47 protein-coding genes and 7 pseudogenes are annotated in these 56,238 nt (G+C 69.5%); 32 read left to right on the top strand and 22 right to left on the bottom strand.

All coding sequences use genetic code 11. The annotated features are described in order from the left end of the window. The first annotated feature begins 387 nt into the window (after positions 1-387). The 3 genes from ACFWBD_RS31690 to ACFWBD_RS31680 all read left to right on the top strand — a co-directional run bounded on the left by ACFWBD_RS31690 (position 388) and on the right by ACFWBD_RS31680 (position 3,016). A complete protein-coding gene (locus tag ACFWBD_RS31690) occupies positions 388-1,764 on the top strand; it encodes a protein kinase (RefSeq protein WP_385674310.1) in 1,377 nt (458 codons plus the stop codon). 57 nt (positions 1,765-1,821) lie between these two features. Further along, positions 1,822-2,343: an RNA polymerase sigma factor gene (locus tag ACFWBD_RS31685; protein WP_385674307.1), complete on the top strand. Its 522-nt coding sequence runs from the start codon at positions 1,822-1,824 to the stop codon at positions 2,341-2,343. Positions 2,344-2,425: 82 nt separating this feature from the next. Continuing rightward, a complete protein-coding gene (locus tag ACFWBD_RS31680) occupies positions 2,426-3,016 on the top strand; it encodes an AMP-binding protein (RefSeq protein WP_385674304.1) in 591 nt (196 codons plus the stop codon). On the opposite strand, the gene ACFWBD_RS31675 is transcribed toward ACFWBD_RS31680, so the two are convergent. Both ACFWBD_RS31675 and ACFWBD_RS31670 read right to left on the bottom strand, forming a co-directional pair. Further along, positions 2,962-3,444, bottom strand: coding sequence for a nuclear transport factor 2 family protein (locus tag ACFWBD_RS31675; RefSeq protein ID WP_385674301.1), 483 nt, complete (start codon positions 3,442-3,444; stop codon positions 2,962-2,964). The genes ACFWBD_RS31680 and ACFWBD_RS31675 overlap by 55 nt on opposite strands. Positions 3,445-3,618: 174 nt before the next feature. Next, entirely contained in the window at positions 3,619-4,632 is a 1,014-nt protein-coding gene (locus tag ACFWBD_RS31670) for an NADP-dependent oxidoreductase (RefSeq protein ID WP_385674330.1), read from the bottom strand. A 112-nt stretch (positions 4,633-4,744) separates the two neighbouring features. Here ACFWBD_RS31670 and ACFWBD_RS31665 point away from each other — a divergent pair. The 3 genes and pseudogenes from ACFWBD_RS31665 to ACFWBD_RS31655 all read left to right on the top strand — a co-directional run. After that, positions 4,745-5,154: pseudogene (locus tag ACFWBD_RS31665) on the top strand (TetR/AcrR family transcriptional regulator); the annotation flags it as partial. Between the two features lie 188 nt (positions 5,155-5,342). Then, positions 5,343-5,585, top strand: coding sequence for a hypothetical protein (locus ACFWBD_RS31660; protein WP_385674298.1), 243 nt, complete (start codon positions 5,343-5,345; stop codon positions 5,583-5,585). Between the two features lie 146 nt (positions 5,586-5,731). Further along, the gene (locus tag ACFWBD_RS31655) at positions 5,732-7,279 is read left to right on the top strand and encodes a GMC family oxidoreductase (RefSeq protein ID WP_385674295.1); all 1,548 of its coding nucleotides are present in this window, start codon (positions 5,732-5,734) and stop codon (positions 7,277-7,279) included. A gap of 456 nt (positions 7,280-7,735) precedes the next feature. Here the strand turns inward: ACFWBD_RS31655 and ACFWBD_RS31650 are convergent, their stop codons facing one another. Then, positions 7,736-8,722, bottom strand: a complete 987-nt coding sequence (locus ACFWBD_RS31650) for a helix-turn-helix domain-containing protein (RefSeq protein ID WP_385674292.1) — start codon at positions 8,720-8,722, stop codon at positions 7,736-7,738. A gap of 481 nt (positions 8,723-9,203) precedes the next feature. Here ACFWBD_RS31650 and ACFWBD_RS31645 point away from each other — a divergent pair, with 481 nt between their 5' ends. After that, on the top strand, positions 9,204-9,854 hold the full coding sequence (locus ACFWBD_RS31645) for a hypothetical protein (RefSeq protein WP_385674289.1): 651 nt from the start codon (positions 9,204-9,206) through the stop codon (positions 9,852-9,854). A gap of 132 nt (positions 9,855-9,986) precedes the next feature. Here the strand turns inward: ACFWBD_RS31645 and ACFWBD_RS31640 are convergent, their stop codons facing one another. The 5 genes from ACFWBD_RS31640 to ACFWBD_RS31620 form a co-directional block, all read right to left on the bottom strand. Beyond that, positions 9,987-10,427, bottom strand: coding sequence for a hypothetical protein (locus tag ACFWBD_RS31640; RefSeq protein WP_385674286.1), 441 nt, complete (start codon positions 10,425-10,427; stop codon positions 9,987-9,989). A 736-nt stretch (positions 10,428-11,163) separates the two neighbouring features. Further along, the gene (locus tag ACFWBD_RS31635; RefSeq protein ID WP_385674327.1) at positions 11,164-11,505 is read right to left on the bottom strand and encodes a peptidoglycan-binding protein; all 342 of its coding nucleotides are present in this window, start codon (positions 11,503-11,505) and stop codon (positions 11,164-11,166) included. A gap of 993 nt (positions 11,506-12,498) precedes the next feature. Next, positions 12,499-12,723 (bottom strand): hypothetical protein, encoded by a 225-nt coding sequence (locus tag ACFWBD_RS31630; protein WP_385674283.1) that lies wholly within the window; start codon positions 12,721-12,723, stop codon positions 12,499-12,501. A gap of 51 nt (positions 12,724-12,774) precedes the next feature. After that, positions 12,775-13,596 carry a hypothetical protein gene (locus ACFWBD_RS31625; protein ID WP_385674280.1) on the bottom strand — a complete coding sequence of 274 codons (822 nt, stop codon included), beginning with the start codon at positions 13,594-13,596 and terminating at the stop codon, positions 12,775-12,777. A 47-nt stretch (positions 13,597-13,643) separates the two neighbouring features. Continuing rightward, positions 13,644-14,483 carry an alpha/beta fold hydrolase gene (locus ACFWBD_RS31620; RefSeq protein ID WP_385674277.1) on the bottom strand — a complete coding sequence of 280 codons (840 nt, stop codon included), beginning with the start codon at positions 14,481-14,483 and terminating at the stop codon, positions 13,644-13,646. A gap of 300 nt (positions 14,484-14,783) precedes the next feature. Here ACFWBD_RS31620 and ACFWBD_RS31615 point away from each other — a divergent pair, with 300 nt between their 5' ends. The 3 genes from ACFWBD_RS31615 to ACFWBD_RS31605 all read left to right on the top strand — a co-directional run bounded on the left by ACFWBD_RS31615 (position 14,784) and on the right by ACFWBD_RS31605 (position 17,614). Beyond that, positions 14,784-15,983 carry an acetyl-CoA C-acyltransferase gene (locus tag ACFWBD_RS31615; protein ID WP_385674274.1) on the top strand — a complete coding sequence of 400 codons (1,200 nt, stop codon included), beginning with the start codon at positions 14,784-14,786 and terminating at the stop codon, positions 15,981-15,983. A 91-nt stretch (positions 15,984-16,074) separates the two neighbouring features. Further along, complete coding sequence (locus ACFWBD_RS31610) at positions 16,075-16,731, top strand: HAD family hydrolase (protein WP_385674272.1); 657 nt, start codon at positions 16,075-16,077, stop codon at positions 16,729-16,731. A 190-nt stretch (positions 16,732-16,921) separates the two neighbouring features. Beyond that, positions 16,922-17,614, top strand: coding sequence for a TetR/AcrR family transcriptional regulator (locus ACFWBD_RS31605; protein WP_385674269.1), 693 nt, complete (start codon positions 16,922-16,924; stop codon positions 17,612-17,614). A gap of 162 nt (positions 17,615-17,776) precedes the next feature. Here ACFWBD_RS31605 and ACFWBD_RS31600 read toward each other — a convergent pair whose 3' ends face one another. Continuing rightward, entirely contained in the window at positions 17,777-18,433 is a 657-nt protein-coding gene (locus tag ACFWBD_RS31600; protein ID WP_385674324.1) for a TetR/AcrR family transcriptional regulator, read from the bottom strand. 5 nt (positions 18,434-18,438) lie between these two features. After that, positions 18,439-19,734 (bottom strand): PucR family transcriptional regulator, encoded by a 1,296-nt coding sequence (locus ACFWBD_RS31595; protein ID WP_385674267.1) that lies wholly within the window; start codon positions 19,732-19,734, stop codon positions 18,439-18,441. Positions 19,735-19,923: 189 nt separating this feature from the next. On the opposite strand from ACFWBD_RS31595, the gene ACFWBD_RS31590 reads away from it, so the two are divergent. The 7 genes from ACFWBD_RS31590 to ACFWBD_RS31560 all read left to right on the top strand — a co-directional run bounded on the left by ACFWBD_RS31590 (position 19,924) and on the right by ACFWBD_RS31560 (position 27,301). Then, the gene (locus tag ACFWBD_RS31590; protein ID WP_385674264.1) at positions 19,924-20,682 is read left to right on the top strand and encodes an ABC transporter ATP-binding protein; all 759 of its coding nucleotides are present in this window, start codon (positions 19,924-19,926) and stop codon (positions 20,680-20,682) included. Beyond that, the gene (locus ACFWBD_RS31585; protein ID WP_385674262.1) at positions 20,679-21,482 is read left to right on the top strand and encodes an ABC transporter ATP-binding protein; all 804 of its coding nucleotides are present in this window, start codon (positions 20,679-20,681) and stop codon (positions 21,480-21,482) included. The genes ACFWBD_RS31590 and ACFWBD_RS31585 overlap by 4 nt, the downstream gene beginning before the upstream one ends. Further along, positions 21,479-22,369, top strand: a complete 891-nt coding sequence (locus ACFWBD_RS31580; RefSeq protein WP_385674260.1) for a branched-chain amino acid ABC transporter permease — start codon at positions 21,479-21,481, stop codon at positions 22,367-22,369. Before ACFWBD_RS31585 ends, ACFWBD_RS31580 begins: the two co-directional genes overlap by 4 nt. Continuing rightward, positions 22,366-23,511, top strand: coding sequence for a branched-chain amino acid ABC transporter permease (locus tag ACFWBD_RS31575; RefSeq protein WP_385674257.1), 1,146 nt, complete (start codon positions 22,366-22,368; stop codon positions 23,509-23,511). Before ACFWBD_RS31580 ends, ACFWBD_RS31575 begins: the two co-directional genes overlap by 4 nt. A gap of 5 nt (positions 23,512-23,516) precedes the next feature. Further along, positions 23,517-24,794, top strand: a complete 1,278-nt coding sequence (locus tag ACFWBD_RS31570) for an ABC transporter substrate-binding protein (RefSeq protein WP_385674254.1) — start codon at positions 23,517-23,519, stop codon at positions 24,792-24,794. Between the two features lie 396 nt (positions 24,795-25,190). Continuing rightward, positions 25,191-25,688: a DUF485 domain-containing protein gene (locus ACFWBD_RS31565; protein WP_385674251.1), complete on the top strand. Its 498-nt coding sequence runs from the start codon at positions 25,191-25,193 to the stop codon at positions 25,686-25,688. Next, the gene (locus ACFWBD_RS31560; protein ID WP_385674248.1) at positions 25,685-27,301 is read left to right on the top strand and encodes a cation acetate symporter; all 1,617 of its coding nucleotides are present in this window, start codon (positions 25,685-25,687) and stop codon (positions 27,299-27,301) included. The genes ACFWBD_RS31565 and ACFWBD_RS31560 overlap by 4 nt, the downstream gene beginning before the upstream one ends. A gap of 147 nt (positions 27,302-27,448) precedes the next feature. Here the strand turns inward: ACFWBD_RS31560 and ACFWBD_RS31555 are convergent, their stop codons facing one another. After that, positions 27,449-29,869, bottom strand: a complete 2,421-nt coding sequence (locus ACFWBD_RS31555) for a SpoIIE family protein phosphatase (protein WP_385674322.1) — start codon at positions 29,867-29,869, stop codon at positions 27,449-27,451. Positions 29,870-30,450: 581 nt separating this feature from the next. On the opposite strand from ACFWBD_RS31555, the gene ACFWBD_RS31550 reads away from it, so the two are divergent. The 5 genes and pseudogenes from ACFWBD_RS31550 to ACFWBD_RS31530 all read left to right on the top strand — a co-directional run. After that, positions 30,451-31,188: a flavodoxin family protein gene (locus ACFWBD_RS31550; protein ID WP_385674245.1), complete on the top strand. Its 738-nt coding sequence runs from the start codon at positions 30,451-30,453 to the stop codon at positions 31,186-31,188. Positions 31,189-31,195: 7 nt separating this feature from the next. After that, positions 31,196-31,454, top strand: a pseudogene (locus tag ACFWBD_RS31545) (hypothetical protein); the annotation flags it as partial. Positions 31,455-31,960: 506 nt separating this feature from the next. Next, complete coding sequence (locus tag ACFWBD_RS31540) at positions 31,961-32,392, top strand: NfeD family protein (protein WP_385674243.1); 432 nt, start codon at positions 31,961-31,963, stop codon at positions 32,390-32,392. A gap of 4 nt (positions 32,393-32,396) precedes the next feature. Then, complete coding sequence (locus ACFWBD_RS31535; protein ID WP_385674240.1) at positions 32,397-33,434, top strand: SPFH domain-containing protein; 1,038 nt, start codon at positions 32,397-32,399, stop codon at positions 33,432-33,434. Positions 33,435-33,589: 155 nt separating this feature from the next. Next, positions 33,590-33,760 (top strand): annotated as a pseudogene (locus ACFWBD_RS31530) (MarR family transcriptional regulator); the annotation flags it as partial. Between the two features lie 270 nt (positions 33,761-34,030). Here ACFWBD_RS31530 and ACFWBD_RS31525 read toward each other — a convergent pair. Beyond that, entirely contained in the window at positions 34,031-34,903 is an 873-nt protein-coding gene (locus ACFWBD_RS31525; RefSeq protein ID WP_385674237.1) for an NAD(P)H-binding protein, read from the bottom strand. A gap of 92 nt (positions 34,904-34,995) precedes the next feature. Between ACFWBD_RS31525 and ACFWBD_RS31520 the strand changes: the two genes are divergently transcribed. Beyond that, on the top strand, positions 34,996-35,742 hold the full coding sequence (locus tag ACFWBD_RS31520; RefSeq protein ID WP_385674234.1) for a TetR/AcrR family transcriptional regulator: 747 nt from the start codon (positions 34,996-34,998) through the stop codon (positions 35,740-35,742). A gap of 52 nt (positions 35,743-35,794) precedes the next feature. Here the strand turns inward: ACFWBD_RS31520 and ACFWBD_RS31515 are convergent, their stop codons facing one another. The 4 genes and pseudogenes from ACFWBD_RS31515 to ACFWBD_RS31500 all read right to left on the bottom strand — a co-directional run bounded on the left by ACFWBD_RS31515 (position 35,795) and on the right by ACFWBD_RS31500 (position 38,012). Then, positions 35,795-35,944: a hypothetical protein gene (locus ACFWBD_RS31515; protein ID WP_385674231.1), complete on the bottom strand. Its 150-nt coding sequence runs from the start codon at positions 35,942-35,944 to the stop codon at positions 35,795-35,797. Between the two features lie 302 nt (positions 35,945-36,246). Then, entirely contained in the window at positions 36,247-36,462 is a 216-nt protein-coding gene (locus ACFWBD_RS31510) for a DUF6243 family protein (protein ID WP_385674227.1), read from the bottom strand. Positions 36,463-36,870: 408 nt separating this feature from the next. Next, positions 36,871-37,068 (bottom strand): annotated as a pseudogene (locus tag ACFWBD_RS31505) (Scr1 family TA system antitoxin-like transcriptional regulator); the annotation flags it as partial. A gap of 548 nt (positions 37,069-37,616) precedes the next feature. Beyond that, positions 37,617-38,012, bottom strand: a complete 396-nt coding sequence (locus ACFWBD_RS31500) for a winged helix-turn-helix transcriptional regulator (protein WP_385674225.1) — start codon at positions 38,010-38,012, stop codon at positions 37,617-37,619. A 157-nt stretch (positions 38,013-38,169) separates the two neighbouring features. On the opposite strand from ACFWBD_RS31500, the gene ACFWBD_RS31495 reads away from it, so the two are divergent. After that, positions 38,170-38,901, top strand: a complete 732-nt coding sequence (locus tag ACFWBD_RS31495; RefSeq protein ID WP_385674222.1) for an alpha/beta fold hydrolase — start codon at positions 38,170-38,172, stop codon at positions 38,899-38,901. Positions 38,902-38,990: 89 nt separating this feature from the next. Here the strand turns inward: ACFWBD_RS31495 and ACFWBD_RS31490 are convergent. Then, positions 38,991-39,911 (bottom strand): annotated as a pseudogene (locus ACFWBD_RS31490) (ATP-binding protein); the annotation flags it as partial. Positions 39,912-40,227: 316 nt separating this feature from the next. Here ACFWBD_RS31490 and ACFWBD_RS31485 point away from each other — a divergent pair. Further along, positions 40,228-40,515, top strand: a complete 288-nt coding sequence (locus tag ACFWBD_RS31485) for a hypothetical protein (protein ID WP_385674219.1) — start codon at positions 40,228-40,230, stop codon at positions 40,513-40,515. Positions 40,516-40,783: 268 nt separating this feature from the next. Here the strand turns inward: ACFWBD_RS31485 and ACFWBD_RS31480 are convergent, their stop codons facing one another. Then, positions 40,784-41,080 (bottom strand): helix-turn-helix domain-containing protein, encoded by a 297-nt coding sequence (locus ACFWBD_RS31480; protein ID WP_385674216.1) that lies wholly within the window; start codon positions 41,078-41,080, stop codon positions 40,784-40,786. Between the two features lie 477 nt (positions 41,081-41,557). On the opposite strand from ACFWBD_RS31480, the gene ACFWBD_RS31475 reads away from it, so the two are divergent. Both ACFWBD_RS31475 and ACFWBD_RS31470 read left to right on the top strand, forming a co-directional pair. Beyond that, positions 41,558-41,974: a transposase gene (locus ACFWBD_RS31475; RefSeq protein WP_385674213.1), complete on the top strand. Its 417-nt coding sequence runs from the start codon at positions 41,558-41,560 to the stop codon at positions 41,972-41,974. Then, positions 41,971-42,483 carry a hypothetical protein gene (locus ACFWBD_RS31470; RefSeq protein WP_385674211.1) on the top strand — a complete coding sequence of 171 codons (513 nt, stop codon included), beginning with the start codon at positions 41,971-41,973 and terminating at the stop codon, positions 42,481-42,483. The genes ACFWBD_RS31475 and ACFWBD_RS31470 overlap by 4 nt, the downstream gene beginning before the upstream one ends. A 180-nt stretch (positions 42,484-42,663) precedes the next feature. Here ACFWBD_RS31470 and ACFWBD_RS31465 read toward each other — a convergent pair whose 3' ends face one another. Together ACFWBD_RS31465 and ACFWBD_RS31460 are read right to left on the bottom strand one after the other, a co-directional pair. Further along, entirely contained in the window at positions 42,664-46,650 is a 3,987-nt protein-coding gene (locus ACFWBD_RS31465) for a hypothetical protein (RefSeq protein WP_385674208.1), read from the bottom strand. A gap of 2 nt (positions 46,651-46,652) precedes the next feature. Then, the gene (locus ACFWBD_RS31460) at positions 46,653-49,745 is read right to left on the bottom strand and encodes a hypothetical protein (protein ID WP_385674205.1); all 3,093 of its coding nucleotides are present in this window, start codon (positions 49,743-49,745) and stop codon (positions 46,653-46,655) included. 954 nt (positions 49,746-50,699) lie between these two features. Here ACFWBD_RS31460 and ACFWBD_RS31455 point away from each other — a divergent pair. From ACFWBD_RS31455 to ACFWBD_RS31440, 4 genes are read left to right on the top strand one after another with little or no spacing between them, the layout of a single operon-like run. Next, entirely contained in the window at positions 50,700-51,248 is a 549-nt protein-coding gene (locus ACFWBD_RS31455; RefSeq protein WP_385674202.1) for a hypothetical protein, read from the top strand. A gap of 43 nt (positions 51,249-51,291) precedes the next feature. Further along, positions 51,292-51,483 carry a hypothetical protein gene (locus tag ACFWBD_RS31450; protein ID WP_385674199.1) on the top strand — a complete coding sequence of 64 codons (192 nt, stop codon included), beginning with the start codon at positions 51,292-51,294 and terminating at the stop codon, positions 51,481-51,483. A 50-nt stretch (positions 51,484-51,533) separates the two neighbouring features. After that, on the top strand, positions 51,534-53,279 hold the full coding sequence (locus ACFWBD_RS31445) for a serine/threonine-protein kinase (RefSeq protein ID WP_385674196.1): 1,746 nt from the start codon (positions 51,534-51,536) through the stop codon (positions 53,277-53,279). A gap of 23 nt (positions 53,280-53,302) precedes the next feature. Next, positions 53,303-53,995, top strand: a complete 693-nt coding sequence (locus tag ACFWBD_RS31440; RefSeq protein ID WP_385674193.1) for a hypothetical protein — start codon at positions 53,303-53,305, stop codon at positions 53,993-53,995. 449 nt (positions 53,996-54,444) lie between these two features. Here ACFWBD_RS31440 and ACFWBD_RS31435 read toward each other — a convergent pair. Continuing rightward, positions 54,445-54,693, bottom strand: a pseudogene (locus tag ACFWBD_RS31435) (hypothetical protein); the annotation flags it as partial. A gap of 172 nt (positions 54,694-54,865) precedes the next feature. Between ACFWBD_RS31435 and ACFWBD_RS31430 the strand changes: the two are divergent. Then, positions 54,866-55,615 carry a hypothetical protein gene (locus ACFWBD_RS31430; RefSeq protein WP_385674190.1) on the top strand — a complete coding sequence of 250 codons (750 nt, stop codon included), beginning with the start codon at positions 54,866-54,868 and terminating at the stop codon, positions 55,613-55,615. A gap of 15 nt (positions 55,616-55,630) precedes the next feature. On the opposite strand, the pseudogene ACFWBD_RS31425 reads toward ACFWBD_RS31430, so the two are convergent. Next, a pseudogene (locus ACFWBD_RS31425) lies at positions 55,631-55,693 on the bottom strand (JmjC domain-containing protein); the annotation flags it as partial. Positions 55,694-56,238 lie beyond the last annotated feature (545 nt).

Genomic DNA, 56,238 nt, shown 5'->3' with positions numbered 1-56,238 from the left:
TGTCGTCCGCGACGGCGAGAGGCGGACGGGTCCCTGCGTCGTTGTGAGGAGGGGCCCGTCGACGGAGTCGAGATGCTCGGAGAAATGAATTTTGGGTGGACGCCGCACCGCCGGCAGCTGAATCGGCGGGACCGCTTGCCGAACGGGGCCGGCCGATCCGATACGGACAGCGGAAACACGTAGAAGAACAGTGGTACTTCCCGCGCCGGGAAAGTCTTTACGCCGGCGCGGTTGTTTTCCTTGCTTCGATTCGGCTCCGAAACGGCGAACGGCGCAGGATCCCGGAACGTCCCAGGATTCCGCGCGTACACGATTCTGGAAAACCTGAGCAAATCCGCGGTCCGTCGGCATACGGAACGAGCGGAGACGGCGAGAAAGGTAGAACGCATGCGACGCGCGCTGTGTCCCGTGGAAACGCTCTATGTCGCACAGAGAAGCAGGGCGGTGCTCTCCTGCGCCCTGCACGGGCACCTCGACACGGGGGCGCTGTCGGCGGCGTTCGACAGCGTCACGGCCGAACACCCGACCCTCCGGGCACGCATCTCCTCGGACGACCGCGGCCACGCGCTCGAACTCCTCGGGGAGGACCGGCAGCCACGGCTGACCCTGCGGACCGGAGACGACGAGGCGTACCAGGAGGAGTTGAACACTCCGCTGCCGGTAGGGGGCCCGCTGGCCCGTGCGGTCCTCATCAGCGCACCGGACGGACGCTCCCACACCCTCGTTCTGACGATCGACCACACCATCACCGACGGGCACAGTGCCCTCACCCTGCACAACACCGTCTGGGAACGCTACGGGACCCTCGTCGAGGGGACGGACGTGCCGCGGACGACCCCGGTCCCCGGCACACCGGCCGCGGCGCGGACTCCTCCGCCCGAGCAGCCCGACTGGCCGGTACCCGTCAGCGAGCTGCTGCCGTACTCCGACGAGGCGGAGACCACGAAGTACCTGGAGCGGCGCATCGAGGAGGCCGAGCGCCACCGCGTCGAACTCGTGCCCTACGACACACCACGGCAGCCGCCCGGGACCGTCGCCACGGAATCCGCCCGCGAACGCGGGACGGCCGACGGGCATCGCATCGAGGTCCGGCGGCTGTTTCTCGATCCCGAACGCACCGCCCGGCTACGCGGGCTGGCCCGTGACGCGGACGTGTCCGTGCACGGCCTGGTCGGCGCCGCGCTCCTGCTCGCCGCCCGCGCACGCCTCGGCGGCGAGGGCCCGCGCGTGCTGGGCTGCATGTCGCCCATCGACCTGCGCTCGCGGCTCGCACCACCGCTTTCGCCCGCCGTGATGGTCGCCGCGGTCACCTCGCATCTCCAGTCCCTCCCCGTGAGCGAGGCCGACGACCCGCTGGAGCTGGCCCGGGAGGTCGGCTCCCGCCTCCAGGACTCCATCGAGCGGGGCGACCACTTCCAGGAGATGCGGATCATGCCGCAGGTACCCCGGCACCCGGCGCTCCAGATGGGCACCGTGATCGTCACCAACATGGGCGTCGTCCCCGGCCCCCGTCTCCCCGAGGGCCTCCGGGCCACCGACGTCCGGCTGGTGCCGGCCCGCGAGCAGTACTTCCCCCAGGCCGGCCGCAGCCCGCTGATGGCCTGCGTCGTCTCCCTCGACGGTCGGCTGGCCGTCGAGCTCCCGCACCACACCGCGTGCTTCAGCCCGGCGTTCATGCGGTCGCTCCGCGACGACGTCCGTTCCACGCTGCTCGCCTTCGCCGAGGCGGGTGGCGAACGGTCCGCGCGCCCGAACGCGACCTGAGCGCGGGCCAGCACCCGCCCTCCCCCGACGGCTTCCCTCAAGGAGCACCCCTCCAAGATGACGACCGCGCACGAACTCCCCACGCCGGTGGCTCTGTTGCTGCCGCGGGCCCAGACGGGCGACGAGCAGGCGATGAACGATCTCCTCACCCACATCACGCCCTACGTCACCCGGGTCTGCTTCTCGATCGCCCACGACAACAGCTCCGACGCGACACAGGAGGCCCTGCTCGCCATCTACCGGGGCCTGTCCACCCTCCGCGAACCCGCGGCCCTGTACGGCTGGGTCCGTTCCGTCACCGTCCGCGAGGCGATCCGCACAGTCAAACGCCTGGGCGAGGAGGTGGCCTCCCCGCAGGTCGACTACTCGCACGAGGCGAACCCCCTCGACGCCGTCCACATCAACGACGTCCTGGACCGTCTGTCGGAAGCACATCGTCAGGTGCTCGCCCTGCGCGTCTACGGACTCAACGAGGAAGAGATGGCCGAGACCCTCGCCCTGCCGATAGGAACGGTCCGCTCCCGTCTCCACCGCGCCCGCCGGCGCTTCCAGGAGGCCTGGCAGCCCTCGGCGGCCTGAACCCACCGATGTCCCCAGGGCGGCCGGGCGGTCACGGGGTCTCCTCCGACCGGGCGGTCGTGCGCCGCACGGGGTGGTCAGGATGCCCTTCCTGTGGCCGGCTGGAACCCGGACATCGCAGACCATCAAGTACACCAGCGGTACGACGGCCCGTCCCAAGGGCGTGCAGATCACCCACCGCAACATCTGGGTCAGCGCGGTGACCTTGATGTGTACCCGCACACCCTGCCCATGTTCCATGCCAACGGCGGGGGATGCCGTTCGCGACGGCGGCGCTCGGTGTTCCGCAGATCGTGCCGTGCAAGGTCGACGGGAGCGGGCCCTTGGAGCCCTCTCCCGGCTCGTGGACCCGAAGGCAGCACCGGGCGTGCTCGCGGCCCGGCTCACCGACCGGCAGGAGGAGGCCGGGGGCGAGGCCCTGGTTCGCGATCCGATGGGCCGGCTGCCCGCCCGGGGCCTGATCCAGCGCCCTGCTTGCCCGGACCCGAGGTGCGACGACGGCATCCGCCTACCTGAGGGCATACACGAGATCACCGGCGTCGTTGCTGCCGGCCCTGCGCCACCGCGCAGTTCGCGCAGGCCGGGATGTGGTGGTAGAGGGTGCCCGGGAGGCGTGCGTCATATGGCGTTGTCCAGACCGACGAGCACCTTCGCGATGAGCCACTCGCCTTGAGCGCGCTGCAGTGTGAGGGCGTAGAACCCGGTCGCGATCACGGTCGCGCTCCCGCCGGCGTTCGATGTCAGCGTCAGGTAGGCCCACACCTCTGCTGTGCCAGCGTCCGCACTGCGGATGACCATGTTGGTCAGGTTGTGCCGTCGCTGATCCGTTTGTACTTGCGTTGCCTTTCGCACCAGGTCGAGAACCGCCGCGCGTCCGGTGAACGGGCCCTGCTCGACGTCACCGGCGGTCGTGACCGCCATGGTCGAGTCCTCGGTCAGGAGGCTCTTCAGTGCCACCAGATCTCCGTGATCCAGGGCGAAGGCGTAGCGTGCCAGCGTCTGCTGGACGGCGAGCCGCTCTGTGAGGGCGAGATCCACCTCTGTCGTCGGCATCGTGCCGACGTAGCCGGTTCCCCAGCCGAAAGACGCAGTTGTCGTCATGTCAAACCTCGCTCGTGCTCGGCTGTCGGGTGAAAGACGGGGCGCGGTCAGCGAAAGCAGCCGCGCGGTGTGCGACGGGAGGGAGAGCGTGATCTGAGCGGCAAGCGCGACCCGCGACCGACCGCCGCACCGCGTCGACCCACCGCCGGACGCATCGGTGAGACGGCTCGCCGCTCAAGCGACCGTGAGCACGATCTTGCCCCGGATGTGCCCCCGGGCGGCGCGCTCGTGCGCCGCTTGGGCATCCGCGAGCGCAAACGTGCTGTCGATCGCGACGCGCAGCGTACCCGCGGCGAGCAGGCGTAGCAGTTCGGTGAGCTGCGCGCCGCTCGAGCGGACCTGCGCGCTCGAGACCGTGACGCCCAGCTTCGCGGTCTCTTCTTCGTCGAAACCGCCGGGATACACCGGGAACAGCGCGCCGCCGTGTTTGAGGGTGGGCAGGAAGCGCCTGGTGGCGGGGCCCCCGACGGTGTCCAGGACGAGATCGACGTCACGGGCGGCTTCCTCGGGCCGGTCCTTGGTGTAGTCGATGAACTCGTCGGCGCCGAGCTTGCGCAGGAACGACTCGTGAGCGCCGGAGGCCACGGCGATGACGCGGGCTCCCTTCCACTTGGCCAGCTGGAGTGCGAGGTGCCCCACGCCACCTGCGGCGCCATTGATGAGCACCGTGGTCTCGCTGTCGAGTGCCGTCGGGCGGTGCTGGGCCGCCTGGAACGGTGAGGGGTGGTGGTGCCCGAGCTCGATCAGGAACTGCCATGCCGTCAGCCCCGACATGGCCAGGCCGGCAGCCTGCACGTGGTCGATGGAGGCCGGCTTGAGTGCGAAGTCCGATGCCTGCGCGGTGACGTACTCGGCGTACGCGCCGGCTTGGAGGACGGTGGGGAAGCGCAGAAGGCCGGCCACCTCGTCTCCGGCCGCGAAGCCGTTGACATCGGCTGCGACGTCTGCCACGACGCCTGAGACGTCGGTCCCGGGAATCATGGGGAGATCGAACGTGGGCTTGACCTCGGGAGGTACGTCAGGCATTCCCTCACGTGCGTACCAGTCAGGAGGATTGAGGCCGACGGCGTGCACGCGGACGAGCACCTCGCCCGGCCCCGGCTCGGGAACCGGCGCCTCCTCATGACGCAGCACCTCCGGGCCGCCGAAGCCGTGCAGCCGGATCGCCCTCATTGTCTGTGTGGACATCTGTCTCTCCTGCCCGCGCTGCGGAATAGATTTATCCGGATCAGTGGTCCATGTATCCGGATCGCTGATCCGAATATATGGACCACTGATCCGGATAGTCAAGAGGGGCATGATGCGGGCCGACGCGAGGAAGAACCACGATCACCTGCTCGTCGTTGCGGGCGCCGCCATCACCGAGCAGGACGCCTGTCCCTGCGCGACATCGCGCGCAGGGCCGATGCCGGACTCGCGACGCTGCTACGGCACTCCCCGACACGCGAGGCACTGCTCGATGCTCTGCTCCGCACGACCTTCGACGAACTGACGGCAAAGGCAGGCGACCTCGAGACGTCGAGCTCGCCCGAAGACGCTCTCGTTTCATGGCTGTGCGGCTGCGTCGCGTGGACAACCGAGTACCAAGGCGTCACCGAGCCGATGGCGGCGGCGATCGAAGACACCGAATCCGCGCCCCACGCTTCGTGCGTCACCCTGCGCGCAGCCGGCACGCGACTCCTCACCCGCGCCCAGGCCGCGGACAAGGCGTGGTTCTCCGCCCTGCCTGCCCGCCCGCGAACCGAACCATGTGCTCCCACACCGTCTTATGGCGCTCAGGTTCCGAACGGATGTCGCGGTGGTTCAAGTGCGTGCTGTGTCGATCTTCGTAAGCTTCGACGGCAGAGGGGAACACCCGGTCTGGTCCTGGACGGCTACATACACAAGACGAGAAACTCGTGAACCAAGTGAACTCCGGCCGCGTGGCCGTCATCGCAGGTACCGGCGCCGGCATGGACATCTTCAGCGGGATGATCGGCAGTGTGCGGATCGGGCGCGCCCAGGGCCGCCGGATCAAGGTGATCGTTTGCCACCGGGTCACCTCGGTGTCCGTCAGCCCCGCCAACGCCTACACCAGCGGGGGCGCGTGGCGGGCCTCCATCCGGGCAAGCCGTGCTCCGCTGGAGCCCACGCGCTGCTGACAGCCGCTCCCACGCCTTCTGCGCGCCGAGCCGGGACGCGTCTGGGCGACCCACGGGGCTGACGCGAAGACAACCATCCCAACCTTTGCCCCTTCAGTGCATAACCCCGATCAGCTCCTTGATCGTCGAAGACTGGATTTTCTGAAATGCGGTGGCCGGACGAGGCTGCCGTGGAAAGCGGAGACATGATGGCCAAGAGTCCTTATGACTATGTCGTGGTGGGAGCAGGGACAGCGGGATGCGTGATCGCCTCCCGGCTTTCGGAACGCCCCGGCGTGCGGGTGTTGTTGCTGGAGGCGGGAGCCCGGGACGCAACCGAGACGATGGCATCTCCGTGGGGCTTCCTGGGGTTCGACCCCTCATCCCTCTGGCTTGCCGCCTCGACCGTGCAGGCCGGTACAGGCAGGGCCGCTGACGTGCTGCGCGGCAAGGCGCTCGGCGGATCGTCGAGCATCAACGGCCTCTACCACCTGCGGGGGCACCGCTCCGGTTACGACGAATGGCCCGGCCTCGGTGCTCCAGGCTGGGGTTTCGACGATCTGCTGCCCTATTTCCGCCGCAGCGAGAGCACTCGCAACCGTAGTGCCTCCGTGCGGGGCACGGACGGGCCGGTCGTGGTCGCCCCGGTCCCGGAACCCCATCCCCTGGCCACGGCGGGCGTCGACGCCGCGGTGGAGGCTGGGTTCGCACGCGCCGATGACATCGGCAGCGGGCTGGAGACCGGATTCGGGTGGAGTGACATGAATCTGCCCGGCGGCGTCCGCCAGAGCGCGGCCGACGCCTACATCCGTCCGTTCCTCGACCGGCCGAACCTGGACGTCGTCACGGACGCGACCGTGCAGCGGCTGCGCACCACCGCGGGCCGCTGCACCGGCGTCGAGTACACCATCGGCGGGGAGCACGTGTCCGTCGACAGCGCCGAGGTGGTACTGACCGCGGGAGCCGTCGGTTCCGCACACCTCCTGATGCTGTCAGGGATCGGCCCGGCACAACACCTTGAGGAACACGGCATCGACGTCGTCGCCGACCTGCCGGGAGTGGGCTCCCATCTGCAGGACCATCCGATGGCGGGAGTGGTGTACGAGGCCATTCAGCCCGTACCGTTCATCCCTGCCAATCCGCCGGCCGAAATGATGGGCCTGCTGTACAGCGACCCCGCCGCGGCCCGGCCGGACCTTCAGGTCTACATCGTGGCCGCACCGCTGCCGTCGGCATGGGGCCAGCCGCCGGCCAACGGCTACTCCATCGCTTTCTCCGCGATGGCTCCGCACAGCAGCGGCACCGTGCGCCTGGCGGACGCCGATCCCGGCAGCGCTCCCGTCGTCGACCCCGGCTACCTGAGCGACGACCGTGACCTGGAGATCATGCGCAAGGGCCTGGCCCTGGCACGCCGCATCGGGGAGGCCGACGCGTTCGCCGACTGGCGCAAGCAGGAAGCGGTGCCGGGCTCCGGGACGAGCGGCGAATCCGCGGACGAGTTCATCCGCAAGGCCACCGGCCCCTACTTCCACTTCACCGGGACCTGCCGCATGGGAACCGACGCCGATGCCGTCGTCGACCCTGCCAACCTTCGCGTGCGCGGCATAGCCGGACTGCGGGTCGCCGATGCCTCGGTGATGCCGTCCATCCCCTCGGCCAACACCAACGCGACCGTCTACGCCATCGCCGAACGGGCCGCCGAACTGATCGACTGAGCCTTCGGCAGCGCCCACGGCGCTTCCACGACGCGCTCATCCCCGACGCCCGGACCGCCGGCAGCTGGTCAGTCTTCGACCAGCTGCCGGCACCCTGCTTGCCGAACTCAAGGCGGTCGGCGAGCTCGGCGGCTCCAGGGCCTGTGTGGACGGCTGCCACATGCGCGCGAAAGAGAAGGTGAGGGGACTGACGCCGGTTCGTCGTCGGTCGGCCGGCGGAAGGCGGGCAGCGAACACCATCGAGCCACGGGGTGATAGATCACCTCGTCGCTCGCCGAGAACCGCCAAATTCTGAAACGACCGAGGGCCCCGCGGACACAGCCGACGAGGTCGCCCAGACCCGCGCCCTCATCGACGACATCCCGTCGCGGTCAAATGCCCAGGCCGCCCGCAGCGCCCCCTGCCTTGCGCGGGACACGAGTAGGCGGCATCCGCTGACATACGACTTGCCCCTGGTCACGCGCTTTCGGCCGCCCCGTGGCCCGGCGGGTGCCGGTTCGCCGAGAGCGAGGCTGCTCCGGTCGAGCGTGCGTACTCGGTGGGAGTCTGACCGTAGTGCCTCTTGAAGGTCCGGCTGAAGTGGCTGCTGTCCGCGAACTGCCAGTGGGCGGCGAGTTCCGAGATGCTCAGGCGACCCGACGGCGCGGTGAGGGCGAGCCGGGCCTCGTGCAGTCGCCGATGGCGGATGTAGGTGGTCACCTGCTCTCCCACTGCGGCGAATGCCCGGTGCAGCGTACGGACGGAGACGTTGAGTTCACGCGCAAGCATTGCGGGAGAGAGTTCGGGATCAGCGAGCCGGTGGTCCGCGAGGTCCTTGGCCGCCTGGGTGAGCGCGGGAGCCAGCCGCGGTTCCACGTCGTCGAACCGGCCCTTCGCCACTGCCTTCACCAGCTCGATCAGGGCGCCGTGAGCGGCTTCCACACCGGCCGGGCCGAGGTCGGCCACCGTTGTCTGGATCATGCCCGTGAAGGCCGTCAGCAAGCGTATATCGGCCGAGTCCGCCGGCCCGGTGATGACCCGGTTCCCGAGCAGGGGTTTGAGCTCGCCTGGGGGCAGGACGAGGAATTTCGCGGTGAGGTGCGCCGTCGTCTCGAAAGCCGACAGGCGCCCGAGGTGCCGGACGAGGAACTGCCCGGCCGATACGGTCTGCTCGCCGCAACCGGGCGGGCCGCCCAGAGTCCATGCGCCGCGCTGCACCACGTACATGGCCACCAGATCCTGATCGCCGCCCGGGGCGTCCGCGGTCCGGGTTGCCGACGCGGCGTGAAGGTCGGCGATCGCCGCGCCGTGCACCTTGGCCACGCGGCCCTTGACCCGGAAGTCACCGATCGTGTCCGGGCTGAAGGCCGGCAGTTGGAAGACATCGTCGCCAATCTGCGTCTTCCACCCGCGCCGGAAGGCGTCGAGTCCCCGCGGTGCGGCGCCCGGCTCGATCGAGTCCACTGAGAACACCCCGCGCACGCCGTCGACCTCCGCTCCAGTACTGTTCGTCACTCTCCGATCCCCTCACGTGTACTGCTTCAACACCAGCCTGTGGAGCTCGTGTTCCTTACGTACGTCGCCGTGGTTCCTGTGGGCGCTGTGCCGATCTTCCTACAGACGGCCCGCAAGGCAGCGGTCGAGGGGCAGGCCTGATGCGTTCTCAGTCAGCGAGATGAGCTGATCGCCTGTGTCGGTGGCAGGGTACCTACCGGCCGATCATGTGACTGCCGTTCTGTTCCGTGCGACCAACAGGACCCCAGGAAAGTCCTATCGTCGCAGGTCAGGATCGCACTCCGCTTATTTGATCAAGGCCCGGACAGGTCCACTCGCGAAAGCGCGAGGCTGGTGTCGGAGATTCGTCGGCAGTAGGCGGGGACTTGAGGGCCTCACTGCGCAGCAGTGGGGAGGCGGGGATGTCAGGCCCAGGTGCCACTGCTCTGTCATGAGCTCAGTCAAGGACCCACAAGATTTCGCGGGCGTCACGGACACCGTTGACGCCTTGTTACGGCAATGCGTGGACCACATCAACCGCCATCGCGACATGCGCACGCTCAAACCAGAATGGTTCGCCTACGTAGGGGAATTGACGCTGGAGGGGGAGGTTACCTGGTTCGGGATGGGTCGCGGCGGCTGGTATCACGGCGGCCTGCCCCCAGGACTGAGCAGCGCTCCGGTATACGCGGGTTTCTACTGGTACCGGGAGGACGGCAAGCCTCCGGTTGCCCGGGCCGACATCGTCGTCGTGCCCTTGGCGGACGCCGCCCGTGTCGCGGCGGCCGACTGGAGCGACGGATACAACGGCTACGAACCGGCCCCGCTGGACGGATACGCCGTCTTGTGCAGCGCCCCGTTCGACCCGAAGCGGGCCGGCGTGGAAGGCGCCGAGGCTCATCTCCGCAATGCCAAGTGCATCATCGCGGCCGGCGACGGTGAGGGCCGCCGAGTCAACTATGCCGAGATCATCACCGATCCGGATCGCGGAGGCAACGCCCTGTTCTTTCCTGTCGAGGGGGAGGAGAGGGACGGCTACTCAGCAGTGGAGCCGGACGGAACCGTCGTCTGCCTCGCCTTCATCGACTACGACTTCGACTAGCGAGTGGCCTGACATGTAGTCAACAGCAGGTCAGGGTGAAATGGGCATGGTGTGTTCTGGGGCCGGCCGCTGCGGCAGTCGGCGATCCGGGACACCTTCTCCCGCCGGACGAGTCCTACGAGTGATCCCCGGTCAGCGGTGGCGGGCGGCCAGGATGACGAGGAACTGGCCGCCGCCCGCCTCGATGTCGGCGGTCACCGGCAGTCCCGGTGCCAGTCGGGAGAACCGGTCCACCAGCCAGTCCGCCGCTTCTTGGGCGTCCTGCCTGGTCGGACAACGGCCCACCATCTCGCGGCCCCCCTTGCGCTCCAGCCTGGCGGCAACGGTGATCAGCGGCGCGGGTTCGACCACGTACAGGCGGTCCGGCCAGGCGATGACCACCTTGACCGCGCCCTTGCGGGTGTTGCACCCGCGGTGCGCGAGCCGCTCGGCGACCTTGGCCTTCCGGTCGGCGGTCCGGCTGTCAACGCTGGGCCCCTGCGGGTCGTTCACCGACTTGTCGGGGTCGACCGGTTCGTCGCACACCCAGCAGCGCCAGCCGTCGCGCTCAGCTACATCATCAAGGAGACTCACCCGAGCAAACTAGCCTGCCCAGCCGCCGACCCGCGCACCGGGGCCTCGGCAATCAGGTGAGCCGTGGTCCCTGTTGTTGCCGGGCAACGTAAGAATGATCAAGAATCCTCCGGCTTCGCCGGCTTCTGGGTGAAGGTCACGGGTCGGCCGCGCTCGAGCCCGCCGCCGCGGACGCCCCCGACCTCATCGCCTACCACGACCGCCTGGGAGCCGGCAGCCGCAGCCGGGGGGTCGAAGTTCACCGGTCGTGGTCGCGCGCCTGTGTGGAGCTCCAGGACTGCTGGTGGAGTCGGTCGAGTCCGTCGAGGAGGAAGTCGAGGGCGAGGCGCGGGCATGGACGAGGACAGGGGCCCCAGCCCCTGTGGCGAGAACGGCCGGGCGGATCCCTCGTGGGGCCGTGCGGGTGATGATGGCTGCCAGGCCGTGTCACCGCGCCCGGCGGCCTGCAGGCCCTGACTGAGTTCAACACGTCCAACGTATGGGTGGACCGGTCGCAACCAGTGACGCGCGGCGAGGGGCCGGCGCAGGTGCAGGCGGGGCCCGTCCCAGTCGGCAGCGCCGTGGCCCAGCAGCCCGGCCTGGCGCACCCGGAAGGGGAGCCGGGGAGTTCCTACCCGACACACCACAGGCCATCAGCAAGCCAGGACCTGGTGGCTCAGCTGGAGGAGCCGGAGTTCCGTCGTCCTGCCACGATGGGCGCCGACGTGATCCCAGGGCCCCGCCCTTGTGCAGCTGGCTATTTGGTCCGCAGCATGAGGGCAAGACGTGTGTTGTCGCCGTAGACCCCGCTCTCGTCGCCGTTGACCCCGTACCGCTTCTGAAACCGGGTCACTGCCGCTCGGACCCCCGTGTCGTAGCGGCCATCGATCGGGCCACCGTCGTAGATGTCCGGTATCTGCAGGAGACGTACCTGCAACTCGTAGACCCCATGGCCGCTGTCGCCTTGGCGCAGGACGCCCGTGCCCGGGATTTCGGGGAGCGGCGGGTCTGGTGTGCCGGGCTGTGAACCGTTCGTCTGCCCTGGAGTCCGGGGAGCGGGGTCCTTCGGCGCGGGAGTCGCCGGCAGTGGGGTTTCCACGCGCCCGGGAGGCGAAGAGGAGGTTTCGGCGTTGTGGTCGATCAGCAGCCAGGAGACGAGGACCAATCCGCCGGCCGCGCCCAGCCCCAGGATTCCGGTGACTTGCAGGTTCCTGCGGCTGGTGGCATGCCGCCGCCTGCCACTGGTCTTCCTTCCGTGTGCGCGGACAGATGGCGCAGATCCCCTGGAGGGCGCGGTGGCGAGCGGGACAGCCGGACAAGGGGGGACGTCCGACCAAGCGGTGCCCGTCCGGGGGCTCCTGCTCCGCCCGTTCTCTTGCCAGGGAGCCGGAGTGGGAAGAGCCACGGCCGGTGCGACAGCCTCCGGGTCCGGTCCACTGGCTGTCGGCGGCCTTCCCGTCGACGGCGGCGGGAAGGCCTGCGGGCCTCTGGGCAACCCTGGTGTCTCCGCCACGACAGCCTGCGGGCTGTCGGCCTGGCGCGGGCCGCCAGTCGGCAGCGATTCAGCGGCAGTTGGCCGGTGAGGCCCCGGACGCTCTGGTTGCGTGCCTGACGACACACGTCTGACCGGCAGTGCCCGGCGGAATGCGGAGGAAGCCGGGGGCGAGGAGGGGGACGGGGCCGGCTTGGGAAAGCGGACATCCCCGGTCGGGGGACTGTGCCGGCTCTGGGGTCGAGACGAGCCCTCGGCGTGTTCCTGCTGCTCGCGCAGGAGGTCGGCGCGTGCGGCATCCAAAGCGTCGAGCACGGCTTGGAAGGAGTCCCTGATCTCATGCGCGATGTCAGGGCCTGAGACGGGAGTCCGCTCAGGGCTGGCGTCGTTGCGATCCACCGGGTCCTCCTCGGCTTGTCTTGTTTCTGACGGGCCATTTCTTCGTCAGCGGCGGTCAGGGACCAGGTGTCGGGTTCTGATCACTGCGAGGGCCTCTGCGCAGGCCGCCTCGGTGGCGGGTTTCCCTCCCTCTTCTCCGGGAGGCAATACGTGGGCCGCGCGGCTTTGTCTTCATCCCGCGGCCGGTATGTAACCCACGCCTCACGCAGAGCGGGCGACCACGTCGTGCTGGCCGACGCCCCGGCCTCGCAGTACCCGTGCTCCGACGACGGCTGGATCGTCGTTCCGGCTGATGCCGACTGTCTCGATCCGCTCGCCCGACTCGTTCGGACGCCATGGCTGCGCCTTCCGTACGGCGACACGTACGGACTCGTCGACGACGTCATGGTCCGCCCGAGTCGCGGACACGGCCTTCTCGCGGGGCATGGCCGCCCGCTCAGGCGGACAAGTGCGTGGCGCAGGGGGTGACAGGCCCTGTCAGCCGAGCCTGAGAAGGCCGGCTTCGACGACGGCGTGGCCGAAGGGGCCGGCGAGTTCGGCGAGACGCTCACAGCCGGCGTCATTCAAGGCGGCGTAGGCGGGAAGGGCCAGCCGGTCGGTGCGGTCCTCGATATGACGACGCAGGAGTACGCCTTGCGAGCTGAGGGAGTCGCCGTCGAGGAGACCTCGCTCGCGCAGGCGCTCCTGGGTGCCGGCCCACTTCTCCTCGGGCCATGCGCGGCTCGCTTTGAGGAAGCCGACGGGAACGTCACCGGTGGCGGCGTGCAGAACCAGGGCCTCCAAGCCTCCGACGCCCTCGCTCAGCAGGCACGCGACATGGCCGTCTCCACGGAACTCCCGCAGCAGGGTCTGGGCGTGCCACAGCTGCAGTACCGGCTCCTCCGGCCACGGCAGTGCGGCATGCGCGGCGAACAGTGGGCGACCCTGCGCGTGTTCGCAGGCCGCCTCGGCGGCCCGGCGGGCCAGTGCCAGGACCTCGTCCAGGGCGGGCAACTCGTGGATTCCCGCACGCCGCAGAGCCTCGCCCGCAGCGGCGTACCGCGCGTGCAGCACCTGCTGCGGCGTCGTTGCGTCCCAGGCCCCGTCGACTGCCTGCCGTACGACATCGGGGTTGAAGTTGTAGAAGGTCGAGATGACCAGCTGGGCGGACGCTGGGCCGAACGCGGCGCTCCGGGAGGTGAAGTACCCGGCGCGTCGGCTCAGTCCGAGGTCCGCGTACCGTCGCCTTCCCTCGGGGACGAAGTAGATCATGGCGTGTACGGGCTCGAGGCGGCGCCAGGCCATGCGCGCAGTCTTCATGAGGTCCCCTCTTCGGAGAGTCGACGAACGGGGTGTTCGCTGCGGGTTCAGCAATTGCCGTGCTCTCGCAGGTGTCCCAGCAGCAGGCGGCTCAGCGTTTCGGGCGCCTCCTCGAGGACCCAGTGGCTGACGCCCTGGAGGGTCTCGAACCGGTACGGCCCGTTGACCCACCGCCGGGTCTCCTGTGCGGCGGCCGGGCCGAACGCGCTGTCCTCGGTGCTCCAGACGTACAGCGTGGGCACGTCGACGGCGCCGATCGCGCCGTCGGGGCGGCCGGCCCGGTACCAGTTCAGCGCGGCGGTGAGAGCACCCGGCTGGGACAGGTGACACACGTAGGCCTCGGCACTGTCCTGTGGGACCTTTCCGGCGAAGAGGTCGCGAAGCTCTTGGGAGTCGTGGGCGAGCATGCGCTCTTCGGTCGCGGGTGTTTCGTGCCAGTCGATCATGTAGTGCGAGCGTTCGCGCTGATCCTGGTCGGTGCGCAGGGTGGTGGCCAGAGCGCCGGGGTGCGGGGTGGAGACAGCCGTCAGGGTGCGTACGCGGCCGGGGTGGCTGTGAGCGGTCCACCAGGCCACCGCGCCTCCCCAGTCATGGCCGACCAGGTCGAACGCCGCCCAGCCCAGTTCCTCGGTGATCGCGACCACGTCGTCGACGAGAAGGCTGATGCGATAGTCCTCGGGCCGCTGGGGGCGGGCGCCGGGGGAGTACCCACGCTGGTCGGGTGCCACCACCCGGTAGCCGTGCGCGGCCAATGCCGCGATCTGGCGTTGCCACACCAGCCCCGTCTGCGGGAAGCCGTGCAGCAGCAGCACCGGGCGGCCTTCGGGCGGACCCGCCGCGATCGCGTCGAACACGCCCGCACCCGTGGAGAGGCTCAGCTGGGTCACGCGCCACCCCTTCATACCGACTGGTCGGTAGCCTTCAGGTGTCGAGGCCGACTGTCAAGAGCTGCTCGCGGTTGAACATGACGCCGAATTCAACTATAACGATCGGAAGGCCGACTCCCTGTCAGTGCCGGGGCCATGACTCAAGTCATCGGTCGCTTGAGGAGGCTCTGAAGGAGCCCTCTCCGCGCCACAGTCGGCGTTCGGCACTCCCTGCCGGCAATCGAGCCCGGCTCACGGCGCCCGGAATCCCGGCCACGAAGTTCCCGGACGTACCGGGCCAACAAGAAACAGTGAGGCGACATGAGGGAAGCAGTCATCGTTTCGACGGCGCGGACGCCGATCGGAAAGGCTTACCGCGGCGCGTTCAACGACACCCAGGCGCAGGAGCTTGCCGCCCATGCCCTTTCGCACGCGGTGCATCGCGCCGGGCTCGAGGGAGGCGAGGTCGAGGATGTGGTCTTCGGCTGCGCAGTGCAGCAGGGGTCCTCGGGTTTCAATGTCGCGCGTCAGGCTGCTCTGCGTGCCGGACTTCCGGACGTCGTGTCGGGGATGACGATCGACCGGCAGTGCTCGTCGGGCTTGATGGCCATTGCGACGGCCGCCAAACAGATCGTCGCGGACGGCATGCAGGTCGCTGTCGGCGGCGGTGTCGAGTCGATCTCCCTGGTGCAGAACGACCACATGAACACCCACCGCATGGCGGATCCCTGGCTGGTCGAGCACAAGCCGGGCATCTACATGCCGATGTTGCAGACGGCGGAGATCGTCGCCGAACGGTACGGCGTGAGCCGGGAACGTCAGGACGAGTTCGCGCTGGTGTCACAGCAGCGCACCGCGGCGGCGCAGGAGGCCGGCCGGTTCGACCGGGAGATCGTCGCGCTCACCAGCACCAAGAGGGTTCTCGACAAGCAGTCCGGGGAGGTGCGGGACGAGGAGGTCACCCTGGCCCGGGACGAGGGCAACCGTGCGTCGACGACGCTCGACGGCCTGGCCGGGTTGGCGCCGGTGCTGCCCGACGGTCAGGTGAGCGCCCGCTCCAGCGTGACGGCGGGCAACTCCTCGCAGTTGTCGGACGGGGCTTCGGCGTCGGTGCTGATGGAGTCGGGGGAGGCCGAGCGCCGCGGACTGGAGCCGCTGGGTGTCTACCGGGGTATGACCGTCGCCGGATGCGGCCCGGACGAGATGGGCATCGGTCCGGTGTTCGCCATTCCGAAACTGCTGAAGCAGCACGACCTCACCATTGACGACATCGGCCTGTGGGAACTCAACGAGGCGTTCGCCTCCCAGGCGTTGTACTGCCGGGACGAACTGCACATCGATCCGGAGCGGTTCAACGTCGATGGCGGCGCCATCTCGGTCGGTCATCCGTACGGAATGACCGGTGCCCGGCTGGTGGGGCATGCCCTCGTCGAGGGGAAGCGCAGGGGTGTCCGGTATGTAGTGATCTCGATGTGTGTCGGTGGCGGAATGGGTGCAGCCGGCCTGTTCGAGGTCGTCTGAGGTCCCTGTCCCTGCTGGAGAACGTGGCTGCCGTCGCGTTGCGCGGCAGTGGGCCCGACCGTGAGGGAGAGACGTGGATACCGTGTCGAAGGTGGCGGCAAAGCCCAGGACCGCGGTCCTGGTGGACTTCGGAGGGGTCATCACCTCCAGTGTGCTGCGGGCTTTCACCGACTTCGGCGCCTCGCTCGGCGGTGACCCGCGCCTGCCGCTGGAACTGCTCGGCCGGGACCAGCGATCACGCACCCTCCTGGCCGACCACGAGTGCGGCCGTATCGACGCCGAGGACTTCGAGCGAGGGTTCGCCGAACGCCTCCGCGTCCACGGCGCAGACGTGCCGGCCGAGGGGCTCACGGCCCGGATGCAGGCGGGAATGTCGATCGACCAGGACATGCTCGCGCTGCTCGGTGATCTTCGAGCCGCCGGCCATCCCGTTGCGCTCGTCTCCAACTCGTTCGGTACCGGAACCTACGACGGCGTCGACCTCGCTTCCGTTGCCGACGCGGTCGTCATCTCCGCCGAGGTCGGGATCCGCAAGCCCTCCCGGCGGATCTACGCGATCGCATGTGAACGCCTGGGCGTCGACCCCGAGGAGGCAGTCATGATCGACGATCTGCGGCAGAACCTCGACGGAGCGGCCCGGATCGGAATCGGGGGGGTGCTGCACACCAGCGCCGCCGATACTCGCCGCCAACTCGCCGAACGCTTCGGGATCACCGCAGACCGCAGACCGCAGACCGCAGACCGCTGACCGCTGACCGCGAAGGTGGGACCCGCGCCGCCGCCTGCTCGTCCCCGGGAGGCGCGCCGCCCACGACCGGCGTGTCGATCCTGTGTTGCCGCCATGGGCCCGTCACTCCCGACCTGCCGTCGTGCTGCGCGGCGCCAGGGTCAGTCCGTCGTTTGTGACTATGGCGTCGGATTCAAGTACCGTTTCCGGGATGGACACCACCGCGCCCGAGGAGATCGACGGCGAGAACGTGCCTCCCATGGCGCCCCTCTCGAACCTTCGCGAGCCGCCTGCGACGAAGCGCGGAGCGCGGACTCGGGCCGCTCTGGTGAAGGCCGCGCGGCAGGTGTTCGAACGGGACGGCTACCTCGACACTCGCCTGACCGACATCACCAGAGAAGCTCAATGCGCGGCGGGATCCTTCTACACCTACTTCGCCAACAAGGAGGAGGTGCTTGCCGCCGTCCTCCTGGAGGCGCAGGAGGACATGATGCACCCCGGCGTGGGCCGGGTGCAGGGTGCCGACGATCCCTATGCGGTACTCGAGGCGAGCAACCGCGCGTATCTCGAGGCGTACAGACGCAACGCGAAGCTGATGGCCCTGCTGGAGCAGGTCGCCCAAGTGGAGCCGGAGTTCCGTGAGTTCCGAAGCCGGCGCGCTGACGCGTTCATCCGCCGCAATGCCCGCGGCATCGCCGACCTGCAGGTGCGGGGTGTCGCGGACCGTGCAGTCGATCCGATGATGGCCTCCCGTGCCCTGTCGGGCATGGTCAGCGTCATGGCCTACAACGCCTTCGTGGTCGGCGAACGGCAGGAAGAAGGTGCACCGGTGGACTTCGAGGAGCTGGTGTCCACGGTCACCCGCCTCTGGGCGAACGCCCTGCGGTTCCCCGGCCACCGCTGACCCGGCAGCCTGGACCGCCTGCCTGACCGAGGATCGCGCCGAGACCGAGGCGTACACCCTGGGGCCGCTGTTGCCCTGACGCAGCACTCGGCGCGGGTGTCCGGGGAGTGAGGCGTCGTCGGGCTGTGGCCGGTCCTGCCGCCCCAGCCCGGCGCCGGGCGTTCAGCTGGGGGGTGCCGACAGATGGATCAGGATGCCGCACACCTCGTCCACGATCTCCCGGGCTTCCGTCTCGTCCCCGCAGTCGCCCAGCTCACGCGCCGCCCCTCCGATGACGGTGGTCAGCACGCTCACCCGGACCCGGCCGGCGCGTCGCCTCTCGTCGATCTCCAGGAGCCGGGCATTGCGCCGTACCCATGCGCGGTCCCACTGGCGGCGCAGCGCGTCGAAGCCCGCGGGGCCGTCGTCTTCCACGAGGAGTCTGCCGAGCCTCCGGTGGTCCCAGGCACCCTCCAGGTAGGCCCTGGCTCCCGCCACGAAGAGGGCGACGGGGTCGTCCACGCCACGGTTGCGCTCAGCGGTCAGCGTGGTCGCGGTCCGGCTTTCCTGCTCCTCCCGGAACTCCTCCCACAGGGCGAGGTACAGCCCTCGCTTTCCGCCGTAGTGCTGAAAGAGGCTGCCCACCGGGATGCCGCAGCGCGTCGCGATCTCGCTGAGACCGGCGTCGGTGTAACCGCGCTCGGTGAACACCCCCAGCGCGGCGTCGAGCAGCGTGCGCCGGAGGGTTCCGTCCTGCCCGGCCTGTTCCTCCGGCAGACCCGTGCGCCCCTGCCCGCCCGGCAGCTGACGTGCTGCCTCGGCCCCGGCGGACTCCACCATGCCGCTCACTGGCATTCCCCACCTTCATCGGCCCCGTCGCGGATCGCGAGGGCGACCAGTAGTTCCAGGAGGTCGGCGATCCGGCGCGGATTGCGGCCGGTGCGTTCCTCGATCCGGCGCAACCGGTAGTGCGCCGTGTTGTGGTGCACTTGCAAGCGGTCGGCGGCCAGCCGCAGGTTGAGGTCCGCCTCCGCGAAGGTCCGTATGGTGGCGGCCAGCGTGTCGCCGCGTCTGCGGTCCTCCTCCAGCATCAACCGCACCCGGGGATCGACCAGCTGGCGCGCGAGGTCGTCGGCGCGCAACGCCAGGTAGTCGAACGGGGACAGCCGCGGCAGCGCTGCCACCCCGCCCCCGCTCGGCACCAGGTCGAGGGCGGCCCGGGCCTCCTGGTAGGCGCGCGACAGTTCACCTGCGCCCCGGGCGACCGTACTGATCCCCATGGAGAGCATGGTTCCGGCCTGCGCGAGCCGCCGCTGCACGGCCTCGAAGTGGGCGCATATGTCCTCCGCGTCCATGCCGGCCCGGACCACGGGCACGGCCACCACCTCGCCGTGGCGCACGACGACCAGCGTTCTGCCGGCCCAGGGCCCGGCGACGCTGATCGACGCGCTGGCGGCATATCCGTTCTCGGCCGAGGTCGGGTCGCCGGTGCGGGTGTCGCCGACGCACACCGCCACGACCGCCATCATCGGCGAGCGCGGTCCGATGCCGTACGCCTGCGCCGCGGCGAACAGCGGACCGCGCGTCGGCGCCACCCCGGCCAGGAGCTGGTCCAGGAGATCCCGGCGCTCCCGGTCCGCGTCCGCCACCACGTGCTGCTGGTATTCGACGTACGCCTGCGCGGCATGGGTGCTGGCGTAGTCGACGTACCGCATCAGCGGGGTGACGAGGGACAGCGCGGCCTGCTGGGCCTCGGCGGACGTGCCCGCGCAGTCCAGCAGCGCGTCCCACAGCACCTGCCGGCCGACCCGGAAGGCACTGATCCAGTCCTCCAGGGCGAACCCCGCGCGTGCTCGGCGCATCGCTGCCGCGCGGCTGAAGACCAGGTCCTCGGGGGCGATGTCGCGATCGCCGGCCAACGCCGCCAACTGCATCCGGTAGTGCTCGAGCACCTGGTCCCGTACGTCGCCGAAGAACCGTTCGTCCTGCAGTGCGTACGACGGGATCTCCGCGCGCATCACGTCGACGGCGGTCTCCGCCACCTCCTCGACCCGGTCGTGGACGGCGTGCAGGATCCGCCGCCGCTCCCGGCGGAGCGGTTCGGAGAGTGGGGGAGTGCCCAGTGCAGGGCCGCGAGGCATGCCGCCGATAGTCGCCGCCCTCCTCGTGCTTCGTCAACAGGTTCGGCGTGAGACATCTCCCGGCACCTGTGCGCGGCGCACAGTCCGGCGACCGGGAAGTTGGGTGCCCACACCCGATGTGCGCCTGGAACGCCCCCACCTACTGTGACGCTCGCCCACCCCCCCAGCACGTCGGAAGGGGCGTCACTCATGCTCGCGGTCGAAGACATCACCGTGCGCTTCGGCGGGATCACGGCATTGGACGGTGTCACTTTCACCGTCGAGCCGGGCACCGCCGTAGGGCTCATCGGGCCGAACGGAGCCGGCAAGACCACCTTGTTCAACTGCCTCACCAGGCGCTGCACCGCCGACGGCGGAGGCGTGCGGTTCGAGGACGAGGACCTGCTGGCCCTCCCTCCGTACGCCGTGGCCGGGCGTGGCATCGCCCGCACCTTCCAGAACCTGGGCCTGTTCCCGCAGCTCACGGTCCGGGAGAACGTCATGATCGGCGCCCACAGCCGGGGGCGCACCGGACACCTCGCCGCGGCGCTCCGGCTGCCCCGCGTCCGGCGGGAGGAGAGGGCGCTCCGTGACCTGGCGGACGATCTGCTGAGGCGGCTCGGCCTGGCGGACGTCGCCGACCACCCGGCCTCCGCACTGCCGTTCGGCACGCTCAAACGCGTCGAACTCGCCCGGGCGCTCGCGGTACGGCCCCGGCTGCTGTTGCTCGACGAACCCGTCAACGGCCTCAGCCACGGCGAGGTGGACCAGTTCGCGGATCTGGTCCGCTCGGTGCGCCAGGAGTTCGACCTCACGCTCGTGGTGGTCGAACACCATATGGCCTTCGTGATGGGCCTGTGCGACAAGGTGGTCTGCCTCGACTTCGGCCGCAAGATCGCCGAGGGCTCGCCGGAGGAGATCCAGCGCGACCCGGCGGTCGTCGAGGCGTACCTGGGGGTGGCCGCATGAGCGAGCCCACCACCGACAGCACCGGGGCCGCGGCGGGTGCGGAGCGGAACCTCCTGAAGGTTGCCGACCTGCACGCCGGATACGGCCAGGCCCGCGTGCTCCAGGGCCTCGACTTCTCCGTCGCGCGTGGCGAGGTGTGCGCGATCCTCGGACCCAACGGCGCGGGCAAGACCACGACGCTGCGGGCGCTGTGCGGCATGGTCCGCGGCCGGGGCTCGGTCACCCTGGACGGCAAGGAACTGCTGGGCCGCTCGCCCGAGCAGGCCGCCAGGCTCGGCGTGGCGCATGTGCCCGAGGGCCGGGGCACCTTCAACGACCTGACCGTCGAGGAGAACCTGCGCATCGGCGCCCATCTGCGCACCGGCCCCCGGCGGGGCCGCGCCGAGCGTGCGGCCGTGGCGGCCGACCTGGAACGGATCTGCGACTACTTCCCCAGACTGCGCCAGCGGTCGGGTCAGGCCGCCGGCAGCCTCAGCGGCGGGGAGCAGCAGATGCTCGCGATCGGCAGGGCGCTGATGCTGCGGCCCTCTCTGCTGCTCCTGGACGAGCCGTCCCTGGGGCTCGCACCGCTGGTCACCCGCGAGCTGTTCGAGATCGTCCGTGCCGTCAACGAGGAGGAACGCACCACCGTGGTCGTCGTCGAGCAGAACGCCCAGCTCGCGCTGGACATCGCGCACCGGGCTCACGTACTGGAGGCCGGCCGCCTGGTGCTGTCCGGACCGGCCGCGCAGATCCGCGAGGACGGGCAGGTCGCCGAGGTGTACCTCGGTGTCTCCGTCCACTCCCGGAAAGCCGGGTGAGCGCCGTGACCGAGCTGCTCCAACAAGTGGTGGAGGGCCTGGGCTCCGGCGCCGTGTACGCCAGCCTGGCGCTGGCCCTGGTGCTGATCCACCGGTTCACGGGGATCGTCAACTTCGCGCAGGGCGAGCTGGCCATGCTCTCGACGTACGTCGCCTGGCAGCTGGTGGCGTCCGGGATGCCGTACTGGCTGGCGCTGCCGGTCACTCTCGCGGTGTCCTTCGCCGGCGGCATGCTGCTCGAGCGGATGGTCATCCGCCCCGTACAGGGCGCGCCCGAGCTGACGGTGGTCATCGTCACGGTCGGCCTGTTCATCTTCGTCAACGCGCTGGCCGGCCTGATCTGGTCGTTCACCGTGAAGGACTTCCCGCAGCCCTTCCCCGACGGCGGACTCGACCTGACCGGTGTGCGTATGGACTGGTCGACGCTCGGGATCATCGGCGTGGTGGCCGTCGTCATGGGCCTGCTGTATCTGCTGTTCCAGCACACCTCCATCGGCCTGGTGATGCGGGCGGTCGCCTGCAATCCGGCCTCCGCCCGGCTGTCGGGCATCCGGGTGGGCCGGGTGCTGATGCTCGGCTGGGGCCTGGCCTCGACGGTCGGCGCGGTGTCGGGCGTCCTCGTCGCCCCGGTGTTGTTCCTGGAGCCCAACATGATGGGCGGGGTGCTGATCTACGCGTTCGCCGCAGCCACCCTCGGGGGCTTCGACAGCCCGGTCGGTGCGGTCGTCGGCGGCCTGTTCGTGGGCGTCGCCGAGACGCTGACCGGGGCGTACGTGGACGTGATCGGCGCCGATCTGAAGGTGGGGGTTCCCCTGGTGATCATTCTGGCGGTACTGCTGGTGCGGCCCCAGGGCCTGTTCGGACGGGCGGCGGTGGAACGCGCATGAGCACGGTCACCACCACACTCGGCACGGACCGCGCCCGGAGGCTGCGGGCGCTCACCATGGTGGTCGCGGCGGCGGTCGCCCTCGGCGCACCGTTCTGCTTCGCCCCCTTCCAGGTATTCCAGCTCACCATGGTGCTCCTGTACACCGTGGCGCTGTCCGGCCTGAACCTGCTGGTCGGCTTCGGCGGGCAGATCTCGCTCGGGCACGGCGCGTTCTTCGCGGCGGGCGCCTACACGGCGGCGGTCATGCTCGACCGGTACGACACCGGCCACCTGGCCACGCTGCCGGCCGCGGCCGCCGGATGCTTCCTGCTGGGCCTCGGGTTCGGAGTGCCCGCGCTGCGACTGCGCGGGCTGTACCTGGCCCTGGTCACCCTCTCGTTCGCGGTGTTCCTGCCGCCCCTGCTCAAGCGGCTCGAGCCGGTGACGGGCGGCTCCATGGGCCTGACCTTGGACAAGCTGCAGCCGCCCGCGTGGAGCGGGCTGGCCGAGGACCAGTGGATGTACTTCGTCGTCCTCGCCGTCACCGCGGTGGTCCTCCTGCTCGCCCGCAACCTGCTGCGGTCCCGCGTCGGCCGGGCACTGCTGGCCGTGCGGGACAACGAGAGCGCCGCCGAGGTCATGGGCGTGCGGCTGTCGCTGCACAAGACCCTCGCCTTCGCGTGGAGCGCGATGTTCGCGGGTGTGGCCGGCTGTCTGTACACCTGGGTGATCGGCTTTGTCTCGCCCGACTCCTTCAGCTTCGTTCTGTCCATCACCCTGCTGGCCGGCCTGGTGGTCGGGGGGCTCGGCTCGCTGTACGGACCCCTGCTGGGAGCGGCGTTCGTGATGTACGTGCCGAGCGTGTCCCAGGACGTCAGCGAGGCGGCGCCGGGCTTGGTGTTCGGCCTGCTGATCATCACGGTGATGTTCGTGGCCCCCACGGGACTGGCCGGTCTGCCGGGCCGTGTCCTCGGCGCAGTCGCCCGTCGTCTGCCCCGCACCACCGCTGCCCTCGACGGGACGCCACCGGCCGAATCCGTGCCCGATGCGGAGCCGAAGTCCCAGGCCCTGTCCGGCCCCTCCGCGACTCACACCCCTGCGGACCCCGCAGTTGTCGACGCCGAACCCGTGGGCGCACCGCCCCGTACGGAAAAGGAATGAACCATATGCGCAAGACGACCGCTCTGCGGGCGGCCGCGGCCGTGACCGCCGCCCTGCTCACCGCGACCGCCTGCAGCGGCCGGCGAGGGCAGGATGCCCAGGACACCGCCGCCGACGGCGCGTGCAAGGGCCAGCAGACCACCGGCATCACCGACAAGACCATCAAGCTGGGCGGGATCTACCCGCTGTCGGGACCCGCCTCCGCGTACGGCACGATCAGCAAGGGCGCGGCCGCCTACTTCGGTTACGTCAACGGCAAGGGCGGCATAGGCGGCCGCAAGGTCGAGTTCGTCGTCCGCGATGACGGCTACCAGCCGCCCAAGGCGGTCGAGGAGGCCCGCAGACTCGTCGAGCAGGAAAAGGTCTTCGCGGTGTTCCAGACCCTGGGCACTCCGTCCACGGCAGCCGTGTGGGACTACCTCAACAAGCAGAGGGTGCCGCAGCCCTTCGTCGCCACGGGCGCCTCCGCCTGGGGCACGGGCGACCAGCACCCCTGGACCATCGGCTGGCAGCCCAACTACGTGGCCGAGGCCCGCGTGTACGCCAAGTACCTCAAGGACGCGAGGCCCAGGGCCGAGGTCGCGGTCCTCTACCAGAACGACGACTTCGGCAAGGAGCTGCTCGGCGGGTTCAAGAAGGCCGTCGCCGGCAGCGGCGTCAAGGTGGTCGCCGAGGAGAGCTACGAGGTCACCGACCCTTCCGTGTCGGCACAGATGGTGAGCCTCGCACGCTCCGAGGCGGACGTGCTGCTCGATGTCACCACCCCCAAGTTCGGCAGCCAGGCCCTCGCCGCCGACGCCAAGAACACCAAGTGGAACCCGCTGCACATCGTGAACAACGTGGCCTCGTCCGCCGCTGTGCTCAAGCCGGTCGGGTTCAAGAACGTCCAAGGCGTGGTCTCGGCCACCTACTTCAAGGACCCCGCCGACCCGCAGTGGGCCGCCGACCCGGAGATGAAGGCGTACAAGGACGCGCTGCACAAGTACGCGCCCGACGCCGACCCGGCCAACCAGTTCAACGCCTACGGCTGGGCCGTCGCCTCCAGCCTGCACCAGGCCCTGGACGCGATGAAGTGCCCGACCAGGGAAGGACTGCGGGACGCGGTGCGCAGCCTGAAGGACGTGAAGGTGAACATGCTGCTGCCCGGGGTCACCATGTCCACCGGCCCCGGCGACGCCTTTCCGCTCGAGACGATGCGGCTGATGCGGTTCGAGGGCGAGCGGTGGCAGCTGTTCGGCAAGCCGGTCGACACCCGCGAGGAGTTCGGCCCGGCGGCGAAGTGAGCCGGTGGGGGCGGTCCGCGTCGATGCCCCGACACCTGCGGACCGCCCTCGCCCCGTCACCGGGGCCCGGAACCTTGTGTGCCCGCCGGCAGGTGGAGGACCCGACGTCTGCCGGGCACGGTGGCGCCGGACCGGGCCGCGGGTGTGGAGGAGGCAGTCGCTGCCCGGTCGCCGTGATACGTGCCGCCACAGGCCGCCCCGCCCGTCAGCCGCCTATGTTCCAGGCCGTCGAGCCGTCGAGCCGTCGACCGACGCCGCTCACCGGTCGCCACGTCGAGCCCAAGGCATGACGCTCCGCGGGCAATCCAACATTCCGACCAGTCGGTATGTTGGATTGCCCGCCGCACCCTTCTGCCCCAGCCCCTACGGAGCCGAGCCGCACCGAAAGGCCACGCGATGACATATCCCGATGACAGGCGGTACCCGCAGCCGGAATGGCCGCAGCCGTGGACCGAGCCGTACGGCGACGCCCCTCGGTACGCGTCGTACGGGCGGGATCCGGGGCAGGAGCCCTCCCCGTCCCGATACGACGACTCTGCGTACGACCGGTACGGGCAAGCCGCCCGGCAGGAGCCGTACGCGCACGAGACGCATCGGCACAGCGCCGACCTCGCCGCCCTTCGCTCGGCCTACCGCGTCCTCCGCCGGGTCTCGACGTTCACCGCGCTCGGTTCCTTCGTGGTGTACGTGGTGCTGTCCTGCTACGCAACTGGGCTGATGGGGGCCAGGATCACCGGGGAGCTGAGCCTGGGAATGGCCCTGGGGATCCTTCAGCTCCTCGTCACCTTCGCGGCGGTCTTCTCCTACGGGCGCAGCGCACGACGCTCGGTGGACCCGTTGGCCCATGCCGTCAGGGAGCGGGCGGCCGGCCGGCCGGCGGGGGTGGCGAGATGACCGACTTCGGCGCCGGGTCGCAGGCCACCGTCCTCGTCCTCTTCACCACCCTGGTCACCGTCACGCTGATGATGTGCGTGATGACGGGACCGGACCGCGACGATCTGACCAACTTCTACACCGGCTACCTCTCACTCACCCCGTTCAAGAACGGCCTGGCCATCGCGGGCGACTACATCTCCGCGGCCACGGTGCTGAGCACCACCGGCATCATCGCGCTCGCCGGATACGACGGCTATGTCCTCGCGGTCAGCACCGCCTTGTCTCTGGTGCTGCTGATGTTCCTGATGGCCGAGCCTCTGCGTAACGCCGGCAGGTTCACCATGGGCGACGTCCTGGCCCGCAACATGCCCGGCCGGGCCGTGCGCATCGCCGCCTGCACGGTGACGCTTTCGGCCACCCTGCCCTTCCTGGTCGTCCAGCTCTCCGGTGCCGGGTCCCTGCTCACCTTCATCCTGGACATGCCGCACGGGGCGGGCGCCAGAACGGCGTGCATCGTCATCGTCGGCAGCCTGATGATCATTTACGCGGCCCTCGGCGGTATGCGGGGAACCGCGCTCCTGCAGATGATCAAGATCGTCATCCTGCTCGGCACCAGCGTCGTCGTCGCCGCCCTGGTCCTGAACCGCTTCGGCTGGAACCCCGGAGACCTGTTCAGGGCCGCCCAGCACGGCAGCGGCACGGGCCCCGCCTTCCTTCAGCAGGGCCTTCAGCTGGGCACCTCGGCCGCCGACCGGCTGGATTTCCTCGGTCTCCAGATCACCGTGGTCCTCGGCGTGGCCTGCCTGCCCCACATCACCATGCGTCTGTACTCCTCGCAGGACGTGCCGGCCGTGCGTCGCTCCATGTCGTGGGCCGTCGGCACGGTCACCACCTTCTGCCTGCTCGTGATCATCGTGGGTACGGGCGCGGCAGCCCTGGTGGGATCGCGGTCCATCATCGCGGCCGACCCGTACGGCAGGACGTCGGTGCTCATGCTGTCGCAGGTGCTGGGCGGGGCCCCCGCCTCCGCGGGCGCGACGATTCTCTACTCGGCCGTGGCGGGAATGGTGTTCATCACCCTGCTGTCCTCGGTCGCGGGGATGACCCTGGCCGCGGCCTCGTCGCTCGCCCACGACCTGTTCGCCCATGCGGCGCGGCGGGGACAGGCGGACCCGCGTACGGAGATGACGGTGGCGGCGTGGACGAGCGTGGCCGTGGGAACCGTCGCCATCGGGCTCGCCACCCTGGTCCAGAACCGGGACGTCGGGGTGCTGACCACTCTGGCCGTCTGCATCGGGGCTTCCGCGGTGGCTCCCGCGCTGACCTACTCCCTGTTCTGGAGGGGATTCACGCGCACCGGCCTGCTCGCCACCCTCTACGGCGGCGCGGCCTGCGCGCTGGTGCTGATGGTCTTTTCCAAGGCCGTCTCGGGCACGCCGTCCGCCGTCTTCCCGAACGCCGACTTCCACTGGTTCCCCCTGCAGTCCACCGGACTGGTCTCCATCCCGTTGGGCTACCTGGCGGGCTGGCTGGGCAGCCGTCTGGACCACCGGCGCCGCGCCGCCGACAGCCGGGAGAGCCGACAGCTGTACGAGGAGGGCGAGGCACGTCTGCTCGCCGCAGCCGAATGACCTAGGCGGCGGGGGCGGACCGGACAGGCGTCCTCGGTGCCGCCGCCGCAGTCCGCCCAAGGGCCCGAGGCCCCCCCACGGGGCCGGCATGGCGGCCGGATGCCGACACGCCGCTGTGAGAGTCGGCGACCGCATGGCCTGCGACGGTCAGGTGAGCGTGTCGGCCAGGGATTGCTCGGTCCACACCGTTTTGCCTTCGCGGGTGTAGCGGGTGCCCCAGCGTTCGGCCATCTGAGCCACCAGGAACAGGCCGCGCCCGCCCTCGTCGGTGGTGCGGGCACGGCGCAGGTGTGGGGCGGTGTGGCTGGTGTCGCTGACCTCGCACACCAGAAACCGTTCACGGATCAGCCGCAGGGTCGCAGGGCCAGTGGCGTACCGGTAGGCGTTGGTGACCAGTTCGCTGGCGATCAACTCGGTGCTGAACGCCAAGTGCTCCAGACCCCATTCGGCCAGTTTGGCCGAGGTCAACGCCCGAGCCTGGGCGGCGCCGGCGGGCTCCAGCGGCAGCTGCCAGGAGGCGACGTCCTCCGGTGGCAGCATGCGGGTGCGGGCGATCAGCAACGCGATGTCGTCGCTGGGGCGCGCGGGCACGAGCGAGTCGACCACAGCTTGGCATGTCCGTTCCAGCTCGTCCGCGGGGCGGGTGAGAGCAGCGCACAGCTTGCTCAGGCCGATGTCTGCATCGATGTGGCGTTCGCCGATGATCCCGTTGGTGTACAGGCACAGCAGGCTCCCCGCGGCCAGGTCGATCTCCCGGGCCTCGAACGGCAGGCCGCCCAGGCCGAGCGGTGGGCCCGCGGGCAGGTCGAGCAGGGCCACCTGTCCATCCGGAGCGGTCACCACCGGCGGAGGGTGGCCGGCGCGGGCCACGGAACACCTCCGGGACACAGGGTCGTACACGGCGTACAGGCAGGTGGCGCCGACGACCTGCTCGCCCACGGGCTGTTCGCCGAAAGCCTCCTGTTCGGCCGCCAGCAGGGTGACCAGGTCGTCCAGGCGGGAAAGGACCTCGTCCGGTTCCAGGTCGAGGCTGGCGAGCGTGTGGACGGCGGTACGCAGTCGGCCCATCGTGGCAGCGGCGTGGATGCCGCGTCCCACCACGTCGCCGACGACGAGGGCGACCCGAGCCCCGGACAGTGGAATGACGTCGAACCAGTCGCCGCCCAGGCCCGGGGCCGCGCTGGCCGGCAGGTACCGCACGGCAACCTCGACGGCCGACTGGTCCGGAACCGCCCGGAGCAGAAGGCTGCTCTGCAAGGTGAAGGCGGCCTGCTGCTGCTGGGTGAAGCGCCGGGCGTTGTCGATGGCGAGGGCGGCGCGCGAGCCGAGTTCCTGGGCGAGGGTGAGATCGTCCGCCTCGAAGGGATCGGGGCGGCGCGAACGCCACAGGGTCAGCACGCCCAGTACCAGGCCACGTGCGGCGAGAGGTACCACGATCAGCGAGTGGGCGCCCAGGTCCGGGGCGTGGGCCCCCAGGCGGCTTTGGGTCGAGAACGCGTCGGAGGGCAGAACCGGTTCCAGGACGGGCCGCCCTTCGGCCAGGCATCTTGCCTGGGGTGTGTCGGGTGGGAACTCCACCGGCGCGCCCTGGGGGTGGGGCGGGCCGGGTTGCTGGGCGCCGACGCCGCAGACCCCCACTCGTACCACCGGTCCCGCCATTGCCCGCGCCGGTTCCTCACCACGTGTGACCGGCTGAAGCAGGTCCACCGACGCATGGTCGGCGAGTTGCGGCACCATCACCTCGGCGAGTTCCCGGGCGGTCTCTGCCACGTCGAGCGTGGTTCCGATACGGCTGCCGGCCTGGTCGAGGAGCGCGAGCCGACGCTGGGCCCGGTGGCGTCCGGTGATGTCCTCGACCATCTCGGCCACGCCCAGGACGCGGCCGGAGGGATCCTCCATCCGGAAGGCCGAGACCAACGCGACCCGCTCTCGTGCCGGATCCGCCTCAAGGCGGGCGAACTGCTCGGAGTAGATCAACGCTCGGCCGGTCTCCATCACCTGGCGTACACGGTCCGCGGCCCTGCGCGCGTCGTCGGGAAGGAGCATGTAGCCGGTCGGCAGACCTCGAAAATCTGCTGCCGGGACGCCGGTGAAGCGTTCGACGGCCCGGTTGACCCGGAGAACCCTGAGGTCAGGGCCGTGGACGACCAGGCCGATCGGACACTGGCGGTACAACCCGTCGAGAATCGCGCGGTCCCTTTGCCAGTCCAGGACGTCGGCCGCGAGTGCCCCGGCGACAAGCCACTCACGGACTCGGTCGTCGCGGGAGAACGTCTGGGCCCTGAGACCCATCTCCACGAACCGTCCGTCGCGGTGCCGCACCTTGAGCACCCCGAACCAGCCGCCGTCTCTCCGGCAACTCGCCGCGGCCTCCCTGGCAGCCGGCCGATCGCGCGGATCGACGAGGACCTCGAAGGCCGGACGGCCGATCACGGCTGCCCCCGGATGGCCGAGCAGTTCCTCTGCCCGTCGGTTCCATCCGACCACGGCACCCCGGTCGTCGAGCACCGCCAGGGCGGCGAGGCGCGGGGCGAACGGATCGTCGTGGCTTGCGCTGAGCTCCGTCATCCGCATCTCCACCGCTGGCTGACCTGCTGATACACGTAAGCCTAGTGAACCCGGTGGAGCCGCGCGCGCTCCCGCCGTGGCGGGCGCGGGTGACCACGGCAGGCCCGACGGTCCGCTGTCAGCGGTCTGCGGAAACCGCGCCTGGTGTGCCCCCATCCCGTCCGCAACCGCTTCCAGCCCGGTGATCATGTGGTCGGCACCTTCGGCGATCAGGAATACGTGGTCTCCGACGGCAGGGGCGCCATGAAGATCGACACTTCCCCTAACGCCTGGGCAGCAACGAGACCGCCGACCCGCCCTCGCCCGTGCCCACGCGGCGGCCGGATGCTCCTGGGCGAGCCGCGCGCGTCCGGCTCGAAGGTGTGAGCGACGTGCACGGGCGTCTGGTCGGTCGGCCGCGGAGATCATGTCGAGCAGGCGGGGGAGTACGTGGTGGAAGGCGAATGCACGACGACCTGTCGGACACCCCTGGAGCCCGCCATGTGGCGGTGGGTCGCAGCAGGACCGCGGGCGGCTTCCGCGAGATGCTGCCGCAGGCACCACCCCCTCGACCTTGTCCGCTCTCCTCCCCGGAGTCCGCCATGGCAGTATCCCCCGCCTCGTTCGCCGAGGACGGTTACCGCTTCGACGACCTGCGTGCGCTCTTCATCAACTGCACACTCAAGCCGTCCCCCCAGCTCAGCCACACCCAGGGACTCATCGACAAGAGCCGGACGATCATGGACGGGCAGGGGGTGACCACGGAGCTCGTCCGCGCGGTCGACCAGGACATCGCGCCGGGGGTCTACCCGGACATGACCGAACACGGTTTCGCCACGGACGCCTGGCCCTCGCTTTTCGAGCAGGTGATGGCCGCGGACATCCTGGTACTGGCCGGGCCCATCTGGCTGGGCGACAACAGCTCCGTCACCAAGCAGGTCATCGAGCGCCTCTACAGCTGCTCCAGCCTCCTCAACTCCCAAGGTCAGTACGCCTACTACGGCCGGGTCGGCGGCTGTCTCATCACCGGCAACGAGGACGGCGTCAAGCACTGCGCCATGAACGTCCTCTACAGCCTGCAGCACCTCGGCTACACCATCCCGCCGCAGGCGGACGCCGGCTGGATCGGCGCCGCGGGCCCCGGCCCCTCATACCTGGACCCCGGTTCGGGCGGTCCCGAGAACGACTTCACCAATCGCAACACCCACTTCATGACCTGGAACCTGATGCACATGGCGGCCATGCTGAGACGGGCCGGCGGCGTACCGGCCCACGGCAACCAGCGCACTGAGTGGGACGCCGGCTGCCGGCCGGGGGCGGAAAACCCCGAGCACCGCTGACGGCGTACACGAGGCGCAGCACACGGAGAAGAAGGGGATCACCCGGCAGAACGTAGACGTCCGCGAGGCCATCCTGGAGCTGGAGCTGGAGCTGGAGCTGGAGCTGGAGCTGGGGCGCCGCCAGGCGGACGCGGAGAGCAAGCAGCGGCGGGAGATCGACACCGTGCGGGCCCGTGAGGAGGCCGGGACGGCGCGGGTGGTGGAGGGGGAGCGGCTGCGGGCGCAGTGCGTTCCTGAAGACCGAGGAGCGGTTACTGACCAGCAGGTTCACGGCCGTGCCGATCTGCGCGGCACTGTGATGTGGCGGATGCGTCGTCGGCCGGCCGCTCACGTGCTGCGTAGCGGGGCGACCAGCACGCCGGTATGGCCGCGCGTTCCCCTGTTCGGCATCGGGTTCCTGATGGCGTCGACTCTCGCCACCTGCGGTGGAGCCCCGCCTCGTGGCAGCCGATGCCGCCAGTGATCAGAGGGTTCCTGACCACCCTGGCTACAAGCGATCACTGGACGGCTGTGACACGACCGGAAACGGGCGGACGACGCGGACGCGGGTTTCGCTCCAGACCGGATTGGCCGTCGTGCAGTGGTGGAGTGATCTTCTCTGGATGGGTAATACACATGTAATGGGTGTGAATTAGCTGCTTCGGGTGTGCCGTACTGGCCCGCCCCCCTGATCGCCAGGGTTTGCTTGCCTTAGGGGTGCCAGCCGTCCCGTATCGGGGTCCCAGGGAGCGTCCAGCCCTTTCATGCCCGCACCGGTCAGAAGAGGCACGCAATGGATCCATGGCTGATGTGGTTGATCGTCGCAGCCGTTCTGGCTGTGGTGGAGATCTTCACACTGACTGCTGCGCTCGGAATGCTGAGTGCGGCTGCGTTGGTCACGGCGGGTTCTGCCGCGGTCGGGCTGGCGCTGCCCTTCCAGTTCCTGGTGTTCACCGTCGTTGCTGTGGTCACCGTGCTGTTTTTGCGGCCCGTCGCGCTGCACCATCTGCGTCGGCCCCCAGCGGCACGGTTCGGCGTGGATGCCCTGGTCGGCAGGAGTGCTTGCGTCGTCGCGGAGGTGACGGGACGGAACGGCAGGGTCCGTATCGACGGCGATGAGTGGACGGCCCGCGCTTACGACGAGACGCTGGTGATCCCTGTCGGAAAAACCGTCGATGTCATGGAGATCAGCGGCGCAACCGCGATTGTCTACCCTCGGGAATGAAACCATGGAAACCTCGGCGTTCTTGATTGCCGGCCTGATCGTCGCTCTGTTCGCGGTCGTCACGGTGGTGCGGGCGGTCCGTATCGTGCCCCAGGCGCGTGCGCGTAACGTCGAACGACTGGGCCGCTACCTCCGGACCCTGAATCCTGGCCTCAACTTCGTCATCCCGTACATCGACCGCGTTCATCCGGTGATCGACTTGCGGGAACAGGTTGTCTCCTTCAAACCGCAGCCGGTCATCACCGAGGACAACCTGGTCGTCGAGATCGACACCGTCCTCTATTTCCAGGTCACCGATCCACGTGCGGCTTTCTACGAGATCGCGAACTTTCTTCAGGCGGTCGAGCAGCTCACCGTCACCACATTGCGCAATGTGGTGGGATCCATGGACCTGGAAAAGACGCTCACCTCGCGGGACACCATCAACAGCCAGCTGCGCGGCGTGCTGGACGAGGCCACCGGCAAGTGGGGGCTGAGGGTCAACCGGGTGGAGATCAAGGCCATCGACCCTCCGCAGACCATCAAGGACGCCATGCAGAAGCAGATGCGAGCCGAGCGGGACAAGCGCGCCGCGATTCTCGGGGCCGAGGGGCAACGCCAGTCACAGATACTCACCGCCGAAGGCGACAAGCAGGCCGCGGTTCTGCGCGCGGAGGGCAACCGCACCGCTGCGATCCTCCAGGCCGAGGGCCAGTCCCGGGCCATCGACGAGGTGTTCCAGGCCGTGCATCGCAACGACCCCGACCCCAAGCTGCTCGCCTACCAGTACCTTCAGACGCTGCCCCAGCTCGCGCAGGGCTCGGGCAACAACTTCTGGGTCATTCCCAGTGAGATCACCTCCGCACTGCAGGGCGTGTCCCGGGCCTTCAGCGAGGTGCTGCCCCAGTCTCCGGCCACGCGCGAAAAACCCACGGACGACGCGGCTGCCCAGGCCGCCGACGACACGGCGCAGGCTGCGGAAGCCGCTGCCGCGGCCCTCGCCGACGCAGCGAGGGCCGATCGTGGCACCCTCGACTCCCGCCTCTCCCGGCCGCCAAGCTGACAGCCGGGCACGCCGGCCGGACTTCGCCGGTGCCCGTACACGTCCCTGGACGCGACCCGCGTTGAGCGGCCGAGGCGACTCGCCAGCCGGGTCGTCGCTGCTTAACGGCTCCCCGACCACCGCTCATCGGTCGTACGGGTCCGTAGCGGCGGGCCCGGCGCCGCGACATCATCACGATCTCTGCCCGAGGCCGTCGTCACCTACGCCGCCTCGACAAGGTCCTGGACGACCTCCACGACGAACTGCTCGCACCGTGTCCGGCCGAACGCGACTATTTCGTGCAGTTGCTCACCCGCTTGCTGGACCACCACACCCGGACCTCCTGACCCCGCGTTCCTACCGAACCCACGGATACACCCGACTGATACACACGGACCGACCCGCGAGTTCCCGCCGAACAAGCTGCAGTTCCGCTGAACTCACGGGGCTTGGGACTTGAGCAGTTGAGGTGCGGGACATCCCGGTGAGATTGATCTTGGTGTTCGGGCCTACCGCGCGAGGGCTTCGAGCCGGCGGAGGGCGGCGGTCGCCAGCTGCTCTTATTCTGTTGGCGAAACCCGTCAATAACCGTTGCCCGTCGTCACGTACACAGCCAGTCAGTGCCCGTCGTCGTCGGACAGGTGCTCGCGCAGGACCGTGCTCAGGGCGATGGGTTCGCGGCCGAGCAAGGTGACCAGTGTCGAGTCGAGCGCGGCGAATTCGCCGGCGCGGCTGGCTGCGAAGATGCCGAGCAGTTGGTCTGCCGCCTCGGCGGGGACGCCGCGGCCCACCAGTTGCTGCCGGAACTGGTCGTCGGGTGCGGTGCTCCTCGTGATGGCGCGGCCGGTGACGTCGGCGGCGATGCGGGCGATGTCGTCGAAGGTCAACGCCTGCGCCGCCGTGAGCGGAGGCGTGGGACCGTCGATGCAGCCTTCGTCGGCCAGGATGGCGGCGGCTGCGTCGGCGAGGTCGGCGTGGGCGGTCCAGCTGACTGGTCCGTCTGCGGGGAGCGTGACCTGGCCGGACTGCATGGCGTGACCGAGGAACTGCACCGCGCTGGCGGCGTAGAAGCCGTTGCGCAGCGAGGTGAACGGCACGCCGGAGGCGCGCAGGGCTTCCTCGGTGGCGGCGTGGTCGCGGCAGGGCTGGAATTGCGACGAGGCGCTGGCACCCATGTGGCTGGTGTAGAGGATGCGGCGGGCACCGGCCGCGACGGCCCCATCGATCGCGGCACGGTGCTGCTGCACGGCCTCTTCGCCCATCTTGTCGACGGAAACGATCAGCACCTGGGAGGCGCCCTCGAAGGCGTGGGCGAGGCTGTCGGCGTCGGTGAAGCTGCCTTGCCGCACCCGTACCCCTTGGTCGGCGAACGCCTGCGCCTTCTGCGGGTCGCGGACGCTGAGGCCGACCTGGTCCGCCGGCACGCGGGTCAGCAGTCGTTCGACGATCTGGCGTCCGAGCTGTCCGGTGGCTCCGGTCACGATGATCATTTGTGCTCCAGCGATCTGGTGTTTCCAGTGGAATCGTAATTACCGTATCATTGATAATAACTACGGAAACGCATGTGTTGTATCGTTGATATATGCCACCACGTTCACGCGTCAGGGACGGCGCTGCCGCCGTCGACTCCGAGACAGCGCCCATGGACCGTGAGCAAACCCGACAACGGGTCATCGAGGCCGCCGCCGACCTGCTGGCGCGCGAGGGCCGCGACGCCGTCACCACCCGCGCGGTCGCGGTCGCAGCAGGCGTGCAGGCACCTGCCATCTACCGGCTGTTCGGCGACAAGGAGGGGCTGCTCGAAGCGGTGGCCGAGCATGGCTTCGCCACGTTTCTGGCGGCCAAGCGCGTCGACCCCGACCCGCAGGATCCCATCGAGGACCTGCGGGCGGGCTGGGACCTGGCAGTCGAGTTCGGTCTGGCCCATCCCTCCCTGTACGTCTTGATGTACAGCGAGCCCAAGAGGGCCACATCGGCCGCGTTCAAGGCCGGCATGGACATCTTGAGGGGACGTGTCCGTCGCCTCGCCGCCGGCGGCTGGCTCCGCGTTGACGAGGAGCTTGCGGTCACGCTCATCCATGCCACGGCACGCGGCGCGGTACTCACGTGGCTGTCCCTGCCCGAGGACCGGCGCAACCCGGCCCTGTTGACCGCCCTGCGGGAGTCCATGGTCGCCGCCGTGACCAACCAAGAGCCGGCTGTGCAGGACGCGGGCCCGGCCGGCGCCGCCCGGGCCTTGCGCGCCGCGCTGCCCGAACAGACAACTCTCAGCGGCGCGGAGCAGCATCTGTTGAGGGAGTGGCTGGACCGCCTCGCCTCCGACGGTTGAGGTGCCATGGCTCGTGCATTCCCGCGTGGGCAGCGCCCCCGGCGCAGCCCTCTCACTGGATTGATACGTCGTCGCTGTCCTCGGCGGCGTTCGCGTAGCGCAGCGGGTACAGGCCCCTGCCGGCGCCGCCGGCGGTGATGTTGAACTGGTAGCGGCTCGGGAAGTTGATGTGTCGGTCATTCAGCGGGGAAAGCCGGGCCACGGCTACCCACTCCGACCTCATGACCGCCGAGTTCACTCAAGAAGAGTCCCCTGACCAGCAGTGATAGAGAACTGCCCGGGCTGGGCACGGGAACGCGCTGGTGGTGACGCTCCTGGTGCAGCTCGGGTGGGGGCGGTGACGGGGCTGCTGAATCTGCGGCTGCCCCGGGTGGTCGGCTGAGACGCGGGTGGTCGGCCGAGAGCTGATCGGGACCGGCCGCGCCTGGTAGGGCAGCAGGGCCCGGACCGCGCGTCGCGGTCCGGGCCCTGCCCCGTGCGGTGCCGCGCTGCTGCGGCGGTGCGTCAGCTCTGTGCGGTGTCGTCGTCCGCCTGCACGGCGCCCTCAGCTGCGCCTGCCTTCTCGCGCATCTTGCGCACCAGCTCCGCCTTCTGGTCGGCTGCACCCTGGCGGTCGAGGTTGCGGTGCGGACCGTTGTTCTGCCGTTCGGCGCGGGACAGCTTCTTGCGCTGGCCGCCGCCCATGCCCACGGGGTTGTTGATGTTCTTGCTCACGGTCACGGGTTCTCCCGGTAATGATGTGAAGTGATCTACGGATTCATCGGTGGGGGACGGGCGGCGACGTCGAAGGACGTCAGCAGGGGCCCATCAAGCCCTCACTCGTAAATCGGCGTCTGGAAGAACATGACAAAGACGTTACCCGGTTCCGCTGGCTCCGCATACCAACCTTTTCGCCGCCCCGGCGTCGGCCGGGCCTTCGGCGAGCGCCCGGGGTCAGCCGTTTCCTTCCGGGAATCTCAGCACAGCCAGCACCCGCCGGTGGTCGCCGCCCGCCCGGGGCAGGTCCAGAGGGGTGTTACTGGGCCGCCGCGGCCGTACGTGCGGCTCGGGTTTGTCGGCGGCTGCCGTTGGTCAAACGCGATATTGGCAACCTGGCCGCCGCCGACCCTCGCCAGGTCACCCGCGCTGCTGGGCTGCCACGGCGGCCGCGTCGCCCGGCGCGTAGGTGAGCACGCTCTCTTCGATGAGCATGACGAAGCGGCGGCCGGGCTCGTGGATGATCTTTGACCGATCGAGTCGGGCGGCGGCCGCCTGGCCGGAGTCGTCGGGGATGTCCAGCAGCCGAGCGTTGGCGTGCAGGAGTGCGCGGGCGTACCCCTCTGACCGCCGCTCAGCGTCATCGACGGAGTGCTGAAACGGTGGGAGCCGCGCGGCTGTCGCCCGTGCGCGAAGCGTGAGGCCGACGCGTGCACGACATCCACATCACGACGTGCGCCCGCTGCATCCATCGGGACTACTGCCCGGAGGGCAACGCCCTGTACGCGCTCGCGCTGCTCCGCCGGACCCGCTGAGCCTTCGCCTGTTTGCAGAGCTTCGCCGGCGCCGATCTCGTCGGCCAGATGGTGCGCGCCTGTTCGATCTGCCCGTCGACCACGACCGGCTCGCTTATCGGCCCGGCATGTTCCTGACCAGCGCCACGGAGACCCTGCATGTGGGCGACGTGAACGAGCTCGCCCTCCCCCTCCCCCTCGCCCCGGCGGGCGGCCGTCGAGCCGGGGACTGCCACACCGTCTCGTGGGATCTGCCCAGCGGAAACCGAGACCCGGCCCCTTCCCTGCACGCCGCTCTTCAGCAGACACCCGACAGTTCACCGATGGCCAGGGGAGGCATATCGAGCCGTACCTGCCGAAGGGCGAATACAGCCGGGGCGAGGGTCAGGCGGGCGAGGTGTCGGGGCGGGCGTCGTACACGGCGCGGGCGGCGTCGATGTGCGTCAGGTGCGTGATGCTCCACTCCAACAGGGGTGCGGTGGCTTCGCGGAGGGTCCTGCCCATCGGAGTGAGTTCGTAACTGACGTGCGGCGGCATGACGTTGCGGACGGTTCGTGTGAGGATCCCGTCGCGTTCCAGGCCGCGCAGGGTGACGGTGAGCATACGCTGGCTGATCCCGTCGACGGCCCGCTTGAGTTCGGTGAAGCGGCGCGGCCCCTGGCTGAGGTTGCGCACGATCAGCAGCGACCACTTGTCGCCGACGATGCCGAGCACTTCACGGGCCTGGCACGGGTCCTCCGGACGTGCCGACCGCGACTCGCCGCCCACTGTGCCGCTCATGGTTACCTCCAGAGAACCAGGGCACCGAAATGTGCCCTATTGATCGGGGTGCGGCGGGTGCAGCACGATGATGTCGGTTCCTGAAGAGTACCGAGGCACGAACAGGAACCTCAATGCTCCCGCGCCTCCACGCCCCGAAGAGGAAAAGATTCCCCTGATGTCAACTTTTCTGCTGGTACACGGCGCCTGGCACAGCGGCCAGTGCTGGGAGCGGGTGGTCCCGCTGCTGGAATCGGCCGGACACCGCGTGTTCGCGCCCTCACTGACCGGCTACGGCGACAAGGCACACCTGCTCGGTCCCGAGGTGGGGCTCGACACGCACGTCGTAGACGTCGTCAAGCTGATCCACGAGGAGAACCTGACCGAGGTGGTGCTCGTGGGTCACAGCTACGCGGGGCTGGTCATCTCTTCCGTGGCCAACGAGGTACCGGAACGAATCGCGCACCTGGTGTACCTCGACGCGATGGTCCCGGAACACGGCGAGACCGCCGTCGACGTGCAGCCCATGACCCAGAACCTGATCGACCTGGCCGCCAAGTCCGACAACGGCTGGCGCATCCCGCCGCTGCCTGAGATGCCACCGCCCCTCGGCCTGTTCGGAGTCACCGACCCGGCGGATGTCGCATGGCTGCGTGCGACGCTCTCCGACCAGCCAGTGGGCTGCCTGCGGCAACCGGTCCGGCTGGACAACCCTGCCGTGGACTCCATTCCGCGCACGCACATTCACTGCGTCGGCGCAGAGCCGGAAGGCATCGTGCGGCGGCCCGTCCCCGCGACCCAGCCCAACGGCTCCCCCGCACGGATACGGGAGCTGCCGACCGGGCACGACTGCATGATCACCATGCCGGCGGATCTGAGCGAACTGCTGCTTGAATCCACCCTTCGGTAGCGTCCGCTCCGTCCACCCAGCCCACCAAGAGCCATCAGAAACGGCCTGGGCGCGGGCTTTCCGGAGGTCACCAACGCGGTGCCGGCCGCGATGAGCGACTGCTTGACCGCGTCCGAGAGTGCGGCCATACGGGTGGGCACAGAGACATCCAGGCGGCGGGCCAGCCGGACCAGCACGGTGCGGGCCGTCGCCTCGGGCGGAACGGAGATGTACAGGGTGGCTGGTCCGCCCCGGTCGGGCCACTGGAGATGGGGCATCTCCTTGAGGCGCTGCGTGAGTTCCAGCACGGCGGTCGACTTCCCGCAGCCGGAAGGGCCTGTCACCACCAGTGTGCGACGGTCCGTCGGCGCGTAGTGGTTCAAAACCAGAAGCCGTTGCCCCGCCGCACAGACCTCGCGCGTCAAGGGGTCCCCCGGGACGGTAAGGCGCGCGTGGTAGGCGATGCGGGCCTGCTCCGGAGCGATCTTGACAGAGCGCCGTGCCAGTGCGGCGTCGGTGGTTGCGGGCGTGCGTGCGCCACGTGGGCGGGGCACCTGACTTTCGTATGTCTGCCAGGCAAGTGGTGAGGGACGCCAAACACGCGGCGATGCTCGACCGTCGTCAACTGCGTTAATCCGTAAGAGGGCTGACGCATCGGCACGTGTCTCTGTCCCAATGGGCGAGGTGTCGTCTTCCGTGTCGAGGGCGGGGAGCTCGCGCCAGGAACCGTTCTGGTCGCGGACCCAGACACGACCGGGGCCGTAGGTATCAGCATGCACGCTGATCCGTGCGGGAGGGGAGCCGGAGGAGCGGGTGGGCCGCAGGCCGGCCAGGGCCTGCCCGTCGTATCGCCGCCCCTGCACCGTCAGGCCGGCCGGCGACAGGGGCTGTGTGGCGTCAGGCAGCAGATCCGGGTAGGTCGAGGGAGGCAAAGGCAGATGGACCCAGCCCTGGCGGGTGACGCATGCGGTGAATGCCCCGCTCGGCGTGGGCGCGACGTCCGGCAACGTCACCGGCTTCAGTGCTTCCATCTCATGGTGTTGCCACATCAGCCCCGCCCACTCCTGTGCCCACGCCTGCACCGCGTGTGCGGTCCACCGCCCGGCCGCCTCCGCGTCAGGACGCGCTGCGAGGTACTCGGTGAACCGGGTGGCCAGTCGGTGGACCTTGCCTTCCCCCGATCCCACCAGCGCGGGTGAGACGGGCAGCACGCTCACCCCGTATTGCTGGCACAACCGCCTTGGCGGTCTCCCGCTCGGTCAGCGTGCGCGTGTCCGGATCGTACGCGGGCCGGGGACGTGCCGTGGGATCCGCATCCGGCGGTCGTCCGCTGATGACCTCGACGAGATGACGCTCCCACCACAGTGCCTGGGCATGGGAGGCGGGCGGCACGCCACGGGGCGGCACGACGGCCGGACGGGACCGAACGCCCTGCTCGAGAACCTCGAAACCGTCCTGCGCCACGAGACGGTGTACGGGGCACGCCAAGCCCTCGCCAAGCGCGTTGACGAGTTCGGCGAAGTCGCCGTCCAGGCCGATGACCGACCAAGCATGGTCGTCGAACCGGACGCGGTCACCCAGTCCGAGCCGTGCGGCCGCTGGTCTCTCCATCAGTCCTTGCCGACCTCCCCGTAGGCCCCGACATGGCACCCGGGCAGCGCAGTCCCGCCCAGGAACAACCCGGACCACCCTATGCGCAGCAGCAATTTGTATGCGTCAAAGCAACCCCGAATTGAGTAACCAACCGCCGCACGCCGGTACGCACCGCCCGGGGAAGGTGTAGGGCTGAGTGCGCTCCCGGAAGGCTGGCTGATGGCGACTGGGGCAAAGGGGCATACCGCAAGGGCTGCGCGGGGAGTTCCTCAGGCTGAGCAGCAGCAGGCTGTCGGGGCTGCCGGGTTGTCTACTCGTAGGTGGTCTCGTGCGGACCGGTGACACCGTCCTCGGGGGAATCGCCGGGCGCGGGAATCCTCCACTCCAGGTGGTCCGGCCACAGCTTGACGCCCAAGGCACCCTCAAGGTCCACCACGGTGAGCATGTCGGGCCAGACGGTGCCGTTCAGAACGTTGGCGACCACCTGACGGTTGACCCCGCTCTTGCGTGCCAGCGCATTCGCACTCAACTGCTGTTCCGTCATGGCTTCGGCGAGCCTGCGGGCGATGGCCTGTGCGACGAGCGCGCCGCGGTGGATCTGCATCATGGCACGGGGCCATTTCCCGCCGACCACGTACTCGTTCGGTTTTTGCGCACGTCGCGTTCCTCCAGGCACCCGACAAGTGTGTCTGAGACGCGCGCCCGACGCGCGCCCGCCCCACCATGCTACTGATGTAGCACCCCTTGATGCGCCCTGCGGGTTCGATTTTCGGTGGGGTGTCGTTGCAGCCCGTGTGGTCGGGCGGCGGAGGTGGTGGCTGTGAGGGCCGCGCTCGCAATGGCGGTCTCCCCACCGTCCTTCTCCTGCTTCGGCTGCCCTGCTCTGTGACGGCCGTTCAGGGCTGCGCCGAAGTGATTCGCTCGCCGTCCGCGGGAGGAGGGAGGTGCCATCCGGCTGTCGTAGTGCGCTGCGACGAACCGTGGGCGCCCCACAAAGAGTTCCGTCCACGACACCCCTCTCTGTCAAAGTGACTCAAGCCAGGCATACTGGATGATTCATTGAGTCGAGGGCGGAGAACGAGGAGTGCCCGTAGCGGCCAGCACCAACGACCACGGGGCCCCGGATCCGCAGGTGACACCCCGGTCGACCGGGCAGCGGCGGTACTCGGCGGAGTACAAGACGAGGATCCTGGCCGAGTACGAGACGCTCGACAAGCAGGGCAAGGGTGCCCTGCTGCGGCGCGAGGGTCTGTACTCGTCACTGATCACGAACTGGCGCCAGCAGCGGGACAGTGGCGCGAAGGCGGCGCTCGGTGTTCCTGCGGGCCGGCCGAAGGTGGATCCGAGAGAGAAGGAGATCGCCCGGCTCGAAGCCGAAAACGCCAGGCTCCGCAGTGAGTTGGGCAAGGCCCGCACCGTGATTGAGGTGCAGGGAAAACTCTCCGCGCTGCTGGATCAACTCGCCACGGGCAGCGACGGGACAACGGGCGAGAAGCCTTGACGGCAGCGGGAGAGGTCTTCGAGGCTGCCCGCGCCAAGGCCCTGGAATCGCTGTCGTTGCTGGTGGGACGGGTGCAGGCGTGCACGGCGCTCGGTCTGAGCCGGGCGACCTGGTATCGACACCACCGCACGCCCCCGGCTCCGGCGCGGCAGAAGCGGGAGCGCAAGCGGCATCCGCGGGCCCTGGTGGCGGCCGGGGAGGCGAAGGTCCTGGCCGTGCTGTGCTCGGCCGAGTTCGTCGACATGGCGCCCGCCGAGATCTGCGCGGTGCTGCTGGACCGAGGTGTCTACCTGTGCTCGGAGGCGACGATGTACCGGATCCTGCGCAAGCACGGCGAGGTCCGTGAACGGCGCCGGCAGGCCACGCATCCGCCGCGCAAGAAGCCCGAGCTGATCGCCACCGCACCGAACCGGGTGTGGTCGTGGGACATCACGAAGGTCATGCCCGCCTCGACTGGCGCGATATACTGCTTATTATGCCTTTATGTGGCTAATCCCGACGAGTGTTGAACCACCTCAAATGGCGGCAAAAGTAATGCGGACGTCTTCTCAGAACTGTTGGACTCGTCAGCTTGGCTCGGGCGGCAGTGTTCTCCCTCCCTGCCAACGGAGGCGAGCAGCCACGTTTCTTGGGTTCGGTGAGTGCGGCCCGTGACCATGTGCACGGGCCGCCTCGGTCTCGCCGAGGAGTCAGAGAGCCAGGACATCCAAGTAGACGACGCGGCCGATACCTCCCAGATGGTGTTCAGTCTCAGTGATGCACACCCTTCGCGGCGCGTTGCCATAAGGGCCGCCTGTGGTCGACACAGTGCCGGTCCAGGTCGTCTGCGCGCTGCTTCCGGTCGCGGTCAGCGTGACAGCCGAGCCCGCAATCTCCTCCCAACGCAGGTGAGGGTCAGGGACGGCCGGGTTCGCCTGCTCAACCACAGCGCGAACCGACGGACGGCTACTCGCCGCCGCCGAGGTCCCCGTGTACGCCGGCCCCGTCACCGAGAGCGTCGCCGTGCCGGAACTGCGCACAAGGGTGGCCTTGCGCTCCGGACTGAGCTGGATCATCGGGGCCTGGACGACCTTGGACACCGACAGGCCGTCGAGCGAGTTCGGCTGGTAGCGCACCAGCGCCAGACGCACGAACGGAAGCCACGCCGCGGGCGGCGTCCCGTTCGGCAGGGCCAACTCGACGTCGGCATACCAAAGGTCGCGGGCCGCGTCGAAGGAGACGTCATGGCCGGCGATGGTGACCGTGGTGCCGGAGAACTCTGCCAAGGTCACGCCGGTGGCCGACTTGGTCGTGCGAGGCAGTGACGCCAGTCGCGGGTAGGGAGGCAGGATGTAGTCCGTCACCGTGGGGTCCACCCCCTGCGTGGTGAGGTACGGGCGCAGGGCCTGGGGCGGTTCGGCGCTGCTGCTCACCAGCACCACGCCGAGCTTCTCCCCGGCGCCCGAAGACCACCAGGGACGCTCCAGATAGATGCGGACGGCGTTGCCGCGACGCCTGCTCTGGTCGGTCGCCGGGGCGTCCCAACGGAACAGCGGGACGACCTGCCGCACCGCCGGAGGCGCGGGCTGCGCGGTGCTCAGGACGGTGCGTCGCTCCTCGCTCGAGGAGGCGTAGATGCCGGGTGCCACATAGCTGACCACGAGTGCGGCGTCGTCTCCGAGCGTGCCGCCGGCCGTGCGCGTCAGCACCCGGGTCGCCGGGTCGAACAGGTAGTCGCCCTCGGCCGTGGGGGGATCGGTGGCGCCCGCCGGCGCCGGCGCGAGGGGAAGGCCGCTCGCGGCCTCCCTGACCTTCAGGGTGGCCGGCTCCAGCGCGTCGAGGGTCACCCGCCCGTCGGCCAGGGAGACGCTCCTCTCCTCCCGGAAGTTCTCGGCGTAGCGGCTTGTCGCCAGCCCGGTGTAGGTGACGACGCGATGACGCGTGTCGCCGAAGTCGTGCCCGCCGTCGACGTCCATGGCATCGGCTCCGGGGCTGGGATCCGGGGCGCGGTCGATCCGGAGCGACAGCGGGGTCTCCCGGAAGGTGCGCGGGGTGACCGGATCCGGAGTGCCGGGCCCGCCGTCGACGGGCTCCTCCCAGGAGGCCAGCACGTCCAGCGTCCCGGTGGAACGCCGGTCGAACAGGACCTCTCCCTTCAGCGCGAGCCGGGTGGCAGCGGGCGCTCGGTCCGGGGTCGTCATGCGCGCGATGGACGGCTTGGCCAGAGGAGTGCGGACCGCGTGCACCAGGGTGACGGCCTGGCCGGGGGTGATCATCGGGTGGCGTCCTTCGGCGGCCCTGGTGCGCAGCGCGGCGAGATCGATCGTGCTGCCGGGGTGCGCGGCGTTCCACGCGGCGGCCCAGCGCTGAATCCAGCCCCACACTCCCATGACGTCGAGATCGGCGTCGGCGAACCTGGAGGACAGCAGCAGGCGGTATTCGTGGCCTGGCGCCATCGCCACCTTCAGTACCCGGTCGGACCAGGACCAGCCGTCGGAGGCGCCGCTGATCAGCCGCACGCGGAGCGAGGACGCCTCCGGCCAGCTTCCCAGGGCCGATGCCGTCAACTCCCTGGTGCTCCCAGGCAGCCCCTTGATCAGCAACTGCTTGGCCAGAGGGTCTGGCAGATAGGTGACGGGCAGCGAATCGGTGTCGAAGTACCAGGTGTCCGCGTTCGCCCCGGTGCCCTGGTGGGCGCCCGGCAGGTCTTCCAGCCGGGCGCTGTCCCGGGTGGCGAGGACCTGGTAGAGGTCGGGCCGCAGGGGATGACCGTTCGCGTCGGCGTCGAGCATGCCGTGCTGCTCGGCCAGCGCCTGCGAGGTGCGCGGCGGCAGGACGTGCCGGTGGGACTCGGCGGTGGAGCCGGCCGCGTTCTCGCTGCGGATCACCATCCTGTTCACCGATTCGCCGACGGTCTGCGGCTCGCGCAGCAGCACATGGGGCGGCGGCACCGGGTCGAAGCGACGGTGGGCGACTTCCGGCGTCTGCAAGGCCGTTTCGTTGGGGAAGAGGTCCTGCTGCGTGAACGGCAGGCTGTCGCCGGCCAGGTCCACCGCACGGGCACGGAAGGCGTATGCATGCCCGAAGCGGAGCCGGGGCAGGCTGGCGGGCGGCACGGTGAACCGCGGGGTGACGGGGAAGTCCTCGTCCTGGACCGGCTCAGGGTCGGCGAGCGTCCCGTCGGGCTGAAGGGCCCGACCGATCCGGTCGACGGCCAGGCTCCAGCCGGCCCAGCGCATCAGGGACTCGCCCAGGTACAGGTCGGTGTCGTCGGCTTCCCCGGATGTGCTGGGCGCCAGGGTGACCTGCCCTTCCTCGGCCGTGTTCACTGACTGCCCGTCACGCTCGAAGACGTAGGCCCCCTGGCGCGCCATCAGCGACCGCCATACGGGGCCTGCCAGGTCGCGGACGTCCCAGCGATGGCCTCGCACGAGGTCGTCCGCGTACAGGTCCAGGACGCCAGGCCGGGGGCTTCCGTTCTCGTCGTAGGCCGCGGAGTTGGCCTCGGCGGCCCCGTCGAACGCCTTGACGAGCTCGGTCGCCCGGCCCATGCGGGCGACCGACAGTCCCGCCGACCGCAGCGCGGGCAGGGCGAACTGGTCCGCGCCCGCCGCACTGCGCTTCTTCAGCCGACTGCCCTCGACCACGCGCGAGCGGCTGACGTTGTCGGCGAACTGACGAGCCAGCAGCGCTCCGCCGTCCGGGTCGACGGGCACGACCGTGAATCGGTCGCCGAGGCCGACCCGCAGCATCCCGCGGGCGACGTCGCTGGCGTCGGCGTCGCGCGGCGCGGCCTCGAAACGGTTGTCGCCGATCACACAGCGGGTGCGGGGCAGCACATCGGTGCGGCCGGTCGCCGGCGGCGGACTGCTCGCCCAGGTGATCTGGAGGCTGGCCCAGGTCTGTGTCGTGGCCCCGGTCAGCAGTGCGGTCACGGCGGGGTCGTCGACCTCGAACTCCAGGGCGAGCCCCAGGGCTCGCTGAAGCCCGCGGTACTCGCGGGTCGCGGCGATCACCTGGTGGACGTCCAGGTGCTCCCGCGGCTGTTCGGGCAGGGCGCCTGAGCCGGACCTGCGCCCTCGCTGGTGGAAGCGCTCGGCCTGGAGGAAGGCACGGCCGAGACCGTCCGCGCTGTCGGCGTCCGCGGGATTGAACGGAACAGCGCCGTTCGCCTGAAGTTTGTCCTCCAGGGTCGCCGTCAGCTCGGCTCGCCGGGAGTAGCCGCTCTTGCCGTGGCTGCCGGCGGTCACCTGCTCGAATCCGATCGGGCCGAACGCATCGTCCTCGGCGAGGTCGTCGTAGGAGGGCGGTGCGTCGACGGCCGTGGCGCCGAAGCGTCCCCAGCGCTCGGAGAGGAAGGACAGGACATGGCTGACGGGGTAGGAGCGCACCACACGGTTCTCGCGTCCCGCGAAGGAGTGGCCTCGCACCAGGGTCTTCTGGTCGAACAGGGCGTTCCAGCGGGCGCTGTCCGGCGTCGAGACCAGTCTGGCCGGCTTGGCGCCGGTCGCGGGAAGGTGGAGCTTGAACTGTGCGTCCGCGAGCGTGGCGGGCCAGTTCAGCCAGTCCGGGAAGTCGCTCAGCCGACCGTTGCCGGTGTCGATGACGAGCCGCGGTGCGACGTGCACGGTGAAGCGGAGCTTGCCGGATCCGCCGCCTCGGGGCAGGACGGTCCACATGATGTTCTGTCGGGGCATGGTCAGGCTCCCACGGGGGCGAAGGCGGTGCAGTAGGAATTCCAGTGCTGCTGGGTGTAGGCGTCGGAGAAGCCCTGCGCGGGGGCTCCGGCGACGGCGGCGAGTCTCTTGTTGAACTTCGCGCCCGCACCGGCGAGGGCCGTCGCGGAGCTGCCGCCGCCGGCCAGTTCGCGGCGCACGCTGAAGCTCACCGAGGTCTCGAAGAAGCACAGGTCGATCGAGATGGTCACCCTGGCCTCGCCGACCAGCCGGTCGGGGCTCGAGTAGTAGGTGAGCGCGAGATAGCAGTCCACTGAGGCGGAGACCAGCCCCAGTACGCGTATGCGGCCGCTGAAGCGAACGTAGGCGGAGAGCTCCACCTGCTGTGCGGTCGAGTCGCCGGCCGCGACGGTGTGCACCCCGAAGTAGACGCCCATCTTCGCCTCGACGTGGCCGGAGACCACGCCGGCCACGTCGAAGGACGTGCCCGCCCCCACTTCCAGGGCCGTCTCCAGGCTTTCCACCCCGTCGGCGCCGGCTTCCAGGGCGAAGAAGCCGCCACCGCCGAGGAACGAGATGGTGAGGGAGAACGGGGCCTCCCGGGAGTTGAGGGCGAACCGCAACCGCACGGGCGATCCGTCGAAGGGCAGATACAGGCCTGCGAACAGGTTGAGCGTGTCGAGGGAGAAGACACCGAAGGAGAGCGACGGCAGGGCCATCGACAGTTCGGCCTGGATCTGCTGCCCGACCACGCTGACGGCCAGCGGCGACCCACCGGAACCGGCGGGGGCCGCGGCGGCCCGACCCGCCAGGGCACTGGAGCCCGAAGGCACACCGGGAACCGACAGTCGGCAGAGCTTGGCGATCTCCTCCAGGTACTTCAGCGGCCCGTGGAAGGAGACCTGACCCAGCTGGCAGTCGACGTCGGCAGGACGACCCTTGGCCGCGGTGAACTGCAGGGACTTGATTCCCACCGTGACGAAGTGACTGCCGCCGCTGTCGCCCCAGATGTTGATGGCGACGTCGCTCAGTCGCCCACGGACCGTGTAGTCCGCGTTCAGCGGCGGCAGGAGCCGCACGATGGACACGGCCTCGATGTCCAGCCGCCCATCAGGGCCTGGAACGAACATGCGGAGACTTCCGGGGCCGGCCTTGAGTTCGGGACTCCAGGACAGCCGTGCCTCGACCCGCTCCAGCTTGCGGACAGCGCCTTCCAGACGGTCGAACTCCCGGGTCACCACCTTGATGGCCTGCTGCGGGTTGGGCACATCGCCCGCCAGGTTCTTCACCACGTCCGACAGCCGCACGCCGCCCAGCAGGTTGACGTCCAGGTCGGCCAGCATCTGGGACACGTCGAACCGCTCACGCGCCACCTGGGCGAGGTCGCCGGCCACCGGTCCGAACGTCCGGGACAGACCGTCCATGATCAGACCCGGGGTGACGATGCCGCCGCTGCGCTCGGCGGCGAACTCCAGAGCGGTGCGGGCGCTGCCCTGTGCCTTGGCGAGGTACACGCCTGCCGCGTTGTACGCGTCCTCGAAGCCATGGTTGACATAGCCGTCGAAGTACTGCAGCACGGCCGCGGGCGCGTCCGGCGCGAACGCACGGACACTGGCGGGGAGTTCGGCGACCACCTGACTCACCGACGGGAAAGCCGGGACACCCTTCGCCGCGGGATCCGCCATCGTCATGCCGAACGACAGCGCCCGGACCAGCAGACTGGTGTCGCCAGGCTTCGCCGGGGCGGCGAGAGCGACGGACTTGCCGCCGACCCATCCGAGACGCGCGGCGTCGTCAACGGGAGTCAGAGAGTTGTACTTCGTCGCCACGGCGCTGCGCAGCGAGCTGGTGAGTGAACCCCGTTCGCTGATGAAGACCACCGGGGCCGCGAAGGAGACGCGCCGCCCCTGCCAGTCCACACCCGTGAAATGCAACGGAAGCGGGGCGGAACCGGACTCCGCGAGGAACGCGTAGGCGGTGTCGTCGCCTACGACCGGGGCAGCGGACGCCGAGACATAGCGCCGCGCCGCGTCGAGCGTCGGGGTGGTACGGGTCACGGCCTGGATCCGGCGGAACGGCAGCGCTCTGCCGCCGCTGGGCATGTCCTGATCGCCTTCGTAACGACGTTCACGCTCGAGGACGACCAGAAACGCACGGGTACGCAGGATGCCGCTCACGGTGCCGCCGCCGTCCGGCTCCAGCTGGCGCTCCGTGACCTGCACATACGCCGCACGGTGGCCGAAGGGCAGCAGATAGCCGTGCTGGGCGACACGCACCTTGTGGTCGCGTCCCAGGCCCATGCTGTGCGACCACTCCGCCAGTCCCGACGAGAAGGCGTTGCCCGTCGTGTCCCAGGACCCGTGGGCTTCCAGCCCCGCGCCCAGGGCGGACAGTGACAGCAGATCAGCTTCGATGGGGGCGGGCAGCGACGTGGTCCGTGCGGAGAAGTCGGACGACAGGCGGACCAGGTCGTAGCGGTTGCGAGGAGTCAGCGACGTCGGATAGGGGCCCGCGGCGGGCACTGAGGACGGGGCCTGGAGCCACGACGGGAAACGCGAGTCACGGAGCCAGACCGCTCTCAGCGGCCGAGGCGCATCGTCCTCCCGCACGGTCCACTCGTGGTCCTCGCCGTCCTCGCCGTCGTCCACTCGGGAGCCGAGGCGGGTGTTCCACAGTTCGGTCCAGCCGCTGGGCGAAGACGGAACAGCGGCCGTCTCCACATGGCACCACCCGCTGCTGTCGTCAGGAGAGACGACAACGCCGAAGGGCACTTCCAGTGACGTCTCGTGGCTGGTGGGCGCGCGCAGCTCGCCCTGGAACGTCCCGGGCACATCGCGGCCCTGTGCGTTCGGCACCAGCCTGGCGGGGAAGCCGGCCCAGTCCAGCAAGCCCGACGTGGTGTAGGGCAAAGGAAGATGATCGGTCACGTCAAAGGCCAGTCGGCTCGCCGCACCCCACTCCAGCGATACAGGCGCCTGGCCCACGGTGCCCGGATCAGGGAAGGAACGTTCCTGTGCCGACTGCGGGCCGAAGTCCACGACCAGAAAGGCGGGCTGGTCCGCGTCCGGCCTGACCAGCGTCGGCGCCCCTGTCTTGCCGCCGATTCGTAGGTTCACGAGCAGAATCTGAAGGTTCATCATGTCGTCGCGGCGACGGAGCAGCACCGTGCGGACCGGCACCGCGGTGGCTCGCGCAGCAGAACCGGTTCCTGAGGTGAGACCAACGGCATGCAAGGTGCTCACGGCGGCGGCGACAGCGATACCTGCCCCACCGGAGTAGCGCAGGAACAGCCGACGGGAGACATTCTTCTTCGGCGGGGGCGTAGGTGCCACGGCCACCTTCCTCGGTCAGTGATGCGGGGAATGTCCAGACAGCGAGGCGCCGTCGAGACCTGGCGCCCGAACGCGCGCAGGGAGCGGGGCGTTGCAACATGGGCGGGCCGGCCTCAAGAACTGAGGCGGATGACGTTGCGCAGGGCCTGGCGTAGGGTCCGCACGACGCCAGGGTCATTCCGCAGGAGCGGGGCTGGGCGCTCATGGACACGACTGGGCTGAGTCGGCAGTCGGCGAAGGAGGAGCGGGCAGGGCGCAGGCGACCATCACTCACCGGGTCACCACGCTCCTGAATCTCCCGACCTCGCGGTGTCCGGCGAGGTTGACGTCTGGCCTTCCGTCCGCACAGACGGCAGACGGGTTGGAACAAGACAACCGGCATGCGGGCTGGAACCGCCTGAGCAATCACTACTCAGCCCTGTCGGAGCCCGTCGCTGGCTAACCTGGCAACGCCGGCTCCACTCCAACACCGCCCTCGACACGGCCCGCACCACGGCCCTGGAACGTCGCGGCACCATGGGGGACCCGCGCCAGCAGGCCTTCGAGCGAGGCATGGCCCACGCCATGGTCGTGTCCCGCCTCGTGGTGTTATGCGACCTTGCTCGGCGCGTTCCGGTAAGTGCGTTGTGGCAAGGGGAGTCCCTGTTCGGTGAGCAGGGGCTTCTTTGTGTGCGGGGCATGATCGCGACGGGGTAGGGGCAGGCGGCGGGCGGCTTGTTGTGGATCGAGGAGGGTGCGATGCCGTCGGTGCTGGGGTTGATGGAACAGCGTGAGGCGCGGGCGAGGCAGGATCTGGTGTCCTGGACGGAGGTCCTGGAGCAGGCTCAGGCGGAGGTGGATGCCGCGCGGGAGAGGGTCGAGCGGGCCCGGGTGGGGCGTGAGGAGTTTGTGTCGGTGCTGGCCGGGGAGAGCCCGGTGAATACGCCGGTTCCGGTGCTGTCCGGTGGTGAGATGGCTGCCGCCGTGGGATCGGGCGGCCCGGGCGCGGGGCGTGGTGAGCGGTCGCCGGTGTGGCGGTCGGGCATGGGTGAGGAGGTGCTAAGCGGCCTGTATCGGGAGGTGTTCGCCGCGGTGGTGGCCGCTTCGGGGCCGGTGAACGGGGTGGAACTGACGCGGTCGGTGGGCCGGGAAGCGGAGATCAAGAACGAGGTGGAGAAGATCCGTCACCGTGCCTACGCACTGATCGGGCGGCCGGGCTGGCCTCCGGGGAACTTCACCCTTCTCCGAATCCGCCACCGTCAGCCAGCCAAAGCCACCCGACCCGCCATAACCGACGCCCCCAGATAATTCCCGGCGTCGAAAGCCGCAGATGGCCATGTAGACGCTCTCGGTGAACGACAGATACCAGTCCGCGGCCTGGTTCGTCGCCGGGTTCCGTTCCACGCTGTGCATCGGTGCCGTGGCGTCCGTGATGGTGCTGCTGTTGAGCAACGGTTACTCAGGACACCCCCACGCCCGCGCGGAGAAACTGGGTCCGGCCCGCGCCGACGTTTCCGGTCCGTCGGCGACAGACAGCCGATGACCGACGACTGATGACTGATGACTGACTGACGATGAAAGGCAGCCTGGAGCGTGAAGACCTGGTCCGTCCCCGGTTTCACCGAGATCCGCGAGCTGGGGGCAGGTGCCAGCGGGCGTGTGGTATTGGCCATGGAGACCGCCACGGGCGCACGTGTCGCCATCAAGTACCTCAGCGAACGGCTGGTGGACGACGCGCACTTCCGGCGGGAGTTCCGCGCCGAGGCCGAACTGCTCCGGGAGATCATCTCGTCCCATGTGGCGCGTCTGCACCGCTACGTCGAGGTCCCGCACGGCGCCGCCATGGTGCTGGACCTGGTGGACGGCCCGACTCTGCGGGTGCTGCTGCGGCAGGAGGGCGCCACCGTGCCCGAGGCGGCGCTGACGGTACTCAAGGGCTCTCTCCTGGGGCTGAGCGCAGCACACCGGCGCGGCATCGTCCACCGCGACTACAAGCCCGAGAACGTCCTGGTCACGGAGGACGGCGTGTCGAAACTCGTGGACTTCGGCATCGCGGCCCGCGACGGCAGCACCCCCTCCGCCACGGCCGGCACGCCGCTGTACATGTCTCCCGAGCAGTGGCAGGGCCATCCCCCCACCCCCGCCACGGACGTGTATGCAGCAACCGTCACCTTTTTCGAGTGCGTTACCGGATTCCGGCCCTACGGGGGCGACAGCCTGGCCGAGATCGTGACCCGGCACATGTCCTCGGACGTGCCCGCGCAGGACGCGCCGGAAGCCGTCCGCCCCCTCGTGCTCCGGGGCATGGCCAAGGACCCGGCAGAACGGTTCGCCTCCGCGGACGAGTTCCTCGGCGAGCTGGAGGCCGTGGCGACCGCGGGCTACGGACCCGACTGGGAGGACCGCGGCCGACGCGCCCTCACCGCTCTCGTCGTCGCGCTGCTGATGAGCCTGCCGCGCCCTCCGACCGGCGACGCGGAGACGGCAACCGAGATGGCAACCACCGAGCTCACGTCCACCGAGGCAGCGCCGGTGGACGGGGCAGCCGGCGGCGAGCATCCGACGGACGGCCACGGTCGCCGTATCGGCCCACGCGCCCGCCGTACCCCGGTCCTCGTCGGCGCTGCGGCCCTGCTGGTGGTCGTCGCCACGGCCGCGGCCGTAGTGGTGAACCAGTCGTCGGCGGAGAACGCATCCCATGCCACACCCACGAACGGGGCGTCCAGGACATACGCCGATACGCCGGCCCTGTCCGACACCTCGGAGCCCTCACCGGACCGGACCCCGCAGGACGGGCCCTCGACGGGCTCCGCATCCACGCACGGATCCACCCCGGTGGACCCCTCCGACCCGGGAGCGACGACGCCGGGCGAGACGTCCACCGGTGCAGCCGACGACGGCGGAGCTGCCAGCGGCGCGCCAATTACGGCCGTACCGGCGGACGACAACGCACCAGAACCGTCGGCTGCACCGGCGACGGCATCTGCATCCGACGTCGCCATGCAGGTGAGCGCCGTGCAGATCGCCTCTCTGCAGGAGGCTTCGGAGGGCCGGGGCGCGGTGGTGACGGTGACCGTCACCACGACCCGCAGCGACGCCTTCACCCTGGAGCTGACCTGGTACGACAGCGACCGGGCCGGCACTTCCGGGGTCCAAAACGGCAGCACTGAGGTGCACCAGCTCAGCGGGCGCACCACATACCAGCTCACCTCGCACCACGAGTTCACCACGTGCTCGAGGTACTGGGGCGTGCGGGCCGGCAGCACTCCAGCGGCTGGGTCGGGAGACACCTACCAGGACATGGGAGCGCTGGCGTGCATCCTTCATCCGCGTGGCTGAGCGGACCCGGAAAGGCCAAGAGCATGCAAGGCAACGACGAGGACGGCCACCCGGAGTACCTGTCGACGGGCTGGAGTGCGCCGCCCGAGACCAGGGGGCTTCGACGGACGCCGGATGATCAGGCCACCGCCGTGACCGTGTGGCGCACGGGCGTCTACCCGGTGAGGACTCCGCCCTCGCCGGCCGAGGCCGAGACAGAAGTGCTGCCCCCCGTACAGGAGGAGCCGCACCGCAGCCAGACCACCATGATCTGGCGGGGCGAACCTGTCAGCCCGGCTTCGTCCCGCCGCTCCAGGCACAGGGCCTCCAAGCGGCCCGGGCGAGTGCCGAGAGGGACCGTGCCGGTCCTCCTGGCCGTGGCCCTTGCCGCCGCCCTCATGGTGTGGCATCCGCGCTCCTCGGCAGAACTGGCCGTCACCGGGGTCGCCATGACCGCAAGCCCGGCCGATCTGGGATGCGACGACACGGCCGAAGTCATGGCTGTCGTCTCGACCAACGGGGCGGCGGGCACTCTCCGATACCGGTGGCTCCGCAGCGACGGCACAGACTCCGGTGAGCTGCGCGAGCGCGTACGCGCCGGCCAGGGGGAGGTGAAGCTGCCGATGCTCTGGCACTTCCACGGCACGGGCACGCACCAGGCCCAGGCGGTGATCGACCTCCTGGGAGCCCGGCCTCGCTCGGCGGCGACGGCCTTCACCTACCGTTGCCGCCGATGACAGCCGGGGCGCGGGACATCGGTCCACGACACCCTGGGGGCGCGGCACAGGCGCGGGGCTGCTGTGTCGAGCAAGCGGGAGACCATCTCGGTGCAGGATGGCGGGGTGTTTCCTTACTCGAAGTGCCCGGATTCCGGTTGCCCGCGTGCGTGGAGCATCTTCGGGGGCAGATTGGAGCACTTCAGGGAGTGCGCGTCGGTCGACGGGGCGCTGGCGGATCCGGGGTTTGTGGTGCGGGCCGTTCCGGGGCGGGTGGAGGCCCTGCTGGAGTAGTTGTGGTCCCGGAGTCGTGCTTGATGGCGGCGGTGTACCCGATGTCGGCCGGGCGGTACCAGTATGTCGCTCCGGGTGTACGGCGACAGTTGCTGGCGCTGGACGCCGCGCGTCTGGGGAGCTGGCATCTATGCCGGAGTATCTCCGCAGTGGAGGTGGGCGGGGAGCCGTCTCTCGTTGTCCCGGGCGAGTTGGACCAGCCGGGTGCCGTCGACGAACCAGCGCAGCACCAGGACGGCCTGTTTGAACACGCCCAGCGCGCGGGTGCCGAGCCGTTCGCGGTGGTCCTTCAGCAGCCGGGCGAGGAACTCAGCGGTCTCTCTGCGGATGTCGAGTACAGCGGTGTAGGTGATTCTGGACGACGCGTGGAGCCTCTGGTGTACGGAACTCGATCTTGGTAGACCTGTTCCTACCAGGGGCTTCATGTGTATTTGACGCCAGGTCGGCCCCGACAGGGTCCGATCGGAGCGGTGCACAAGTAGGTTGGAGAAGACGTCGAGTTGAACCGACGAACCGCCGATCCTGCGGGTGCGGAAGGAGAGCACATTGGGGCAGGAAGCACACAGCGGGCTTCCGCGGGCAGGTATGGCAGAGGACATGATCGACCGGCTGGCCGAGTATGTGGACAGCTATCGCCCTGGCTGGTCCCGGCGTGTGAAGGGTGCCGCCGAAGCGGAGATCGCCGACTTGGAGGAGCTGTGCGGCCTCGCCGCCCTCGGCTGGCGCTACCCCGAGGCGTACCGCCGCTACCTCGCCTTCTGCGGCCACGATGACGACGGTCTGCTGGAGGGGATGCACGGCGCCTACGGCTTCCAGCGGACGGTTGCCGACTTGCGCGGGTTCTACGATGACGTGGACAACGAGCCCTGGACTGCCCCGGAATTTCCTGTCGTGCTAATTAACACCCTTCACATGCCGCTGAGCCTGGATCTGCGGCCTTCGAGGTGCAGCGAGCCGGCCGTCGTGGACGGGGAGAACCCTGACGGGGTCTATGCGGAGTCGTGGGAGAAGCTGGTGTTCCAGAACGCCACCTTGTATGGCAGGTCGAATACGGCGGTGACCATGTGGGCATCAACGTCCCCGCGCGCGCTGGCCGAGGCACTGGCCCGGACCAGAGCAGCCACCCCGGTCGAGGTCCTGTCGGCGTTCGGCACGGAACACGACCTTCAACCGGCCTGGTTCAACGACTCCCAGCACTTCTGCATGTCCCGCGCCGACGCGATGGTGTGGACCAGCCTTTCCCACGGGGCGCTGTTCCATGTCACTGGCGACAGCGGCACCGAGGTCGGCAAGCTCGGCAAGCAGCTCGCACGCGCCGTCGGAGCCACAAACCTGACCACCTGTTGAAACTCGGTCGGAGGCGGCCACCGAGTGCCACCAGGGACGCGGGAGATACAGCACGTCTCCTGGGCGCCGCAGGACTACTCCGGCGTATTTGGCGGCGGCGCGTAGAGGGCCCGGCGGACGCTTCCGCCAGCATTGAGCCTTTGCAACTCCAGTGCATTGACCCGCCCTTTGATCGTGGCCCTCTCCAACTCCTGCGCGCGACCCTCACTGGCCCGGCGCGGGTGCTTCCCGGGTGCTGGGGTCGGGGCGGTGGTGGCGGGGTGTCCGGCCTGCGGCTGTTCGGGGTTGCCGACAAGCCGTTTCTCATGGCAGGTGGGCTGACGGAAGGGCTCGTGGTGTGTCCGATGCCACTGCCGAGGCCCGTCACGCACCGCAACCGTCACGTTGCCGAGAAGACTTCACTGTCAACGAGGCTCGAGCTTGCTCGGGCTGCATATGAGTAGTGACTACTGATGCGCGGCCACAGGGCAAATGATTAGCGTTCAGATGTGGGAGAACGGCGGAGTCACGGCTAGGGCCTGTGTGACGTCGTGATCAATCTTGCCGATCCGGATCCGTCTGGAATGCGGATCCGGTAGGAAGAGGATCGTGACGCGCAGGCAACTCACCGACGAGCAGTGGCA

This window comes from Streptomyces sp. NPDC060002 (genome assembly GCF_042737245.1).
GTDB lineage: Bacteria > Actinomycetota > Actinomycetes > Streptomycetales > Streptomycetaceae > Streptomyces.
The sequence above is the reverse complement of the archived record's forward strand: the minus strand, read 5'-3'. Positions and strand labels throughout refer to the sequence as shown.

Excerpts from the sequence above, each read along its gene's own strand:
- ACFWBD_RS31645 (WP_385674289.1), top strand. The coding sequence starts at position 9,204 with ATGAGCTCAGTCAAGGACCCACAAGATTTCGCGGGCGTCACGGACACC.
- ACFWBD_RS31595 (WP_385674267.1), bottom strand. The coding sequence starts at position 19,734 with ATGCCTCGCGGCCCTGCACTGGGCACTCCCCCACTCTCCGAACCGCTC.
- ACFWBD_RS31440 (WP_385674193.1), top strand. The coding sequence starts at position 53,303 with ATGCAAGGCAACGACGAGGACGGCCACCCGGAGTACCTGTCGACGGGC.
- ACFWBD_RS31525 (WP_385674237.1), bottom strand. The coding sequence starts at position 34,903 with ATGATCATCGTGACCGGAGCCACCGGACAGCTCGGACGCCAGATCGTC.
- ACFWBD_RS31540 (WP_385674243.1), top strand. The coding sequence starts at position 31,961 with ATGGATCCATGGCTGATGTGGTTGATCGTCGCAGCCGTTCTGGCTGTG.
- ACFWBD_RS31480 (WP_385674216.1), bottom strand. The coding sequence starts at position 41,080 with ATGATGCAGATCCACCGCGGCGCGCTCGTCGCACAGGCCATCGCCCGC.
- ACFWBD_RS31520 (WP_385674234.1), top strand. The coding sequence starts at position 34,996 with ATGCCACCACGTTCACGCGTCAGGGACGGCGCTGCCGCCGTCGACTCC.
- ACFWBD_RS31500 (WP_385674225.1), bottom strand. The coding sequence starts at position 38,012 with ATGAGCGGCACAGTGGGCGGCGAGTCGCGGTCGGCACGTCCGGAGGAC.
- ACFWBD_RS31680 (WP_385674304.1), top strand. The coding sequence starts at position 2,426 with ATGCCCTTCCTGTGGCCGGCTGGAACCCGGACATCGCAGACCATCAAG.
- ACFWBD_RS31655 (WP_385674295.1), top strand. The coding sequence starts at position 5,732 with ATGCGGTGGCCGGACGAGGCTGCCGTGGAAAGCGGAGACATGATGGCC.
- ACFWBD_RS31485 (WP_385674219.1), top strand. The coding sequence starts at position 40,228 with ATGACGCTCCCACCACAGTGCCTGGGCATGGGAGGCGGGCGGCACGCC.
- ACFWBD_RS31550 (WP_385674245.1), top strand. The coding sequence starts at position 30,451 with ATGGCAGTATCCCCCGCCTCGTTCGCCGAGGACGGTTACCGCTTCGAC.
- ACFWBD_RS31605 (WP_385674269.1), top strand. The coding sequence starts at position 16,922 with ATGGACACCACCGCGCCCGAGGAGATCGACGGCGAGAACGTGCCTCCC.
- ACFWBD_RS31455 (WP_385674202.1), top strand. The coding sequence starts at position 50,700 with ATGCCGTCGGTGCTGGGGTTGATGGAACAGCGTGAGGCGCGGGCGAGG.
- ACFWBD_RS31685 (WP_385674307.1), top strand. The coding sequence starts at position 1,822 with ATGACGACCGCGCACGAACTCCCCACGCCGGTGGCTCTGTTGCTGCCG.
- ACFWBD_RS31630 (WP_385674283.1), bottom strand. The coding sequence starts at position 12,723 with ATGCCCCGCGAGAAGGCCGTGTCCGCGACTCGGGCGGACCATGACGTC.
- ACFWBD_RS31675 (WP_385674301.1), bottom strand. The coding sequence starts at position 3,444 with ATGACGACAACTGCGTCTTTCGGCTGGGGAACCGGCTACGTCGGCACG.
- ACFWBD_RS31590 (WP_385674264.1), top strand. The coding sequence starts at position 19,924 with ATGCTCGCGGTCGAAGACATCACCGTGCGCTTCGGCGGGATCACGGCA.
- ACFWBD_RS31585 (WP_385674262.1), top strand. The coding sequence starts at position 20,679 with ATGAGCGAGCCCACCACCGACAGCACCGGGGCCGCGGCGGGTGCGGAG.
- ACFWBD_RS31555 (WP_385674322.1), bottom strand. The coding sequence starts at position 29,869 with ATGACGGAGCTCAGCGCAAGCCACGACGATCCGTTCGCCCCGCGCCTC.
- ACFWBD_RS31670 (WP_385674330.1), bottom strand. The coding sequence starts at position 4,632 with ATGTCCACACAGACAATGAGGGCGATCCGGCTGCACGGCTTCGGCGGC.
- ACFWBD_RS31575 (WP_385674257.1), top strand. The coding sequence starts at position 22,366 with ATGAGCACGGTCACCACCACACTCGGCACGGACCGCGCCCGGAGGCTG.
- ACFWBD_RS31560 (WP_385674248.1), top strand. The coding sequence starts at position 25,685 with ATGACCGACTTCGGCGCCGGGTCGCAGGCCACCGTCCTCGTCCTCTTC.
- ACFWBD_RS31465 (WP_385674208.1), bottom strand. The coding sequence starts at position 46,650 with ATGCCCCGACAGAACATCATGTGGACCGTCCTGCCCCGAGGCGGCGGA.
- ACFWBD_RS31430 (WP_385674190.1), top strand. The coding sequence starts at position 54,866 with ATGATCGACCGGCTGGCCGAGTATGTGGACAGCTATCGCCCTGGCTGG.
- ACFWBD_RS31565 (WP_385674251.1), top strand. The coding sequence starts at position 25,191 with ATGACATATCCCGATGACAGGCGGTACCCGCAGCCGGAATGGCCGCAG.
- ACFWBD_RS31625 (WP_385674280.1), bottom strand. The coding sequence starts at position 13,596 with ATGAAGACTGCGCGCATGGCCTGGCGCCGCCTCGAGCCCGTACACGCC.
- ACFWBD_RS31615 (WP_385674274.1), top strand. The coding sequence starts at position 14,784 with ATGAGGGAAGCAGTCATCGTTTCGACGGCGCGGACGCCGATCGGAAAG.
- ACFWBD_RS31495 (WP_385674222.1), top strand. The coding sequence starts at position 38,170 with ATGTCAACTTTTCTGCTGGTACACGGCGCCTGGCACAGCGGCCAGTGC.
- ACFWBD_RS31535 (WP_385674240.1), top strand. The coding sequence starts at position 32,397 with ATGGAAACCTCGGCGTTCTTGATTGCCGGCCTGATCGTCGCTCTGTTC.
- ACFWBD_RS31600 (WP_385674324.1), bottom strand. The coding sequence starts at position 18,433 with ATGGTGGAGTCCGCCGGGGCCGAGGCAGCACGTCAGCTGCCGGGCGGG.
- ACFWBD_RS31690 (WP_385674310.1), top strand. The coding sequence starts at position 388 with ATGCGACGCGCGCTGTGTCCCGTGGAAACGCTCTATGTCGCACAGAGA.
- ACFWBD_RS31570 (WP_385674254.1), top strand. The coding sequence starts at position 23,517 with ATGCGCAAGACGACCGCTCTGCGGGCGGCCGCGGCCGTGACCGCCGCC.